The sequence below is a fragment of the Curvibacter lanceolatus ATCC 14669 genome, assembly GCF_000381265.1.
Lineage (GTDB): Bacteria > Pseudomonadota > Gammaproteobacteria > Burkholderiales > Burkholderiaceae_C > Curvibacter > Curvibacter lanceolatus.
Genome location: NZ_KB906273.1, coordinates 1 through 56,744, shown reverse-complemented (window position 1 = coordinate 56,744; position 56,744 = coordinate 1). Strand labels below are relative to the sequence as shown.

Below are 56,744 nucleotides of genomic sequence, written 5' to 3'. Positions count from 1 at the left end.
ATCGAATCCAGCCACTTTTCCCAGTCGGGACGGCGGTTCGGTGTGCGGAACAACTCGGCGGTCATGAAGTCCAGGCGCTCCTTGTCACTGAGCGGCGTGTTTCGCAGCCCGTCGCGCCACATGTTCTTGACGAATCCCTTGGATTCGAAAAAGTACCCGATGTCCGCGGCCTCCCACTGGATGTGCATCGGCCCCCACATGTCGCCCGGAACGAGCATCTTTGAAGACAGGTTGCGCGGCTGCTGGAACTCGAACTCGCGGGGGAAGTCGAGTTGCTCGTAGAAGTCTGAATAGAAGTTGTATTCCTTCGCGCGATTGACAGGGAACACCATGCCCGTCGAGCCCTGCGGCGCCCACAGGTGGGTGCCATCGACCTCGAACTCGTTTTGCTTGGCTTCGCCCCCGAAGACCGGGTGCTGGTCCAGCAGCAAGACAGGGCTTGTCGGGCGATTCTGGTGGTAGGTGTAGGCCGAGGTCAGCCCCGAGATGCCGGAGCCAACCACCAGGAGGTCAAAGACCTCGCCGGTATCGGTGGCCGAATCCAGATAGGTGTCGAGGTCCTGATTTCGGATGTGGCCGTGTGCCGCATTGAGAACCTCGTGCGTGTTGCCGTTCGCCTTCCCATAGTCCCCGATGCCCCCGGGCCCGGTCCAACTGGCGTCCAGTCCGGTCATGGGTGCGTTGACCGTCTGAGCGCGGGCGGACTGGATGGCGCCGGGTGCGGCAGCCGCCAGCAGCGCTGCGCCCGCACCAAGCAGTGTCGAGCCTGTGAAGTCTCGCCGAGTGATGGGCGTGTTCATGCCGAGGCGATCCGCCTCACGGGGGGACAGGCGCGGTACCCCCTCAGGCGAAGGCACTTCCGGCGGGTGGTCTTGGTTCATGGTGATTCGTGCTCCGGCTCAAGCGAGCGCGGATGGCAGGCGTGGTTGTGACGGCCTGATTCTGGAAGCGCCCTTCGCTTGGGCGTTAGCCGTTCTTGGCAGTCGCCCTGGATATCGACCCAGGCATCGGCCATCAACGCGCGAGGGCCGTTGTTGATGGCAGCGTTGCAGGGGTGGCGCCGGTTGGCGCTTGATAGGATGACCGCGATCGCTTGGGGGCCCACATCAGCCCCCATTTGAAATGGCCATCCAACATCCAACCCACTTCCCTCCAATGCCCCGCCGAGCCCCTCTGATCAAGCGCACCCTGATTCTGTTTGGGGTGGTCGTGCCCGCGCTGGCTTGGGCTCTGGTGAAGCCGGTGCGTGTTGCCGTGCCCACGCTGAATGGGGTGAGCTGCGTGGAGCAGGTGTGCGTCGATCAGCTTGACCGGTTGGGCGAGGCGCAGGCGCTTTACCGCGAGGGCAACGAATTCATCGCCGAGCGCTTCGGTGTGGATCTGATGCAGCCCAGAGTGGTGTTCTGTTCCTTGCCGGCCTGCGCAGAGGGCTTTGGCCTGGGGGTCAGATCGGCCGTGACCGTGGGCACGGTGGGCACCGTCATCGGCCCCAAGGCCTGGAAGCCGTACTACATGCGCCATGAGTTGATCCATCAGCTTCAAGCCGACAAGCTGGGCTCGGTGCTGTTGCTGCTCAAGCCCTCCTGGTTGCTCGAAGGCATGGCCTATGCCCTGAGCGATGACCCCAGGCCGGTGCTGGCCGACCCCTGGCAAGGCTACCGAGCCCAGTTTCTGGCCTGGTACGGCCAGTCAGGTCGCGACGCCTTGTGGGAGCGTGCCGATGGGGTCTGGTTGAATGAGCGTTAGGGTGGGCTAGCGTCCACTTTGCAGCGATCAGCGCTGCCATGGTTGGCATGCGTGGCTCACGCACGTTTTGAGACATCGGCTCTCGCACGTCGAGGGACCTTGAAAAAGGGGGCCTGCATGCCGTCATGGGCCAACCTTTTTTGCGGCAGACTCTGCAGCATGGCCGCTCTTCAAGCCCTCCCCGATGTGAAGCCGTTCAAGTCCGCCCGGGCCTTTGAGGCCTGGTTGCGCAAGCATCACGCCAGCTCCGAGGGTTTGTGGCTCCAGATCGCAAAAAAGGGGTCTGGTGTTCCCAGCGTCACCTACCCCGAAGCCGTGGAGATCGCCCTGTGCTGGGGCTGGATCGATGGTCAGAAAAAAGGCTTCGATGAGCAGTACTTTCTGCAGCGCTTCACCCCGCGCCGCCCGCGCAGTGTCTGGTCGAAGGCGAATGTGGCCAAGGTGGCCGCGCTCATCGACACTGGGCGAATGCAAGCCGCGGGCCAAGCCCAGGTCGATGCCGCCAAGGCCGATGGCCGCTGGGAGCGCGCCTACGACGGCGCTCGCACCGCCACCGTGCCCGAGGACTTGCAGGCTGCGCTGGCTGCTTGCCCGCCGGCACAGGCCTTTTTCTCGACCCTCAACGCCAGCAACCGCTATGCCGTGATCTGGCGCGTGCAGACGGCCGTCATGGCGGCCACCCGGGCCAGGCGAATCGCACAACTGGTCGAGATGCTGGCGCGGGGCGAGGTGGTGCACATCTTCAAGCCAAAGCCCTCGGGGACAACCACCCCCTAAACCCGACCGCCCACCGGCCCCGGCAGCCCGGCGCGCAGCCCCTCCACCCAGCCCTCCAACCCGCTCACCGGCACAGGCCGGCTGAACAGATAGCCCTGAAACTGCTGGCAGCCGTTGTCCAGCAGAAAGGCGTGTTGTTCCTGGGTTTCGACGCCTTCGGCGATCACCTGCAGGTTCATGGTGCTGCCCAGGGCCAGCACCATGCGCACGATGGCGGCGCTGTTGGGTTCGGTGAGCACATCGGCCACAAAGGATTGGTCGATCTTGAGCTTGTTCAGGGGCAGGCGCTTCAGGGTGCTCAGCGATGAGTAGCCGGTGCCGAAGTCGTCCAGCGAGAAGGTGACGCCGCAGGCGGCCAGGGTGAGCATCTTGAGCTTGATGTCGTCCATGTCTTCGACCAGCATGGTTTCGGTCAGCTCCAGTTCCAGCCGGCTGGGGCTGAAGCTGTGGCGTTGCAGCAGTTCCAGCAGCTGGGGCACAAAGTCGGGCTGGCGGAACTGGCGTTGGCTGATGTTCACCGCCAGGCACCAGGTGGCGCGCACGGGGTGTTGCGACCAGGCCTGCAGCTGGGCGCAGGCGGTCTCCAGCACCCATTGGCCCATGGGCACGATCAGGCCGCTCTGTTCGGCCAGGTCAATGAACTGGCCGGGCATGACCAGGCCGCGCGTGGGGTGCTGCCAGCGCAGCAGGGCTTCGGCGCCCAGCACCTGGCCCCGGGCGTCCACCTGGGGCTGGTAGTGCAGCTCGAACTGGTGCAGCACCAGGGCCTGCACCAGTTCGGCTTCGAGTTCGGAGCGCTCGGTGGCGTCGGTCAGCAGCACGTGCACCAGCAGGATCAGCATCACGGTGGCGGCCAGGGTCTGCAGCCAGGTGCCGGGCACGCGGATGGCGTCGGGCAGGGCGTAGCCGGGCACAAAGTTGGCGGTGGTGGCGGCCAGCACCACAAAGGCGCTCAGGCAGCTCAGGGCCACGCCGTAACGCAGGCGCGGGTCGTCGTCGCGAAACGCCACCAGCGCGGCCACGCCCAGGGCCAGCAGGTACAGGTGGGTGGAGCGGGGCACGGTGGCGGTCGGTGGGTCCAGCAGCACGGCGTTGCCGATGACGATCACCAGCAGGCTGCCAAAGATCACGAGATTGGCCGCCTGGCGCTGGTTCAGGCAGGTCAGTGCCAGGCTGATCAGGCCGAAGCTGAACAGGGTGGCGTCCATGGCCACCACCAACCACAGGCCCTTGGAGGCAAAGAACAGGCCCCACACCACGCCCATGAAGATCATCATGGCGCTGGTCAGCAGGCGCACGCGCCGCTCACGCCGGTGGTACAGCAGCCCCAGTTCGGGGGCTACCCACAGACGGCGCCATTGGCGGATGAGTCGAGCGGCAGCGTTCGGCATCGGTTGCATCAACCTCCCGGGGCCATTTTGGCAGCAGCATGGGGGTGTTGTCTTGTTCTGCGGCCTGGGTTGTTGGGTGAAAGGGCTTGTGTTGCCGCTTGCCTGTTAACATTTTTGCCCCCGCTTTGCCTGGGCTTCACGCGCTGGGGGCGCCGCGGGCGTCTACAGTCGGGGCCTTCGCTCGCCGGCCGTCGGTGCTTTGTCTGGGTTGTTGATGCAGAGTGTTCTTTCTCTTTTGGCCTTGTTGCTGCTGGTGGCCTGTTCGGGCGTGATGGCACGCTTCTGGCCGCGGGTGCCGCAGCCTTTGCTGCAGCTGTTGATGGGGGCGCTGGTCGCCTGGCCGGCCTCGGGCCTGCGGGTCGAGCTGGACCCGGCCACTTTCATGTTGCTGCTGGTGCCACCGATGTTGTTTGCCGATGGCTGGCAGATGCCCAAGCGCGAGTTCGGCGCCAACATGTGGCCGATTCTGCTGCTGGCGGTGGGCCTGGTGCTGGTCACGGTGCTGGGTGTGGGGCATGTGATCCACTGGCTGCTGCCGGCCATGCCGCTGTCGGTGGCCTTTGTGCTGGCGGCCGTGTTGTCGCCCACCGATGCGCTGGCGGTGTCGGCGGTGGCGCACCGGCTGCCCATGCCGCCCCGGCTCCAGACCATTCTTGAGGGTGAGTCGCTGATGAACGACGCCTCGGCCCTGGTGGCGGTCAAGTTCGCGGTGGCGGCCACGCTCACCCAGCAGTTCTCGCTGGGCCGGGCCTTGCTCGACATGGTGTGGATGTCGGGCGGCGGGGTGCTGGTGGGCCTGGTGTTTGCGCGGGTGTTTGCGGCGCTGCACGACCGCTTTCTGTTCTGGCGCGAGGGGGCCGAGTCGGCCCCGCCGGTGCTGGTGATCTTGCTGATGCCTTTCGGGCCTTATTTGCTGGCCGAGCACTTCGGCCTGTCGGGCGTGCTGGCCGCGGTGGCGGCGGGCATGGCGGCCAGCCAGTTCGATGTGCGCAGCACGCGCTTCAATGCCTTCCATGTGCAGGCCCAGGGCACCTGGGAGGTGATCCGCTTTGCCTTCACGGGCCTGGTGTTCGTGCTGCTGGGCCAGCAACTGCCCGAGCTGCTGCAGAACCTGCAAGAGCCGCTGCAAGACTTGAAAGAGGCCGGCGCCCCGGTGCACCACGGGCATGCGCTGGGCCCCTTGCTGGGGAGCACGGCGGGCATTGCCCTGGCTTTGCTGGCGGTGCGCTTTGTGAGCCTGGCGGTGGGGGCGGCCCTGCCGGCCTGGTTGCCCCGGCGCTGGCGCCGCGGCACGGTGCGGCCGGTGCCCTTGAGCTGGGTGGGGGTGGCCTCGCTGGGCGGCATCCGTGGCGGCATCACCTTGGCGGCGGTGCTGGGGTTGCCGACGCTGCTCAACGATGGCACGCCGTTTCCGGCGCGGGAGCTGCTGATTTTTCAGGCGACGACGATCATCGTGGTGTCGCTGCTGGGGGGCAGCATCGGCCTGCCGTGGTTGCTCAAGCGCCTGGGCACGGCCAGTGGGCCGGGCAGCCTGCGGCGCCACCGCGAGCTGCGCTGGGCGCGCAAGCGGGCCTCACGGGCCGCTTTGCTGGCCCTGCGTTCACCCGAGGTCGATGCCGAGGTGGATGCCGTGGCCGAGGCGGCCCAAGGCCCGGCCCGCGAGGCTGCCGACGAGGTGCGCCAGCGCGTGCAGCACCTGTACCACCACCGACTCAATGAAGCGGTGGGCGATGAGGAGTCGCGCCTGGTGTCGCAAGGGGTGCTGGCCCTCGAACAGCGCCTGCGCCTGATGGCGCTGCAGGTCGAGCGCGAAGAACTGGCCGGCCTGCGCGAGCGGCACCAGATCAACGACGAGACCTACCGCGTGCTGATGCGCGAGATCGACATGGTCGAGCTGGTGCTGCGCGGCGCCATCCACTGAGGCGGGGGCCGGTCAGGTCCCGCGCAGGGCGGGCTCCTGGGCCAGCAAGGCGTCGAGCGTGCTCAGGGCCTGGTCCAGGGCGTAATCGGCCAGTTGCCGATCCATTTGCCCGGCGGCCTCGGGGTAGCGCGTGCGCAGTGGGTCCGCCAGCGCCGCATAGGCCGTGGTGGCGCGCACATCGTCGGTGCGCAACAGTTCGCGCAAGGCCTGCAAGGGGGCGACCAGGCTGGCCGGTTCCACCGCCGGGCTGGAGGCGATCGGCGTGCCGGCCGGGGCGGCCAGGGCCCGCAGCCAGGGCGTCAGGGTGTTGAGCTGGCCCACAAGCTGGTGAAGTTCAGCCGGTTCGGTAGGGCAGTCTGCCTGTTTGATCCTTTGCTCCAGGGCCGCGGCGGTGTGCTGCAGGGTGCTCAGGCCCAGGGTGCCGGCCAGGCCCTTCAGGGTGTGGGCCATGCGGTGGGCGCCCTCGGTGTCGCCGGCCTGCAGCAGGGTCTGCACCGATTGGGCATCGGCACCGTGCTCCAGGCCAAAGCGGTGCAGCAGCGCCATCAGCCGCTGGGGGCGGCCCAACACATTGCGCAGGGCCTGGTCCAGTGCCAGGCCGGGTACGGCGAGCAGGGCCGGGGGCAGCCCGGCGGGTGGTTCGGCCGGCAGGGCGTCGGCAGGGGGTTGCGGCGGCTGCGGCAACTGAGGGCTGGCCGCGGGCAGGGGCGGCAGCCATTGCAGCAGGGTGCGGTACAGGCCTTCGGGGTCGACCGGTTTGGCGATGTGGTCGTTCATGCCCGCGGCGTGGCAGGCCTGCCGGTCTTCCTCGAACGCGTTGGCGGTCATGGCCAGGATGGGCGTGCTGGCATAGCCGGGCAACTGGCGGATGGCGCGGGTGGCCTGCAGGCCATCCAGGCGCGGCATCTGCAGGTCCATCAGGATCAGGTCGTAGGCGGTGTCGCGAGCGCGCTCCAGGGCTTCCAGGCCGTCCTGGGCCAGGTCCACCTGCAGGCCGGCATGGGTCAGTAGGTCCAGCGCCACTTCCTGGTTCAGGGCATTGTCTTCGGCCAGCAACAGGCGGGCTTGGCTGTACCGGGCCAGCGCCTGCTCCACCTCGCTGCGGCCGGGCCCCTGGGCCGACGCCGGTGCCAAGGTGGGGGCGGGCGTGCTGGTCAGGGCGGTGGCGGCGCGCCCCGGGGCTTCGCGCTGGCCGCTGTGTTGTGCCTGGCCAAAAGGTGCCTCGATCCAGAAGGTGCTGCCCTGTCCCAGGGCGCTTTCCACGCCCACCTCGCCGCCCATCATGTCGGCCAGGCGGCGTGTGATCACCAGGCCCAGGCCGGTGCCGCCAAAGCGGCGGGTGGTGGAGACATCCGCCTGAGCAAAAGGCTGGAACAGGCGCTGCTGCTGTTCGGGGCTGAGGCCGATGCCGGTGTCGCGCACCTCGAAGCGCACCCACTGCCGCGGGCCGTCCTGGCGCAGCACGCGGCCCTGCAGCAGCACGCGGCCCTGCTGGGTGAACTTGATCGCGTTGCTGGTGAAGTTCAGCAACACCTGGCCCAGGCGCAGGCCGTCGCCGTGCAACTGGGTGGGCAGGGTGGCGATGTCGGTTTCCAATGCCAGGCCTTTGTCGGCGGCGCTGTCGCCCAGCAGGTTGCACACGTTTTTGAGCACATCGGCCACTTCGAAGTCGGTCGGGTCCAGCGACATGCGGCCGGCCTCGATCTTCGAGAAGTCGAGGATGTCGTTGATGATGCCCAGCAGGTGGTGGGCGGCGTCGTTCACCTTGTCGAGCCGGCTGCGCTGCTGCGGGCTCACGTTGTCGCGCTGGATCAGATGGGTGATGCCGATGATGGCGTTCATCGGGGTGCGGATCTCGTGGCTCATGTTGGCCAGGAAGGCGCTCTTGGTCTGGTTGGCGGCTTCGGCGGCCTCCTTGGCGGCGGCCAGTTCGGCGGTGCGCTCGGCCACCATGTCCTGCAACTGGTTCTGGAAGCGCAGCAGTGCGCGCTGGTCTTCCTTCTGGCGGGTGATGTCGGTCCAGATGGCCGAGATGTAGCGGCTGCCCTGGATGTCGATGATGCGCGCGCTGATGGCCAGGTCGAGCAGGCTGCCGTCCTTGCGGCAGCGCTGGACTTCGTCGTGTGCGCCTCCCTCTGCCTGCACGGTGCGGATGCGCTGCTGCAGCTGCTCGCGCCCTTGCGGCGGCGTCACGTCGTAGATCGACAGGCGCCCCAACTCTTCGCGGGTGTAGCCCAGCAGGGTGCAGGCCGCCTCGTTGAACTCCACAAAGGCCAGGGTCTCCAGCTCGATCAGCACGATGCCGTTGTCCGACTGGCTCATCACCGCAGCGTACATCTGCTCGCGTTGGCGCAGGGCTTCGCCGGCCTGGCGCACCACGGTCATGTCCTGGGCCATGCCGTCGGCCCAGATCACACGACCGGACTCGTCGCGGTTCATCTCGGCGCGTTCGCGGATCCAGCGCGTGACGCCCTGCATCACCACCCGGTGCTCGATGTCGTAGCGCTTGCCCTTGAGGGCGGCACGCCAGGCCTGGCGCACGGATTCGCGGTCGTCCGGGTGCACCATCTCCATGAAGCCGGCCAGGGTGACGGGCGTGCCTTTTTCCACCCAGAACAGCTCGTAGGTTTCGTCAGACCAGCGGAGGCTGCCGTCACGCATGTGCAGCGTCCAGCTGCCGATGCGCGCCAGCTGCTGGGTGCGGCGCAGGGTGGCTTCGCTGTCGCGCAAGGCGTGCTCGGCCGAGCGTGCGGCGGTGATGTCGCGTGCTACGCCCAACACGCCCAGCAGGGCGCCTTCCTGGTCGTACAGCGGGGTCTTGACGGTTTGAACCAGCTCGCGGTGCTGGTCGCTGGCAAAGGTCAACCATTCCTCGTTGCTCACGGGGTGGCCTGCCAGCACGGCCTGCAGGTCGTTCTGGCGGAACAGGTCGGCCAGATCACGCGTCACGAAGTCGTAGTCGGTCCTGCCCACCAGTTCCGCCTCGGGGTGACCCATCAGGTCTTCGAAGCGGCGGTTGCATTGCAGAAATACGCCCTCGGCGTTTTTCAGCCACACCAGGTCGGGCATGCCGCGCACCAGGCTCTTCAGGCGGTGGCGTTCGGCGTCCAGCGCCAGCTGGGTCTGCTGGCGCGCCTCCAGGGTGCGCACAAAGTTGACCACGGCCTGGGCCAGGTCGCGCACCATGCTGTTGCGGGTGCGGGTCAGGCCCTCGACCTGCGACAGGGTGCCCAGGTCCAGCGGCATGGCCGCCTCGCCTGCGGGCGAGGGGGCCGAGCGGGCCGCCTGGCTAAGCTGGCCCAGGGCACCGGCCAGCAGGTCGAGCGGGCGCGTCAGCCACCACGAGATCAGCAGCCACAGCAGGCACATCAGCAGCAGGCTGACGGCGGCGAGGCTGGCGGCGGTGTAGACGAAGTCGTGGCGCTGGCCGGCCATGGCGGCCAGGCGGCTTTCGGTTTCTTCGGTCAGCTGACCGTTCAGCTGTATGGCGTGCCCCACGTAGTGCAGGTAGTGCTCCAGGGCTTCCGCGGCGCGGACCTGGCCCAGGCGCGGCGAGGCCGACAGCAGTTCGGTGGCCATCATCATGTAGGCGCGGTACTGCTCGTAGGCCTCCAGGGTTTCTGCCGTGAGCGGGCTCAGGCCATTGCCCAGGATGGCCAGGGCCTGGGTCATCTGGTCGCGCTGCCGGTCTTGCCCGGCCAGTTCGTCGATCAGCCGTGTGTTGGCCTGCCGGGCCTGCTCCGCCGTCAGCTGGCCGCTTTGCGCCTGCTCCAGCAATTGGCTCAGGCGCTGGTGCAGGCCCAGCATCTGGTGGCCCAGCAGGGTGCTGTGGGTCATGGCCGTGGTCACGGCCAGCACCTCGGCCTGACGCCGGTCCTGCTGTTCAACGAGGCGTTGCAGGGCCAGCAGGTTGACGGCCACGACCACGCAGGCGGCCAGCACCATGGGCACAAAGAACAGCAGCAGCAGGCTGGCCCGCTTCTTCAGCAGCAGCAAGGCGGGTGTGGGGGCCATGGTGAAGTGCCTGTCTTTGCAGTGGGGCCACGAAGGCGCGTCAGCCCAGGGCGTGTCGTGGGGGGATGTCGGCGTAGCGCATGGCCACCTCGACAAAGCGGGGCTGCAGGGCCAGGAAGGCGTCCACCACATCGGGGTCGAAATGCCGGCCCCGGCCTTCGGTGATGATGCGCACCACCGTGTCGATGGGGAAGGGCTCCTTGTAGTGGCGCTTGCAGCTCAGCGCATCAAACACATCGGCCAGGGCCATCAGGCGCGCGGCCACCGGGATGTCGTCGCCCGCCAGGCCGCTGGGGTAGCCGCTGCCGTCCCATTTCTCGTGGTGGCTCAAGGCGATCTGCTGGGCGATCTGCAAAAACTCCAGCGCCGGGCCGGGGCCCGGTGCCAGGCCTTGGACGTGGCCCGCCTGCACGCGCAGGATGGCCTCGTGCAGCGCGTCGGCGCCGATCTGGCTGTGCGTCTTCATCACCTCGAACTCTTCTGCCGTCAGCCGCCCGGGCTTGAGCAGGATCTGGTCCGCGATGCCCACCTTGCCGATGTCGTGCAGCGGTGCGGCCTTGGCGATCAGGCTGTCGTAGGGCGGGCGCAGGGCCTGGGCAAAGCGTGGGTGCTCGCGCAGGTGCTCGATCAGCAACTCCACATAGGCCTGGGTGCGGTGCAGGTGGTTGCCGGTTTCGTTGTCGCGCTTCTCGGCCAGCAGGGCCAGGGCGTTCAGGCTCACGTCCTTGATCAGCTCGTTTTCCTCGGTGCGCTGCTGCACCAGGTGTTCCAGGTTCTCGTTTTGCTGGCGCAGGCTGTCGCGGGCCTGCTTGAGTTCAAGGTGGGTGCGCACGCGTGCCAGCAGGATGGCGGCGCGGATCGGCTTGGCCACGTAGTCGACGGCGCCCTGGCTCAAGCCGCGTTCTTCGTCGTCATCGCCCGACATGGCGGTGACGAAGATCACCGGGATGTCGCGCGTGGCCGGGTCGGCCTGCAGGCGCTCCAGCACGCTGTAGCCGTCCAGCCCCGGCATCATGATGTCCAGCAGGATCAGGTCGGGGCGGGGCGGCGTGTGCACCGCGGCCAGGGCCCGCTGACCCGAGTTGGCCACGCGCACGCGGTACAAGGGGCTCAGCAGCTCGCCCATCACGGCCAGATTGGCGCTGGTGTCATCCACCACCAGGATGGTGTTGCGCTTGTCGTCGGCGGGTGTGGGCAGGGCTGGGTCCATGGCGGTGGGTTTTGCTGGGCCGAGCTGGCGTTTGACTCAGGCCAGCGTGGCCTCATTTGTGATCATTTTTGGTCGGATTCGGTCGCGGCAATTGACGTGCATCAGGGCTTGTGTGCAAATCGTTACAAGCAGGGCGCTGGTGCGTCAGGCACAAGGCCCGTCGCGCCCCGATCGGATTGAACTGATGGGTCTGAATGTAACCGCTTGTTAATTTAACAGACAGTTGGGTTGGGTTGACATCAAGCCACCAGCGGGTCGGCGTCCAGGGCCTCGAGCTGGTCGTGCAACAGGTGGGTCTGGCCATGCCAGTAGTCGCTGCTGCCGAACCACGGGAAGTTGATCGGAAAGGTGGGGTCGTCCCAGCGGCTGGCCAGCCAGGCGCTGTAGTGGATCAGGCGCAGCGTGCGCAGGGGCTCGATCAGGCTGAGCTGGCGGCGGTCGAATTCGCACACCTGTTCGTAGCCGTCGATCAGGCTGCCGAGCTGGCGGTTCTGCTGCGCCCGGTCGCCCGACAGCAGCATCCACAGGTCTTGCACGGCCGGGCCGGTGCGGGCGTCGTCCAGGTCCACAAAGTGGGGGCCACCGCCTTCCACCTCGGTGGGGGTCCAGAGGATGTTGCCCGGGTGGCAGTCGCCGTGCAGGCGGATCAGTTCGATCTGCTGGCCGTCAAAGCGCCCGTCCGGCAGCACCAGGGGGTGGGCGGCGATGCGCGCCAGCACCTGCTCGCAGGCCTGGCGCCAGGGGCCTTCGGCATCGGCCGGCAGCACCCGGCCCTGCAGCAGGCCGTCCACCGCAGCGCGGCCGAAGGTGTGCAGGTTCAGCGCTGGCCGAACCTGGAAGGGGCGCTGGGCGCCCACCTGGTGCAGCCGGGCCAGAAAGCGGCCGGTCCACTCCAGCACCTCGCCGTCGTCCAGCTCGGGCTGGCGGCCGCCGCGCCGGGGCGAGACCGAAAACGCAAAGCCCTCGTGCTGGTGCAGGGTGCGGCCTTGCAGCGTCAGCGGGCCCACGGCGGGCACCTCGGCGGCCTGCAGGTCGGCCGAGAAGGCGTGTTCTTCGAGGATCTGGGCCTCGCTCCAGCGGCCCGGGCGGTAGAACTTCACCACCACCACGCGGTGGCCCTGCACCGGGTCTTCGAGCTGCACCTGGTAGACGCGGTTCTCGTACGAGGACAGGGCCATCAGGCGGCCGTCGCCATACAGGCCGATGCCGGCCAGGGCATCCAGCACGGTGTCGGGCATCAGGCGGGCGTAGGGGTGCAGGGCGTTGTCGGCGGCGGGGCTGCGGGGCATGGAGTCTTCAGGCATGGCGCCATTGTCCTCCGCCCTGCGGCCCGTGCGGCCCGATGGCGAATTGAGCCCGTCGGCTTGACGAGGGTCAAGGCGAATGCCTCGCCTCGGCGCACACAATGCCGGCATGGTCACACGCAGGCGCCGTCACATTCGTTTCATCAGTCGCAGGGGCTTGCTGTACTCGCTGCTGCTGGCCTTTTTGATGATGACCCTGGGCGGGCTGGGCTTCTGGATCGTCGAGCCCGGGGTGCATACCTTCTGGGACGGCCTGTGGCTGGCCTTCACCACCGCGGCCACGGTGGGCTATGGCGACATCGTGCCGACCACGCATTGGTCCAAGGCCTTTGCCGTGGCCGTGGTGTTGTTGGGCTTGGCGGTGTTGTCGCTGGTCACGGCCTCGGTGGCGGCCATGCTGGTCGAGGTGGACGAGCGCGAGATGGACGACGCCGTGCTCAAGGAGATCCGCCACCTGCGCGCCGACCTGCATGCGATGCAGGCCGAGCTGAAGGCCCTGCGTCAGGACGCCCGGCCTGCGGTGCGCACCGCTGACCCGGGCTGATCAACTCACTCGGGCCCCATCACTCGGGCTCGATGCCCGCCGCCTTGATGATGCGGCCCCACTTCTGCGATTCGACCGCCTGGAACTTGCGCTGCTCCTCGGGCGTGTTCAGGTAGGTCTCGGTGCCGGTGGGCTGGTAGAAGGCGGCCTGGGCGCTGCTGTGGGCGGCCTTGTGCAGCAGTTCATTGAGCTTGGCCACCACCGGGGCGGGGGTGCCGGCCGGGGCGTAGGCGGCAAACCAGTAGGTGGCTTCGTAGCCTTTCACACCGGCTTCTTCGATGGTGGGCACCTCGGGGGCCAGGGCGCTGCGCTGGCGCGGCGTCACGCCCAGGGCGCGCAGCTTGCCGGCCTTCACCTGGGGCAGGCCGGTGGCCATGTCGGTGAACATCACGTCGATCTGGCCGCCCAGCAGGTCGGTCACGGCCGGCGGGTTGCTGCGGTACGGGATGGCCAGGATGTAGGTGCCGGTGAGCTGCTTGAACATCTCGCCCGCGATGCGGCTCGACGAGCTGCCCGCGCCAAACGACAGCTTGCCGGGCTGGGCCTTGGCCAGCTTGATGAACTCGCCCACGCTGCGCGCCGGGTAGTCGGGGCGCACCACCATCAACTGGCCGCCACGGCCCAGGGCGGTGATGGGTTCGAAGTCTTTCACCGGGTCGTAGGGCAGCTTCTTGTACAGGTGCTCGTTGGCCGCGTGGGTGGTGTTGGTGGCGATCAGCACGGTGTAGCCGTCGGGCTTGGCCTTGGCCACCAGCTGCGCGCCGATGAAGGCGTTGGCGCCGGGGCGGTTGTCCACCACCACCGGGGTCTTGGTGTCAGCCGTGATGGCATTGGCCAGGGCACGGGCCAGCTGGTCGGTGGCGCTGCCGGCGGTGAAGGGCACCACGAAGGTGATGGCCTTGTCGGGGAAGCTCTGGGCCAGCACGGGGCCGGCCAGGACGGCGACAGCGGCGGCCAGTGTGGTGTGCAGCAGGGTGCGGCGAGGTGTGTTCATGCAAAGTCTCCTTGTCTTTGTTGGGGGGCGGTGGCTCAGGCCCTGGGGGCCTGCACTGCTAGGGTCAGCAGCAGGCCCGACAGGCTTTTGCCGTGGGCGTCCAGGTTCAGTGCGTCGTTCACGCCGCCCTCGAGGATGTCATGCAACACGAAGTTCATGGCCTGCAATCGGGGCAGCAGGTACCTCGTCACCCGCGTGGGCCGGCGGCTGGCGAACAGCGCGGCCACGCGGGCCTCGGTCACCTGTTCGACCAGCAGGGGCCAGTGCTGCGCCTCGTAGGCGATCACGCTGATGCTGGAGGTGTTGCCCTTGTCGCCGGTGCGCCCGTGGGCCAGTCGGGCCAGGGGCACGGTGGCGGTGTCGGGTGTCATGGCGTGGGGGGCTGGGGTGGTCGCGATGGGGGCGGATTGTGTCACAGCAGGCTCCAGTGTTCCTTGATCCAGGCCCGGGGCACGAACCACGACTCGCTGGCCAGGCGTGGCGTGATGGCGCTGCGCACGCCGCCGCCGCCGGCCGGGCCGCAGGTGTACAGGGCCAGCACCTCGCGGGTCAGCAGTTCGGCCTCGCTGCGCTGGGTGGCGCGCGCGGCCACGCGCAGTCGTACGTCCTGCACGTCCTGCATCAGGCCGGCGGGTTCCAGGCCGTCCTGGCCTGCGGCCCAGGTGCCGGCGTCGTCGGCAAACAGGCTGGCCACGCCGATCAGGTCGCAGCGCACCGGCTGCAGGCCCGGGGCCAGTTCGGCCAGGCGGCTGCGCACCACCTGGGCGGCCAGCCGGGCGCGGGCCACGGCATTGGGGCCGGCGTAAGAGATCTCGCCCTCGGCCAGCCAGCCGCCTTCAAAGCAGGCGGTGGTCTTGAGGGTGTCGGGCCGGGCGTGGCCGCGCACACCGCTCACCTGCACCTGGTCCGGGCCCAGGGGCTGCAGCGTGACCTCGCTGAGGTCGGCCACCACGTCGGGCGTGAGGTAGGCGGCGGGGTCGTGGATTTCGTACAGCAGCTGCTCCTTGACGGTGCGCTCGTCCACGCAGCCGCCGGTGGCCTCGGCCTTGCCCACCACAAAACGGCCATCGGCCTGCACCTCCAGCACCGGAAAGCCCACATGGGCCAGGTCGGGCACGTCTTTCAGGCCCGGGTCGGCAAAGTAGCCCCCGCACACCTGGGCGCCGCACTCCAGCAGGTGGCCGGCAATGGTGCCGGCGGCCAGCCGGTCCCAGTCATCGTTGGCCCAGCCAAAGTGGGCCAACAGCGGGCCCAGGGCCAGGGCCGGGTCGGCCACGCGGCCGGTCACCACCACCTGGGCGCCGGCGCGCAGGCAGGCCGCGATGCCCTGGGCCCCCAGGTAGGCGTTGGCGCTGACGGGGGCGTCGGTGCGCGGGCCGCGCACCTGGGCCAGTTGATCGGGGCTCAGCTGGGCCAGCACGTCGTCGCCTTCGACCACGCCCACGCGCAGCGCGCCCAGGCCCAGCTCGGCCGCCAGGGCCTGCAGGCAGGCCGCCGCCCCGCGTGGGTTGGCCGCGCCGAAGTTGCCCACGATGGGAATGCCGTGGCGCACGCAGTCGGCCAGCACCGGGCGGATGAAGCGCTCCAGCGTGGGCTCGAAGCCGGCGGCCGGGTTCTGGCGCCGCTGCAGCTGGGCCAAAGCCAGCGTGCGTTCGGCCAGGGTTTCGAACATCAGCACGGCGGGGCCGCCGCGCGCGATCAGGGTGCGCACCACGGGCACGGCGGCGTCCCAGCGGTCGCCCGAAAAGCCGGCGCCGCAGCCGATCAGCAAAGGGGGTAGGGGTGAAGACATGGGCCGCAGTGTGGTGGGCTGGAGTGCATTTGTAAAATGGATTGATTGAATGGATTGATCCATGAAACCACTGAATCCGATCCGCTGGTCGTCGGCCGACCTGGAGGCTTTTGGGGCCCTGGTGCAGACCCGCCACTTCACCCGCGCGGCGGAGCGCTGTCACTTATCGCAAAGCGCCTTCAGCCAGAAGATCCGCCGCCTGGAGGCCGCGGTGGGCGCTCGCCTGTTCGAGCGCTCCACCCGCCAGGTCAGCCTGACGCCCGAGGGCGAGCTGCTGGCACAAGAGGTGCTGCGCCTGGAGCAGGAGCTGCAGCAGGCCCTGGGCCGGCTGCAGGCGCTGGCCGGCCTGCAGGCCGGGCGGGTGGCGGTGGCGGCCCTGCCCTCGATGGCGGCGGTGTGGCTGCCCGGGCTGGTGGCCGAGTGGCGCCAGCGCCACCCCCAGGTGCAGCTCACCCTGCATGACACCCTGGCCCAGGGCGCCACCGCGCTGCTGCGCGAGGGGCGGGTGGACTTTGCCCTGACGGCGGGCGGCGACCTGCGCGAGTTCGACACCGAGCTGTTGTGCACCGAGCCCTACTGGCTGGTCTGCCCGACCGGTCACCGCCTGGCCGAGCGCGCTGCCGCTGGGGCGGGCTGGGACGATCTGGCCGGTGAAGAACTGATCCACCTGGCGCGCAGCAGCAGCGTGCGCCAGCAGATCGAGCGCCTGAACCCGGTGCCCACCTGGCGCACCAGCGTGCTGGAGGTGGAGCACCTGGCCACGCTGGCGGCCCTGGTGCGCGCCGGCCTGGGCCTGAGCCTGGTGCCTGCGCTGACGCTGTTTCACTTTCGCGATGCGAGCCTGGTGGCGCTGCCTTTCAACGAGCCGGCCCTGGCTCGGCCGCTGGTGCTGGCGCGGCGCAAGGGGCAAGCACTATCGGTGGCGGCGCAGGCGCTGCGCGGCATGTTGCTGGAGCGGCTGGCGGTGGGCGACCCGGGTGCGACCTGATTCGGCCGTGCGGGGCCTCTGCTATCGTCGGGCGCCATGAAGCATCTGGCCTTTCGCTGGCTCACCGTGCGGGCGGGGCTGCAGCGTTTTTTTCGCATTGCCGAATGGCAGTGGATGTTGGGCTGGGCCGTGGTGGCCGGCGTGCTGGGGGCCCTGGCCACCGAGGCGTTTCGCTGGGCCCTGCTGCGCCTGGATCACCACCTGCTGGGCCAGAGCGGCAGCCTGGTGGCGCTGGCACGCAGCTTGCCGGCCTGGGAGCGGGTGCTGGTGCCCACGCTGGGCGGGCTGCTGGCCGGGGCGCTGCTGGTGCTGGCACGCCGCGCCGCCAACCCGCAGGCCCACAGCGACTACATGGAGGCCACGGTGCTGGGCGACGGGCGCATTCCGTTGAAGTCCAGTCTGCTGCGCAGCGCTTCCTCGTTGCTGAGCATTGCCAGCGGCGGCTCGATCGGGCGCGAGGGCTCGATGGTGCAGCTGGCGGCGCTGAGTGCCTCGATGCTGGGGCAGGGCTTGCGCTTTCCGGTGGCGCGCCTGCGGCTGCTGGTGGCCTGCGGCGCGGCGGCCGGCATCACAGCCGCCTACAGTGCCCCGATTGCGGGCACGTTCTTCGTGGCCGAGATCGTGCTGGGCTCGATGGCCATGGAGAGCCTGGGGCCGATCATGGTGGCGGCCGTGGTGGCCAACATCGTGATGCGCCAGATGCCCGGTTACCAACCGCCCTATGCCATGCCGCCCTTCCCGGCCGTGGCCGGGGGCGAGGTGCTGCTGTTTGCCTTGATGGGCCTGCTGCTGGGGGCGGGCGCGGCGCTTTTCCTGCGCCTGCTGGGGCAGTCGCGTGCGCTGTTCGGGCGCCTGCCGCTGCCTTTGCCGCTGCGGCTGGCGCTGGGTGGCTTGGTGGTGGGGGTGATCTCGGTGCCCCTGCCCGAGGTGTGGGGCAATGGCTACAGCGTGGTCAATTCGGTGCTGCATTCCGACTGGCCCTGGGCCTTGTTGCTGGTGCTGCTGGTGGCCAAGGTGGTGGCCACCTTGTGCACGGTGGGTTCGGGGGCGGTGGGGGGCGTGTTCACGCCCGCCATCTTTTTTGGCTGCATCGTCGGCGCCCTGTTCGGGCAGGGCGCGCAGGCTTTGTGGCCGCAGGCCGCCTCGGCGCCGCTGGCCTACGCCATGGTGGGCATGGGCGCGTTTCTGGCAGGGGCCACGCAGGCGCCCCTGATGGCCATCCTGATGATCTTCGAGATGACGCTGAGCTACCAGGTGATGCTGCCCCTGATGGTGGCGAGTGTGATCGCCTATTTTGTGGCCCGCTCGGCCCATGCCGGCGCCATGTACGACATCACCAGCCGCCGCCAGGGGTGGCAGGCCGAGCAGCAGCGCCTGCGCGCCCTGGGTGTGCGTGAGCTGATCGAGCCGGCGCAGACCGTGGTGGGGCTGCAGGATGGTCTGGATGAAATGAGCCGGCTCTTCATGCACCACCCGGTGAAGTACCTGTATGTGGTGGATGACCAGCAGCACTTTCAAGGCGTGGTGCCTCTGAAGCGCCTCAGCCCCGCCGAGCGCCTGCCCGACCTGGAGCGCCTGCGCGCTGGCGATCTGATCAGCTCGGAACTGCAGCCCCTGACCGCCGGCATGGGCCTGTCCGAGGCCCTGCAGCGCTTCATGGAGCACCGTGGGGAGCGCTTGCCGGTGATCGAGTCATCTGCAGACCCCCGGCTGCTCGGTGTTGTCAACAAGAGCGCGTTGCTCGCAACCTACGCACGACTGAGCGGCTGATACCGGATGCGGAGGCATTCGACAGGCGGCGATTTATCATGCCCCACCGTGATTTGTTTATTTCTGTAAGGATTGTCGTCATGCCAAAGTTTCCTCACAAAGCCCTTCTGGCCGCCCTGGCTGTTGTCTTCTGCGATGCCGCGCAAGCCGGTGGGGTGGATGAGGTGGTGAAGGCCGGTGTGCTCAAGGCCTGTACCCCGGGTGACTACAAACCTTTCAGCTTTGCCCTGCCCGATGGCAGCTTTGAGGGTCTGGATGTGGATCTGGCCACCTCTCTGGCCACCTCGCTGGGCGTCAAGGTGCAGTTCGTGAAGACGACCTGGGCCAAGATGATGGACGACTTCACCGGGGGCGCCTGCGACATCGCGGTGGGCGGCATCTCGGTCACGCTGGAGCGCCAGAAGCGGGCCTGGTTCAGCGCGCCCTACATGGTCAACGGCAAGACGCCGCTGGTGCGTTGCGCCGATGTGGCGCGCTTCCAGACCGTGGCGGCCATCGATCAGCCGGGCGTCAAGGTGGTGGCCAACCCGGGCGGCAGCAACGAACGCTTTGCCCGCGCCAACTTCAAGACCGCCCAGCTCACCATCCACCCCGAGAACCTGACCATCTTCAACGAGGTGCTCAGCGGCCGCGCCGATGTGTTCGTGACCGAGTCGGCCGAGACCCTGGTGCAGCAGAAGCTGCACCCCGGCTTGTGCGCCGTGAACCCCGACAAGCCCCTGCAGTACGGCGAGATGGCCTACCTGCTGCCGCGCGGCGACACCCTGACCAAGGCCTATGTGGACCAGTGGCTGCACCTGATCCAGGCCCAGGGTGACTACCAGCGCATGGCCGCCAAGTGGCTGAACTGAAGTTGCTTCCCTGTCTGAGCCGCCGTGCCTGGCTGCTGGCCTTGGCACTGGCGGGCGCCCCTGTGGCCCACGCGGCCGATGAACTGGTGCTGGGGGTGCTCGACAACTCGCCCCCGATGTCGTTCCGCGATGCCCGGGGTGAGTACAGCGGCTACAGCATCGACATGGCGCGTGCCCTGTGCAAGGAACTGGGTCGGCACTGCCGCTTTGTTTCGGCCACCATTGCCAGCTCGATCGACGATCTGAAGCAGGGCCGCATCGATGTGGCGGCCATGAGCCTGCTGCCCACGCCTGAGCGGCGGGCCCAGATCCTGCTGGCTCGGCCGTACTACACCTCGATCTCGGCCTGGGTGGCCCGCCCGGGCCTGCTGCCCGAGCAGACCGGTGTGCGGGTGGCCGTGGTTCAGGGCTCGGCGCAAGCGCGCTTTGCCGCCCAGCGCCAATGGCAGCGGGTGGAGGTGCTGTCCAACGCCGATCTGGCCGTGCAACTGCGCCAGGGCAAGGCCGATGGCATGCTGGCCCCGATGATGAGCGTGATCGGTCTGATGAAAGACCCGAGCCTGCAGGCCTTGGATCTGAGTGTGCAGCCGCGCCGTGAGCCCGAACTGACCGGGGCGGCCTCCTTCGGGATCACGCCACTCAAACCCGAGCTGAGAACCCAGGTGGACGCGGCCCTGGAGCGCCTGGAGCGCGACGGGGTCTACGACCGCATCAACTCGCAGTACCTGTCCATCCGGGTGAACTGAAGGCCCCGCCATGCCTGCCGCTCATCGGGACTTCCGATCAATCTGGTTTTTCTCGCTGCTGGCGGGTTTGTTCATGGTGGTGTTGTTGGGCGCGGCGTGGCTGATCGACCAGCAGCAGCAACAGGTGCAGCAAGCCACCCAGAACTTGCAGCAGCGCATGGGGCCCGAGGTCCTGCGTTTGCAGCGGCTGGGGCGCAACCTGTTGCAGATCCACCACGAGGGCGATCGCTTGCTGTTGACCGACTCCAGGGTGGAGCGGCGTGAAGCCTTGCTGCTGGTCACCCTGGTCAGCCAACACCCCAGCCTGCAACAAGATCCCAGGGTGGCCCAGCAGGCCGAGCGCGCCACCCAGTTGTTGGGGGAGGCCGCGGCCGATCTGGCCCGGTCGACGCAGGGGCGCGCGGCCTGGCGTGCCCGTTGGGAGCCCTTGGCTGCGGAGTTGATGCACACGGCGGACGACCTCATGAGCCAGGCCGCCTACCTGCCAGGAACCGATTTGGCCGCCCTGACGCAGGTGGCGCGCCAGGCTCGTTACCAATTGCTGGCCACGATGGTGCTGGCCGGGTTGTTCAGCCTGGTCTTTTTGTGGCTGTTGCACCGGCGTGTGCTGCAGCCCCTGCTGGGGGTGCACCAGGCCCTGCTGAAGTTGCAGGCCGGCCAGGCGCTGCCCATGCTGCCGCGTTCTGCGGTGCGCGAGGTGGTGGTGCTGGGCGAGGCGCTGAACACCCTGGCGGCCACCATGACCGAAAACGAGCTGGTGCGCCATCAACTGGAGTTTCAGGCCCACCATGACAGCCTGACCGGCTTGCCCAACCGGCGCCACTTCATGGCGCAGGCCTATGAGCTGCTGCATCGCCTGCGGCGTGAGCACCGACCGGCCCTGGTGGGCATGGCCGATCTGGACTTCTTCAAACGGGTCAACGACGAGCACAGCCACGCGGCCGGGGACGAGGTGTTGCGCCAGTGCGGCCGGCTGCTGCGCGAGGCGCTGCGCACCCAGGATCTGATCTGTCGTTTTGGTGGCGAAGAGTTCGCCTTTGTGCTGGTGGGGTGTGATGTGCGAGCCGGTCTGGCCCTGGCCGAACGCCTGCGCCACACCCTGGAGCGGCACCAGTTCATATTGCCCGACGGCAAGGTGCTGCCTGGCATGACGGTGAGCATCGGCCTGGCGCCGATGGGCGTGGACGGCCTGGAGAAGGCCTTGGGTGAGGCCGACAAGGCGCTCTACCGCGCCAAAGGCGAAGGCCGCAACCGCGTGGTGCTCGAAGAGCGCACGGTGGCGGCCTGAACGGCGTCACAGCCGGCCAGAACGGCTGCGACGAACCGCTGGGCGATCAGACCACGGTCAGGGTCACGTCGATGTTGCCGCGGGTGGCGTTCGAGTAGGGGCACACACCGTGGGCCTTGGCCACCAGGTCTTCGGCCACGGCGCGTTCGATGCCGGGCAGGGTGATGGTCAGGTGGGCTTCGATGCCGAAACCAGCCGGGATCGGGCCGATGCCGACCTTGGCCTGGATGGTGGCGCTGGCCGGGATGGCGATCTTGGCGGCGCCGGCCACGTGCTTGAGCGCGCCCATGAAGCAGGCCGAGTAGCCCGCGGCAAACAGCTGCTCAGGGTTGGTGGCGCCGCCGGCACCGCCCAGTTCCTTCGGGGGGCTGAGCTTCACGTCCAGCAGGCCGTCCGAGCTGACGGCGCGGCCTTCGCGGCCACCGGTGGAGGTGACGTCGGCGGTGTACAGAACTTTGTCGAGGTGGGTGGTCATGGTGCTGCTCCTGTGAAATGTCTGACTGGCAGACGGGTGGGTGGTTGAAAAAACAGACAGAAAAGTGAGTCGGGTCTCAGCCGCCGGCCAGGTGGCCGCGCAGGGTCTTGAGCTGCTCGGTCAGGGCCAGCAGTTCGGGCAGGCTGCACTGGCTTTGCTGCAGCACACAAGCCGGAATGCGTTCGGCGGTGTCGCGCAGGGCGCGGCCGGCGGGTGTCAGGGTGATGCGCACGCGGCGCTCGTCCTGCACATCGCGCAGCCGGCCCAGCAGCCCGGCGCCTTCCAGGCGCTTGAGCAGGGGGGTCAGGGTGCCCGAGTCGAGGAACAGGCGCTCGCCCAGGGCCGACACGGTCAGTCCGTCCTGCTCCCACAGCACCAGCATCACCAGGTATTGCGGGTAGGTCAGGCCGATCTCGTCGAGCAGGGGCTTGTACAGCTTGGTCATGGCCAGCGAGGCCGAATACAGCGCAAAGCAGACCTGGTTGTCCAGCCGCAGTGCTGCGGGGCTGGGGGTGTCGGGTGGTGCGTTGGGGTCCATGGGCTGAATTATTGCCGGCAATTAAATTGTGTGCAATTTAATTGAGTAAAACCACGTTCCAGGCGTGGGATTGGGTGTTCAACGCCCGGTAAAGCGGGCCGGGCGCTTGTCGATGAAGGACTGCACGCCTTCGCGGGCGTCTTCGCTGCGCGACAGGCGCTGCTGGGTGTCGATGAAGTCGTGCATGGCGACCAGGGGCCCGTGTTCGATGGCCTTGAGCACGTTCTGCCGGGTGGCCACCACGGCCAGCGGGGCCTGCTCGGCAATCACCTCGGCCAGGGCCAGGGCGGTGGGCAGGGCCTGCCCGGCGGGCACCACCTTCTGCACAAAGTTCAGGCGCAAGGCCTCGGCGGCACCGAACTCGTCGCCAGTCAGCAGGTGCAGCAGGGCATTGCCCAGGCCGGCGCGCTCGGCCATGCGCAGGGTGGCACCGCCGGTGGCCATGATGCCGCGCTTGACCTCGAGTTGCGAGAAGCGGCAGTTGTCGGCCGCCACCACGATGTCGGCCGCCAGCATCAGCTCGATGCCCAGGGTGTAGGTGATGCCCTGCACGGCCACCAGCATCGGCTTGGTGCGGCGCCGGTAGCCCGGCATGCCCAGGTCCACCGGGTCGACCAGGCCCAGGGGCACGGCCTTTTCGCCGCGCTGCATCAGCGGCGCGATGGTGGGCAGATCCAGCCCGGCCGTGAAGTGCTCGCCAAAGGCGTGCAGCACGCCCACGCGCAGGGCGGGGTCGTCGTCGAGTTGGGTGTAGGCCAGCCCCAGCTCGCGGTACATCTTGGGCGTGAAGCCGTTGCGCTTGTTGGGCCGGTTGATGCCGATCAGCAGCACGCTGCCGCGCACTTCGGTGTCGATGCTGCCTTCGGGGTGCAGCGGCGTGGGGGTGGGGGGCTGGAATGGGGTGTTCATGGCCCCATGCTAGGGGGCCGGGCGTGGCGCCGGCGTTCACCGGCGCGACACCCAGGCCCTGGGGCGAACCCTGATACCGGCCCCGTCGGGGGCCCGGCCTCAGTAGGTGTAGACGCCGCGGCCGGTCTTGCGGCCCAGTTGGCCGGCGGCGACCATTTCCTTGAGCAGCGGGCAAGCGCGGTACTTGCTGTCGCCAAACTCTTCGAGGTAGACCTGCATCACGGCCAGGCACACATCGAGGCCGATCATGTCGGCCAGGGCCAGCGGGCCGATGGGCTGGTTGCAGCCCAGTTTCATGCCGGCGTCGATGTCTTCCGGGGTGGCAATGCCTTCGGCCAGCACGAAGAAGGCCTCGTTGATCATGGGCACCAGGATGCGGTTGACCACGAAGCCGGGCGAATTCTTGACCGTGATCGGGCTCTTGCCCAGGGCTTCGGCCAGGGCCTTGACCGCGTCATGGGTGGCGTCGCTGGTCTGCAGGCCACGGATGATCTCGACCAGGGCCATCATCGGCACCGGGTTGAAGAAGTGCATGCCGATGAAGCGGTCAGGGCGGCTGGTGGCGGCGGCCAGCTGGGTGATGGAGATGGACGAGGTGTTGGAGGCCAGGATCACCTCGGGCGCCACCAGGGCGTCGATCTGCTGGAGGATCTTGACCTTGAGCGCGTGGTTCTCGGTGGCGGCCTCGATCACGATCTGGGTCTTTTTGAGGTCTTCGTACGAGGTGCTGCCCTGGATGCGGGCCAGGGCGGCTTCCTTGTCGGCCGCGGTGATCTTTTCTTTCTTGATCAGGCGGTCCAGCGAGCCGGCCACGGTGGCAATGCCTTTTTGCACGGCGGCTTCGGAGATGTCCACCATCACCACTTGCAGGCCCGACACGGCGCAAGCCTGCGCGATGCCGTTGCCCATGGTGCCTGCGCCAATGATGCCGACGGTTTGAATGCTCATGGTGATTGTTCCTTGAAGTAAAAACGGTTGCCAAGATGGTATCCAGATTCGATCACCACCCTTGGTAAGCCGCGTGACAGTTGTGCGGCAGCCCTGTGCAGGGCTTGATCTGGCGCAGAACTCCGAAGCGCCGGCGTCCGGGATCCTCTCTGCACTGGGTGTCAGGGATGTCGGCGCGCTGGCGGGTTGTTACACGGGTTCACAGGTACGGGGCTTGATGCGATGATGGGTACGACTGGCAGAACCGACGGTTTTGAGGGGGCACGTCGCCGGGGAATTCGATCCGTGGTGTACTCCGCACGGTGCGAATCGGCCCGTCTGAGGTTCTGCCGACGCCGTTGACAAACCAAGATGCTCAAGTACCTGAAATCCCTGTTCCACGGCACCCTAGCCATCGCCCGGGCCGAACTGGCCCTGCTGCGCCGTTACCCGCGCGTCTGGCTGGCCATTCTGGCGGTGGGTGTGGTGCCGGCTCTGTATTCACTGATTTACCTTACCAGCGTGTGGGACCCGAGCGGCCACACGGCCGAGCTGCCCGTGGGCATCGTCAACCACGACCTGGGCCTGCATTACCGCGGGCACGATGCCAACGTGGGCACGCACCTGACCGACACCTTGCTGGACCGCAAGGCTTTCGGCTTTCGCATGTACGAATCGCTGGAGGACGCCCGCGAGGCGGTGCGCCGCGGCGACCTGGCCTTTGCGCTGCTGATTCCGCCCAACTTCAGCGCCAATGCGGTGCCCGGCACGGCCCGTGGCGCTGGCCAGATGGTGATCTACACCTCGGAGGGCAACAACTACAGCTCGGCCAACCTGGCGCGGCGCTTTGCCTCGGAGCTGGACCACCAGGTCAACGAGATGCTCAATGAGCAGCGCTGGTCCATGGTGCTGGACACGGCCTCGGCCTCCGAAGACCGCCTGACCCAGCTGCGCCGCGCCTTGAGCCAGGTGCGCGAAGGCGCCGACACCCTGGCCAAGGGCAGCCACCAGTACCGCGACGCGGCACACCAGGTGGGCGAGGGCTTCAAGGAGGTGAACGGTGGCATCCGCACCATCGAGTCGCACTGGCCGGCCAGCACCGACCTGCGTGCCCTCAAGTCCGGGGCCCAGCAACTGAGCGCCGGCCAGCGCGAGCTGGGCAGTGGCCTGGCCCAGATCGGCAACGGGCTGGAACAGCTGGAGGGCGGCGCCGGCCAGTTGCTGGGCGGTGCGCGCAAGCTGCAGTCTGAAACCGAGGGCCTGTGGCTGGTGGGCGACCGCATCGCGGCCGGTGCCGGCCAACTGGCCGATGGCGCCGACAAGCTGCAGCAAGGTTTGAAGCAGGCACGTGCCGCCAACAAGCAGGCCGGGGCCGGCAATCGGCAATTGATCACGGGCCAGGCCCAACTGGAAACCGGCGTGGGCCAGCTCACCGACGGGGTGCAGGCCCTGGGCGAGGGCGTGCACAAGCTGGCCAGCAAACTGCCCCCGGATCGCCAACTGGACGAGTTCACCGCGGGCGGCGTGAAGCTGGCTGACGGCGCTGACAAGCTGCTCACGGGCATCAAGACCATCGAGGCGGCCATCCCCAGCTCGCTGGCCAAGCTGGAAGGCAATGCCTCGGGCCTGGCCGAGTCGGTGGCGCTGCGCGTGGAGGTGGCCGCGCCGGTGCCCAACAACGGCACGGCTTTCATCCCCAACATGGTGTCGGTGGCCTTGTGGATCGGCGCCGTGATGGCGGGCTACCTGTTCAACATGAGCCTGGTGCTGCGCGTGCACGGCCACGTGCCGCGCCTGGCCAAGACGCTGGGCAAGATGACCGTGCCGGTGCTGGTGGTGCTGGTGCAGGTGCTGCTGGTCGAGATCACGCTGCTGTTTGTGTTGTCGGTGCAGACGCCGCGGGTGGCGGCGCTGGGGCTGACCATGGTGCTGGCTTCGGTGGTGTTCCTGGCCGTGCTGTCGGCCATGGTGCATGTGTTCGGCGAGTTCGGCCGCATCCTGACCGTGCTGCTGCTCACCCTGCAGCTGTCGGCCGGCGGCGGGGTGCTGCCGGTGGAGTTGTCGGCGGGCTTCTTCCGGGCCGTGCACGCCTGGCTGCCCTTCAGCTGGGTGGTGCAGGCCTTCCGCACCGTGCTGTTCGGGGCCTTTGACAACCGCTGGGGCCATGCCTGCGGCATGGTGGCCCTGGCTGGTGTGGTGGCCACCGCGCTGATCGCGCTGTTTGGCCGCTGGGTGCATGTGGAGCCCGATCTTTATCAGCCGGCGGTCAAGGTCTGAGGACGGGTGGGGCCCATCGGGGCCGGGCCCTGTGGGCCAATGAGGCGTCGGCCCCGCGGGCGCCCGCCTGAAAGGGGCCGACAGGTGGCAGGCCGGTTCCGGTCTGCCTTTTCCTCCCCCCGAGAAAGGCACCTTATGAACATCACCGCCAACGGCATCAACATCGAAGTGGAAGACCAGGGCCCGCACGACGCCCCCGCCGTCTTGCTGATCATGGGCCTGGGCATGCAACTGATCGCCTGGCCCCCGTACTTTGTGCAACCCATGCTCGATGCCGGTTACCGCGTGATCCGCTTTGACAACCGCGACGTGGGCCTGTCACAGTATTTCGACGAGCTGGGCCCGCCCAACCTGCCCTGGGCCCTGGCGCGCCTGCCGCTGGGCCTGCCGGTCAAGCCCCCCTACACCGTGCACGACATGGCGCTCGATGCCCTGGGCGTGCTCGACGCGCTGGGCGTGCGCAAGGCCCATGTGGTGGGCGTCAGCATGGGGGGCATGATCGCGCAGCGCGTGGCCTTGGCCGCCCCGCAGCGCGTGCTCAGCCTCACCAGCATCATGAGCAGCAGCGGTGCGGCCGGCCTGCCCCAGGCGGCGCCTGAGGTGCTGGGTGCCCTGGTGACCCCAGCCCCGGCCGACCCGGCCCAGGCGCTGGCGCATTTCATCAAGCTGTACCGGCTGATCGGCAGCCCGGCCTTTCCGGCCGACCTGGAGCAGATGCGCGAGCGCATTCTGCTGGGCCTGCAGCGCGCCTTCCACCCGGTGGGCACCTCGCGCCAATTGTTGGCCGTGCTGTGCGACAGCGGCCGGGCCGAAGAGCTGCGCACCCTCCGCACGCCCACCCTGGTGCTGCACGGCAAGCAAGACCCGCTGGTGCCCTATGCCTGTGGTGAGGACACGCGGCGCCGCATCCGGGGCGCCCAGTTGGTCGGCATCGAGGGGATGGGGCACGACCTGCCCCCAGGGGCCGCGGCCCTGCTGCTGGAAGCCTTGCTGCCGCACCTGAAAAGCCATTGAGCAGGCGCTGAGCCTGCACCGCATTTCTTCCTGACATCCAAGGATGCCCGCGGACCGTCCCAGTGAGGCGGCCCGCGGGCGTTGTTGCAGGGCCGGTGCGCCGCAGCAGGGAGCCCGCCCGGTGCAGATTGCACGGCATGGACATTTCATTGGGCGTCGTTTTGGGGCCGGTCGTCTGCGTTGTGCAGACGAATGGCCCGATGACGCCAGAGCCAGGCGGGGATGACGGGTAGTCGTGGGTGTCTGAGGGGGATTGCCCCTGTCAGGGGCAGGCCTTTGGACACGCCATGTCGGCTTGTGAGAGGCACATGTCTCCCGGTCATAAGGCCGCATCAATCCTTGAGATCGCGGGGCCCATCGAGACGATTGAGCGTCATTCAACGGCATCTTCAAGTACCTCCCATCAACTGGCCGCTCGTCGTGAGCATGCTCGGGGAAACCCAGGCCAGGCTGGCTTGTTCGCTTTTTAAAGTGCGTGTCTTCAGGGAAGCGAACCGAATGAACACCACGACCCATTTCGTTCCGGAGCGGAGCGGCGACAAACCCTCTGTCACGGCCCCATCAGAGGCAGCCTGCGGCGCCGATCTGTATGCGCGGCATCTGCCCCGCTTTGAGGCGGCGCAAGCGGCTTGCCGTGATCGAGGTCATTGGAGCGCCTTTGTAGACCACCCCGAGCTCTACCCCTCGGCGGTCGAGGCCCGGCGCGCGGGAGGGGCGGCTTACCAGGCCCAGTTGGGCCGGCCCTTCGAGCTGTCACAACCCGGCACCTCTGCCTGGCTGGGCGAGGAGACCTCCCCCTACACCGGCCAGCCCCTCGGCATTGCCTACCCGCAAGCCGACGCCGATGCCCTGTTCACCGCCGCCAGATCGGCCATGCCGGATTGGGCCCGTGCCGAGGTCAACACCCGCCTCGGCGTGTTGATGGAGGTGGTCGATGTGCTGTACCGCCAGCACCTTTTCGAGTTGGCCTTTGCGGTGATGCACACCGCCGGGCAGAGCTTCAACATGGCGTTCACCGGCTCCGGCGTGAATGCGCTGGACCGGGCCATCGAGGCCCTGGTCCATGCCCACCAGGCCTTGCAGAACGTGCCCTCCCAGGCCCGGTGGGCACGCCCGTTCGGTACGGCTGAAATCTGCCTTGAAAAAACCTACCGCAAGGTACCTCGTGGCGTGGCCGTGTGCTTTGCCTGCGCCACCTTCCCCACCTGGAACGCCTGGCCTTCGATGATGGCCAGCCTGGCCACCGGCAACGCGGTGATCGTCAAGCCCCATCCGGCCTGTGTGCTGCCGATGGCGATTTCGGTGCGCGTGTTCCGGCGGGTGCTGCAGGCGGCCGGTTTCGACCCCAACCTGGTCACGCTGTGCCTCGACAGCGTGGCCGAGCCTCAGGGCAAGCGCCTGGTACAGCACCCGGCCACCGCCATCGTCGACTTCACCGGCAGTGCCCGCTTCGGGCAGTGGGTGGAGCGCAACGCCGGGCAAGCCCTGGTGTTCACCGAAACCTCGGGCTGCAACACCGTGGTGCTGGCCGAAGCCGACGACCTGGACGCCGCATTGCGCAGCCTGGCCACCAGCCTGTGCCTGTTCAGTGCGCAGATGTGCACCAGCCCGCAGAACATCTACCTGCCGCATGACGGCGTGCTCACCTCCCAAGGGCGGGTGTCGGTGCAGCAGGTGGGCGAGCGCCTGGTGCACTTCATCGATCAGATCGCCGGCGACCCGCGCCGCGCCGCCATGATGCTGGCCACCCTGCAGTCGGCGCAGACGCAGGCCCTGCTGGAAGAGCTCACCGGTGAGGGGGCGCGCCGCGGTCAGGTGTTGCGGCACGCCACGCCTTACGTTCACCCCGAGTTCCCGCAGGCCCGCACCGCGTCACCCCTGCTCATCAAGGTGAACCGGTCCGAACGAGCGCTGTACGGCGAGGAGCGTTTCGGGCCCGTGGCCTTTCTCATCGTGTGCGAAGACGCGCAGGCGGCCCTGCAGCAGGCCTGCGCTGATGTCACCGAGTTTGGCGGCCTTACGGCCTTTGTCTATGCGAAAGACCCGGGCTTCATCGCCCAGGCTGAAGAGGCGTATGCGGTTGCCGGCGCCCAGCTCACGCTCAACCTCACCGGCCCGATGCCTCTCAATTTCGCTGCGGCCTACAGCGACTACCACGTGAGCGGGCTCAACCCGGCCGGCAACGCCTGCCTGACCGATCTGGCCTTTGTGAGCGCGCGCTTTCGCATTGCCCAGGTGAGGCGCCCGGCTCGCCCCTTGTCTTGCTCGAAGGAGGGCTGATCATGTCCAGATTTTTGATCCTCGTAGCCAGTGTTGCTTGCGCCCTGAGCGCGGACCTGAGGGCTCAAGACGGGGTGTTTCTCGGCGGCCAGATCAAGGTCGGTGTGGACAGCTTGCGATACAGCGGTGGCAAGGTCGATGACCGGCCGGTGGCCAATCCCCGCAACAACCTGGCGGTGAGCGACAACGCCTCCTGGATTTATGTGCGCGGAGAAGAATCGCTCGGGGCACAGACAGCGGTTTTCTTTCACCTGGAGTACGGCCTGCTCGTCACCACGGGCGAGATGGGGACACCGCTGTCGGCGCCTCGTTTCCAGGCGGTGGGCGTGAAGAATCCGGCCTGGGGCCGGCTCCTGGTCGGGCGCTGGCCGACCTATTACTCGGCCGATGCGCCCCTGAGCCACAACGCCATATATGACGCCGGCCCTTATGCCAGCGGCACCCTCAACGTGTTGGGCTCGATCGGGCGCAATCTGCGCTACTTTGCGGGTGGCATGCTGTCCAACACGGTGCGGTATGACTCACCACGTTGGCTGAACACCGGCTTCAATGCGAGCTACAGCTTTGACGCGCAAAGCCCCGATCGGCCTGGTAACCACACGCTCAATTTCAACCCCAGCTACAACGACGGCCAACTGATCCTGTATTGGAACACCCTGTACCGGGCGCGGCAGCCAGGCGGCCCAGAGCAGGCTGGGCTGAGCTATGACCAGCATGCCCATCGGCTGGGGGCGGCCTACCAGTTCGACAGCGGTTTGAAACTGGCGGTGCTCTGGGATCGCAACCAGGTGGAAGGTTCGGCCGTGACCGAGCAATCGCTTCGCCGGGATGCCTGGGCCATTCCCGTGATCTATCGGCAAGGCCCCCACCTTTGGCATGTCACTTATGGCGAGGCGCGCCCCTTCCAGGCCCGGGGTCAGACGGTGGCTGACACCGGCGCCCGCATGTTCTCGGTGGGTTACGAATACGCACTGTCCAAGCGCAGCTCTGTGGCCATGAGCTATTCCACCGTCAGCAACCAGGCCCATGCGGCCTACGACTTCTGGTACCCCACCAACACCTTGCCATTGCCCTCGGGCATGGCGGGCTTTCGCTCGCAGTTCATCTACGCGGGCATCAAGCACACCTTCTGAGCGAGCCCATCACTCCTCATCACCCCTTTTCAATGAGCCAAGGAGCCCCCATGAACATGAACGACATCCCCGTCCTCCAGGGCGGCTTTGCCCCCATCGACCAGGAGCACTCGGTGGAGCTGACCGACATCGAAGGCGAGATCCCCAAGGATCTGTCGGGCATGCACGTGCGCAACGGGCCCAACCGCCGCTTTGAGGCCGCGGGCCGCTACCACTGGTTCGATGGCGACGGCATGCTGCACGCGGTGCGTTTCGAAGGCGGCAAGGCCCACTACATGAACCGTTGGGTGCAGACCGATGGCCTGCAGGAGGAACTGGCGGCCGGCCAGGCCCTGTGGCAGGGCATCAAAGACCCGCCGCGCAAGAACCGGCCGGACATGCCGATGAAGAACACCTCGAACACCGATGTGAAGTTCTACGCAGGCAAGCTGATCTCGATGTGGTACCTGGGCGGTGCGGTGTACCAGGTCAACCCCAACGACCTGTCCACCGAGGGGCGACTGGAATTCGATCCGCGACTGAAGGGCGTGCCGATTTCGGCGCACTCCAAAGTGGACGAGACCACGGGCGAGTTCCTGTTCTTTGCCTATGGCAAAGAGGCCCCCTACATGCACTACGGGGTGATGGACAGGCATCACCAACTGACCACCTTCATCCCTGTCGAGTTGCCTGGCCCCCGTCTGCCGCACGACATGGCCATCACCCCGAACTACACCATCCTGCACGACTTCCCGCTGTTCTACGACATGGACGCCTTTGCCGCGGGCCGGCACAAGCTGAAGTTCTATCACGACATGCCCTCGCGCTTTGCCGTGGTGCCACGGCACGGCACACCCGATCAGATCCGGTGGTTCGAGGCCAGCCCGACCTACATGTACCACGTCTCCAACGCCTGGGAGGAGGACGACGGCCACGGCGGCACCGAGATCGTCATGACGGGCACCCCCTTCCGCCTGCCCCGCGATGCCCGGGGCGAGATCGATGTGGCGGGCTTTCCCAAGATGCTGGCGCACCTGGAGAACGACTTCATGTTCTATGAGTGGCGCTTCAACCTGCGCACCGGGCAGACCCGCGAACGCATCATCGACGACATCATCAACCAGGAGTTTGCGGTCATCAATTCGGCGATGCAGGGCTTGAAGACGCGTTACTCCTGGAACGTGCTCATGGCCCGCCAGCGGCGCCCCGAGGAGCCCCGCTTTGCCGGTCTGGTGCGCTACGACCTGGAACGCAATGTCTGCACCACCTACCACGAAGGCACGGGCCGCTGGTTCAGCGAGGCGCCTTTCGCACCCGCAGACAACCCACAAGCCGAGGACGACGGCTACCTGGTCGGCTTCATGTGGGACGACGACCGCCAGGCTTCCTTCGTGGTGGTTTTTGATGCGCGTGACATCAGCCGCGGCCCGGTGGCCCGCATCCGCTTGCCCCACCGCGTGCCCCATGGCTTCCATGGCACCTGGGTCAGTGCGGCGCGCCTGCGCCGCGGTTATTGAGCACCTCTTAACTCAACAGGAGTAGACATGATCCTGGTTACACCCGACAAAGCAGAGAAGTACAAGGCGCAGGGCTGGTGGGGACAGCAGACCCTCTGGGACCTGTTTGAAATCCAGCGCCGTGAGCGCCCCGACGCCGAGGCAGCTGTCGATGCCTTCAACCGCACCGATTTCACGGACGGCGCACCGAGGCGCCTCACCTGGGTGCAACTGGGCCTGGAGGTGGACACCTTCTGCCGCTTGCTCATCGACGAGGGCCTGCAGCGCGACGACGTGGTGCTGGTGCAGTTGCCCAACTGCGTCGAGCAGCACGTGGTCTATCTGGCCTGCGCCCGGCTGGGGATCGTCATCACCCCGGTGCCGGTGCAGTACCGCGAACATGAGCTGTCGCAGATCCTGCGCACCAGCGGGGCCCGCACCGTGGTCACCTGTTCGCGCATCGGTCGGGGAGGCGGGGCCCATCGGGCCGCTGCGTTCTTTGACGGGTGGCTGCGGGAGGCGCATCCAGGCACCCGCCTCCTGGCCTGGGGGGCAGACCTGCCGGCGGGCGTCCGAGACATCGGGCAGGCCCTGGCGGTGCCGCTGTCCAGCGCTGATCTGGCGCGGGTCGAGCGCCGCGCCGCTGAGGCCGGTGTGACCGCCGATGATGTGTTCAGCCTCTGCTGGACATCGGGCACGGAGGCGGCACCCAAGGCCGTGCCGCGCAGTCACAACGAGTGGCTGGCCCTGCTGCCGGGGGTGATCGAGGTGGCCGAGTTGCGGCCTCACATCCGCATCCTCAACCCCTTCCCCATGATCAACATGGCGGGCATCGCCACGGCGTTCTGCACCGCGCTGCGGCTCGGGGCCACCCTGGTGCAGCACCATCCCTTCAACCTGGAGGTGTTCCTGCAGCAGGTCCGCGACGAGGCCATCGATTACACCGTGGCTCCGCCGGCCGTGCTCAACATGTTGTTGCAGAACGAGCAGTTGCTGAGCGGGATCGATTTCACACGGCTGCGGCGCATCGGGTCCGGATCAGCCCCTTTGTCCGAGTGGATGGTCAGCACCTTTGCCGAGCGCTACGGCGTGCAGATCGTCAACTACTTCGGCTCCAACGAGGGAGCCTCGCTGGGCGGGGGGGCGCTCGACATGCCCGACCCGCGCCAGCGGGCGCAGTTTTTCCCACGCGCCGGTGCCGCTCGCCGCGGGGTGCAGACCCGCCTGGTCGACCTGGACACCGAGCGCGACATCACCGAGCCCGGCCAAGCCGGTGAATTGCGTTACGACGGCCCCACGGTGTTCAGCGGCTACTTCAACGCGCCCGAATTGACGGCCAAGGCCTTTGACGCTCAGGGCTATTACAAATCGGGGGACCTGTTCGAAATCGCCGGCGACCAGGGGCAGTTCTACCGCTATGTCGGGCGCTGCAAAGACCTGGTGATCCGCGGTGGAATCAACATCTCTTCCGAAGAGATTGAAGGGCTGCTGCAGGCCTGCCCGGGTGTCAAGGAGGTGGCCGTCATCGGCGTTCCGTGCGAGACCCTGGGCGAGCGGGTCTGTGCCTGCGTCGCCCCGGTGCCCGGGCATGTGCTGACCCTGGAGGTGATCACCGATTACCTGCGCACCCAGCGCATTGCCGTCTACAAGCTGCCCGAGCATCTGATGGTGCTGCCCGAGTTGCCCCGCAACCCGGTGGGCAAGCTGCTCAAGCGGGAACTGCGTCAGCGCTTTGCGGCCTGAGTGCCATCACCCGGCCCCATGACAACCCTGTTTTGAAAGCTGCTGTGAAACCTGTCTTGTTGCTCATTCCGGGCATGCTGAACACGCCCGACATCTGGACCGATGTCCTGCCCTGGCTGCCCCCCGATCTGGACGTCCGTCTTGCCGAAGTGGCCAGCCAATCGGGGCTGGCCCAGATGGCGCAGGATGCCTGGTCGCTGCTGCATGACCTGCACCCCGATCAGCCCCTGGTGGTCTGCGGTTACTCGATGGGGGCCTGGGTCGCCTACGAGATGCTGCAGCAGCACCCGGGGCGGGTGTACGGTCTGGTTCTGCTCGGGGCCTCTGCCCAGGCGGACACGCCCGAGCTGCTGCAGGCCCGCGAGAAGGCGGTGGCCGCCATCGCGCGTGACTTCGACAAGGTGGTGGCCGGGCTCAGCCGCTATGCCAGCCACCCGCGCTTCCATGAGCAGGATGCCTGGATGGCGCGCGCACGCGAGCAGCTGCGTGCCATCGGCCCCGAGGCTGCGGCGCGACAGCACCGTCTGCTGATGCGACGCCCTGATGCCCGAGGCTTTCTGCGTGGGCTGCAGATGCCGGTGCAGGTGGTGTGCGGCGACGCCGACCTGGTGACGCCCCCCGACCTGTCGCGTGAGCTGGCGGCCTTGATTCCGGGTGCCGAGTTGTGTTGGCTGCCTGGGGCAGGGCACCTGAGTCCGTACGAGGCACCTGAGGGTGTGGCATCTGCAGTGCAGGCTTTGCTGCTGCGGGTTCGGCAGGTCCATCCCGCCACGGCCCCGCAGGCGGCCGGCATGGAGGCCCGTTGATGACACCATGGCCTTCCGAGTCGCGTCTGCCCGTGGTGGTGGCCCCGATGTTCCTGGTGTCCGGCCCTGAGATGGTGCTGGCGGCCTGCCGCAGCGGCGTGGTGGGGGCCTTCCCCACCCCCAATGCCCGTCCCATCGCCCAACTGGGCCAGTGGATGCAACAGATCACCGAGGGCCTGGCGCGGGCGCGCGACGAGCCCCACCCACACCCCCTGGGCCCGTGGTGCGCCAACCTGGTGACCCATTCATCGAACACCCGGCTGGCGCAAGACCTGGAACTGGTGGCCCGCTTCAAGCCACCGCTGGTGGTCACCGCCCTGGGCAGCCCGGCGCCGGCCCTGGCCGTGGTCCAGCGCTACGGCGGCCGGGTGCTGGCCGATGTGGTCAACCTCACACTGGCCCGCAAAGCGGTGGCGGCGGGGGCCGATGGGCTGGCCTGCATCTGTGGCGGGGCCGGCGGGCACACCGGTTCTTTGAACCCATTTGCCTTTGTCAGTGCGGTGCGCGAGTTCTTCGATGGCCTGCTGGTGGTGGGCGGCGCCATCAGCGACGGCTGGGGCGTGGCCGGTGCCTTGGCGGCTGGCGCCGACGCGGTGTACATGGGCACGCGTTTCATCGCAGTCCAGGAAAGCCTGGCGGCGCCGGCCTACAAGCAGATGCTGGTCGATGCCCAGGTGGACGACCTCATCGTCAGCGACGCGATCACCGGCACGCCGGCCAGTTGGCTCAAGCCCTCCTTGCGCGCCCATGGCCTGGACCCGGACCGGCTGCCGTCGGCGCCCGAGCGCCGCTACGACAGCCATGACAGCGGTACCCGCCAGTGGCGCGATGTCTGGGCCGCAGGCCAGGGCGTGGGCAGCATCCGGGCCATTCAGCCCTTGTCTGAGGTGGTGGACCAGATCGAGCACGAGTACCGACAAGCCTGCGGGCGCTTTCTTCAACGACAGCCAAGGAATCCGTCATGAGCGAAGCCATCTACATCCTGGGCGGCTACCAGACCGACTTTGCGCGCGCCTGGTCGCGCCAGGGGCAGGACATCTCCGACATGGTGCGTGAAGCCACGCTGGGCGCCCTGGCCGGTAGCGGCGTGGGGGCGGAGCACATCGGCAGCATCCATGTGGGCAACGCCTTTGCCGAACTGCAGCGGCAGCAGGGGCACCTGGGCGCCATGGTGGCCCAGGTGGTGCCCGAGCTGTGGGGCGTGCCCGCGATGCGCCATGAGGGCGCCTGTGCGTCCTCTTCGTTGGCCGTGCTGGCCGCCATGGCCGAGATCGAGGCCGGCCGCTACGACTGCGTGCTGGTGCTGGGCGTGGAAGAGCTCAAGAATCTGCCGGGTGACCAGGCCTCGCGCAACCAGAACGCGGCCTCCTGGCAAGGGCGGGAAGACATCGAGTGCCGCTTCATGTGGCCGGCTGCATTTGGTCTGGTGGCCCAGACCTATGCCGAGCGCTATGGGCTGGACCGCCAGTACCTCAACCGCATTGCCGAGTTGAACTACGGGAACGCCCGCCTCAACCCGCTGGCCCAGACCCGGCATTGGCAGTTCGACCCGCTGAGTTTCACCGACGACGACCAGGCCAACCCGGTGATCGAGCCTGGCAGCCGGCGCCAGGACTGTGCCCAGATCACCGATGGCGCCTGCGCGCTGGTGCTGGCCTCGGGGCGCTTTTTGCAGGCGCAGGGCCGCTCTTGCCAGGGCCTGGCGCGCATCAGCGGCTGGGGGCACCGCAATGCGGGGCTGCGCCTGCGCGACAAGCTTGAGCGCAGCCGGGGCCAGCCCTATGTGTTTGGCCACGTGCGGCAGACCATCGAGGACACCTGGCGCCGCGCGGGCATTGAAGGCATTGATGCGGTGCACGGGGTGGAGACGCACGACTGCTTCACCAGCACCGAGTACATGGCCATCGATCACCTGGGGCTCACGCCGCCCGGCCAGAGCTGGCAGGCGATTGCCGACGGCAGCATCGAGCGCGGTGGCCGCTGCCCGATCAACCTCAGCGGAGGCCTGATCGGCGCCGGCCACCCGGTGGGGGCCACCGGCGCTCGCATGCTGCTGGATGCGGCGCGTCAGGTCACCGGCCAGGCCGGGGCCTGTCAGATCGAAGGCGCCTGGCGCGTGCAGACCCTGAACATCGGGGGCTCGCTGGGCACGGTGGTGAGTTTGATGGTGGAGGTGGACTGATATGGCTGCTGTTGAACCTTTTGAAAACGCCCCGGGGTCTGGAACAGGCACGGGCACGGGCGCCATCAGCGCAGAGCATTGGAAGGTGCTGAGCCTGTCCACGCTCGGGGGCGCGTTGGAGTTCTATGAGTTCGTGGTCTTTCTGCACATGAGCCCGGTGATCAGCAAGCTGTTCTCGGCCTCGGATGTCGCGCCCTGGCTGGCCCAGTTGCAGGTGCTGGGCATCTACGCGGTGGGCTACCTGGTGCGGCCGCTGGGCGGCACGGTGCTGGCGGCCCTGGGGGACCGCATCGGGCGCAAGCGCCTGTTTGGCATCACCTTGCTGCTGATGGCCCTGGGCACGCTGGGCATCGGCCTGCTGCCCACCTATGCCCAGATCGGTGCCGCCGCGCCCATTCTCTTGCTGCTCTGCCGCACAGGTCAGGGCCTGGCCATGGGGGGCGAGTTTCCGGCTGCGGCCTCTTATGTGATGGAGACGGTGCCCGAGAACCGCATCAGTTTCGCCATCGGCTTGTTGACGGTGGGCTTCGGCCTGGGGTCATTGCTGGCGGCGGGTGTGATCCTGCTGCTGTCCAGCCAGTTGCCGCAAGCCGACTACCTGGGCTGGGGTTGGCGCGTGCCGTTTCTGGCGGGCGGCTTGTTCGGCCTGTTCTCGGTCTACCTGCGGCGCAGCGTCAAGGAGTCGCCCGTGTTCTTGCAGATGGCCCAGGCTGCCCATTCGGCGCAACGGCTGCCGTTCTCGGCCTTGTTCACGCGCTACCGGCGCGAGTTGCTGGTGGCCATCGGCCTGGCGTTGGTGTCGGGGGGGCTGATCCAGACGGTGCAGCTCTACCCGGTGGCGTACTTCCAGGTCGAGATGCAGTGGCCCCGGGCCTTGATGAGTTCCGCCCAGATGGGGCTGACGGCCAGTGCGATGGTCTTCACGCTGCTGACCACGGCGGCCGCGGACCGCTTTGGCAGCGCACGGGTGATCATCGCCTTTGCCGTGCTCAACATCATCGGCCTTGTGTGGTTCTATGCCCAGGTCACGCCCGAGACGGTGTTTTGGGCCTGGTCTGCCATCGGGGCACTCAACGCTGGCCTGGTGCCGGTGGTTCTGGCGCCCATGGCCCGGTTGTTTCCGGCCCCCTTGCGCATCACCGGCATCGCCGCCAGCTACAACCTGGCCCAGGCCATCGCGGGTGGCGCATTGCCTGTGTTGATGGGCAGCCTGTCGCACCACTGGCCCAGCGCCCTGTGGGGCGTGCCTGCGGTGCTGTGCCTGGCTGCCATGGTGTGTGCGCCGTTGGCGCAAGGCCTGCAAAAGCCGGTGGCGTCTGTGTGAGCCCCTGAAGCCGGTTGCTTCGGCCGCCGCGCGTCTGCTTGTCTGTGTTCTGTGCTCCTGTGATGGCCCGTCAGCGGGCAGGGGCGGGTAGGGGCGGGGAGGGTGCAAGGTGTTGTGCTTGCTTGGCTCGCTGATGGCCTTGGGCGCCCCCGGTCCGCATTCGCCAGCGGTTGATTGGTTGGGATGGTCGGTGATTTCAAACGCAAGGGCTGTCGACAAATGTCGGCATTTGCGCCCTTGGCCCTGGCGCTGGCCAAGCCGGGCTTAAATTGCCGCAGGCTCTGGCGGTCTGGTCTGAGTCTTCACCCACCGCCCCCCTCCGACATCCCCCACACACCTCCTGAAAGCCCCTGATGAACACCTGCGCCAAGGGCCACCACAGGCAAGCACAAGCCCCTGGGCTCGCTGTCTTGCGGATCTTGGGCTGCGGCCAGCCCTGCGGCGGCTGCTCAGGCCGCCTCGCCACCCCATGAAGCCCCTGCTGCACCTGTTGCTGCGAGGCCATGCCACGCGCAAGCACCGCCTGATGACCCTGCTGGGCTTGCTGGTGGCGCTGGAGTTTTTTGAGAACGTGATGTTTGTGTTCTCGTCCGCCCACGTCATGGGGGGGCTTGCCGCCGCGCCGGCCGAGTTTGTCGGAGCTCAGGCTGCCTATGCCGTTGGCAGCCTGCTGGCCATCGTGCTGCAGCAGCGCCTGGTGCAGCGCTGGGGCTATCGGCGCGTGCTGAGCGTCTCCTTGGGCCTGTTTGCGCTGGGTCTGCTGGGCTGCTCGGCCAGTGGCAGCTTGCCGCAACTGGCGCTGGCCCGGGGGGTGCAGGGCCTGGGTGGTGGCGCGTTTTTCACCGCCGCCCGGGTCTTGGTGCTGCTCTTGTTTGCCCCTGTTGACCGACCCCAGGCCATGCGCCGTTTCATGGTGCTGATGATGTCGGCCACGGCCTTGGCCCCTTGGTGCGCCGCCAGCCTGATCGAGCGCTGGGGGTGGGCCTCGGTGTTCGTGGGCGTGTTGCCGGCGGTGCTGGTGGTGGCCCTGGGCCTGTGGCGCTGGTTGCCCGATTCGGTGGGCCGTCAGCCTGGCGGGCCGGCCGCGGACCTGGCCTCGTGGCGCAGCATGGTGGGGCCCCTGCTGTGTTTTGCGCTGGCGGCCCTGTGTCTGCAGTGGGGCTTCTCCGAAGCCCGCCTGGATGTGTTGGCCCACCCGCTGAGGCTGGCTTTGTTGGGCTTGGCTGGCGCGGGCTTGCTGGTGGGGTTCCTGTGGCATCAATGGCGTCACCCCACGCCCTTGCTGCACCTGCGCCAGCTCAACAGCCCGGTGTACCTGGTGGGGCTGGGCCTGTACTTTGTGCACTACTTTCTGTCGAACTTCGCGGCCTACCTCTTTCCCATCTATGCCGAGCGCGGCCTGGGCCTGCCCTTGACCACCACGGGTGCGCTCAACAGCCTGGCCGGTGTGACCAGTCTGGTGGTGGCCTGGGCCTACATCCGTTGGGCTGGCCGGCTGCCGCACAAGCGGCCGCTGATGCTGGCCGGCCTGCTGTCGCTGGCCTTGTGCGCATGGGGCTTGGCCAGCCAGCCGGCCGGGGTGTCGGTGGGCGCCTTGCTGCCGGCCCTGCTGCTGAAGGGCGTTTTCGGGGTGCTGCTGGTGCTGCCTGTGGCCGGCCTGACCTTTCGAGAGCTTGGCGACCACGGTTTTGCCCACGGCTACCAGGGCAAAAACCTGATGCGCCAGATGGCCAGTTCAGGGGCCAGTGCCGTGGCCGCCGTGATGTTGCAGAACCGCCAGTTTGCGCTGCACGATGAACTGCTGGTCGGGCTGAGCCCGGATCGCCCGGGTGTGAGCCACTGGATGGCGAGCATGGCCGGGGCCCTGCAGGCCCGAGGCTTCAGCCCTGAGCAGGCCCACTTGGGCGCGCTGGCCCAACTGTCGGCCTTGCTCGACAACCAGGCCCTGCTGCTGGCCTGCGAAGACCTGTACCGCCTGTTGGCGGCCATGGCCTTGCTGGCGGCCCTGCTGGTGGCCTGGCAGCGGCGCTTGCCGTGACCGATTGGCCTGAGCGCTGCGCTCAGCCCCTGAAGCGCTTGCGCGTCAGCGCCAGGGCCAGCCAGAAGGCGGCCACGGTGTAGCCGCACAGCACGGCACCGTGGCGCAGCGCGTGTTCGGGCCAGCGGTCCATGAACAGGGGGCGCACCAGTTCGACGGCATTGGTCAGCGGCAGCCACTCGGAGGCCAGGCGCACCAGCTCGGGCAACTGCTCGCGCGGAAAGAAGATGCCCGACAGGAACATCATCGGCGTCAGCACCAGGGTGAAGTAGTAGGTGAAGAAGTCGTAGCCCTTGGCCAGGGCATTGAAGATCAGCGCGATGCTCGAGAACATGGCCCCCACGCCCAGCAGCACGCCCCAGGCCAGCAGCAGCTTGGGGCTGTGGCTGATGCCCAGCGCCAGCATCACGCCCATGATGGCCGTGACCGTGAACAAGGCCTTGAAGGCGGCCCACAGCATCTCGGCCAGCACCACGTCGTCCAGGCCCACGGGGGCGTTCATGATGCCGTCCCAGGTCTTTTGCACGTGCATGCGCGAAAACGCCGAGTACAGGGCCTCGAACGAGGCCGCGTTCATCGCGCTCATGCAGATCGAGCCGCTGGCCAGGAACAGGATGTAGGGCACCTGGGTGTCGCCGTCGGGGCCATGCACCGTGATCTGCCCCACCAGGGCCCCCATGCCGTAGCCGAAGGCCACCAGCCACATCAGCGGCTCGGCAATGTTGCCCACCAGGCTGGGGATGGCCAGCTTGCGCCACACCAGCAGGTTGCGCAGGAACACGGGCCACCAGCGGGTGGACAGGCTGGGCGCCCGCCACACCGAGGGCGGGGGCGGGTAGCTGAGGGGGGTGGGATCGGTGATGGGGCTGGACATGATCGGTGGCAGAAAAATCGGGGGCGGGGGGCAGGGTAGGGCAGGGCCGGGGGGCTGACGGCGTTCATTGACGGCGTTCAGCCGCCCTCGCGGATCTGCCGGCCGGTGAGCTTGAGGAACAGGTCTTCCAGGTTGGCCGGGCGGTGCAGGGTGCGCAGGGCAGGCTCCTGGGCCAGGGCGGCCAGCAGGGGCTGGGCCTGGTGGGTGTAGAAGAACACCGTCTCGCCGCTGACCTCGGTGCGGCTGGCCAGGGCGGCCAGGGGGCCTTGGGCCACGGCGGTGGCGCCGGCGCCATACACCTCGACCACCTCGGGCTCCAGGTGCTCGGCAATCAGCTGGCGAGGGGCGCCTTCGGCGATCTTGCGGCCATGGTCCAGCACCAGCAGGCGGTGGCACAGGCGCTCGGCCTCGTCCATGAAGTGGGTGGTCAGCAGGATCGACTTGCCCTGCTGCATCAGGCGCTGCAGGCGCTCCCACATCAGGTGGCGGGCCTGCGGGTCGAGCCCGGTGGTGGGCTCGTCCAGCATCAGCAGGCGCGGGTTGTTGACCAGGGCGCGGGCCAGGCTCAGGCGCCGCTTCATGCCGCCCGACAGCTCGCCGGGCTTGGCGTCGGCCTTGTGCGACAAGGCGGCAAACTCCAGCAGTTGCGGCCCGCGCTCGAGCATGGTGCGCCGCGGGATGCCGAAGTAGCGCCCGTACACGATCAGGTTCTCCAGGCAGCTGAAATCGGGGTCCAGGGTGTCGAACTGGGTCACCACGCCGAGCTGGGCCTTGATGGCCAGCGCCTGCGCCGGCATGGTCAGCCCGAAGGCGCGGATGCCTCCGGCGTCGGGCGTCACCTGGCCCAGGCACATGCGGATGGTGGTGGTCTTGCCGGCGCCATTGGGCCCGATCACGCCCAGGCATTCGCCGGGTGCGATGGCAAAGGACAGCTGGTCGACCACGGTGGTGTCGCCATAGCGTTTTTGAAGGCCTTGGGCCTCGAACAGGGGCTCTTGCATGGGGGCATTGTGGCCCAGTCGGGGCTCCGGCGCGTGTCTGCGCCGTGACCCGGCCCCGGGGCTGAATAAAATGGCAGGTTACGTTCCATCAACTTCCAGGGGCCAACTTGTCCGACCGTCTAGTGGTGCTGCCGCAGTACCTGATTCCCAAGCTGGCCCTGACCCGATTTGCCGGCTTTGTCGCCAGCGCCCGGGCCGGCGCCCTGACGCACTGGATCATCCGCCGCTTTGTGGCCCGCTACGGCGTGGACCTGTCTGAAGCCCAGCTCAGCCAGCCCAGCGATTACGCCAGCTTCAACGAGTTCTTCACCCGCCCGCTGCGCGAGGGGGCCCGCCCCCAGGCCGATGCGGCTTATGTGTGCCCGGTTGATGGCGCCATCAGCCAGTTCGGGCGCATCGAACGCGACCAGATCTTCCAGGCCAAGGGCCATTCGTACAGCACCCAGACCCTGGTGGGCGGCAATGCCGCGCTGGCGCGCCAGTTCGACGACGGCGAGTTCGCCACCCTGTACCTCAGCCCGCGTGACTACCACCGCATCCACATGCCCTGCACCGGGCGGCTGCTGCGCATGATCCACGTGCCTGGCGACCTGTTCTCGGTCAACCCGGCCACGGCGCGCGGCATTCCGGGCCTGTTCGCCCGCAACGAGCGCGTGGTCTGCGTGTTCGAGGACGAGGCCCGCCGCCCCTTTGTGCTCACCCTGGTGGGCGCCACCATCGTGGGCAGCATGGCCACCGTGTGGCACGGCGTGGTCAACCCGCCGCGCCCGGGCACGGTGCGCGAATGGCGTTACGACACGCAAGAGGTGGTGATCGCCAAGGGCGCCGAGATGGGCCGCTTCCTGCTGGGCTCCACGGTGGTGATGCTGTTCCCCAAAGACACGCTTGCGTTCAACCCCGACTGGGCCCCGGCCCGCGCCATCCGCATGGGCGAGGCCATGGGCCACAGCGCCGCCAGCCCGGCTTGATCGCGCCCCTTCAGTTTCTGTTTTCAAACCCCTACCTGCGCACAGCGCCCCAGAACCATGACCACTCTCGGCACCCCCTTGTCGGCCTCGGCCACCAAAGTCATGCTGCTCGGCTCCGGCGAGCTCGGCAAAGAAGTCCTGATCGCATTGCAGCGCCTGGGCGTCGAGACCATCGCGGTCGACCGCTATGAGAACGCCCCGGGCCAGCAGGTGGCCCACCACGCCCGCACCATCACCATGAGCGATCCGGCCCAGCTCAAGGCCTTGATCGAAGCCGAGCGCCCGCACCTGGTGGTGCCCGAGATCGAGGCCATCGCCACCCCCATGCTCGAAGAGCTGGAGGCCGCCGGCGTGGTGCGCGTGATCCCCACCGCCCGTGCCGCCCGCCTGACCATGGACCGCGAGGGCATTCGCCGCCTGGCCGGTGAAACCCTGGGCCTGCCCACCAGCCCCTACCAGTTCTGCGATTCGCTGGCCGAGCTGCAGGCGGCCATTGATGCAGGCATCGGCTACCCCTGCATCGTCAAGCCGGTGATGAGCAGCTCGGGCAAGGGCCAGAGCAAGATCGACGGCCCGGCCGATGTGCAAAAGGCCTGGGACTACGCCATGGCTGGCGGCCGCGTGAGCCACGGCCGCGTGATCGTCGAAGGCTTCATCGACTTCGACTACGAAATCACCCAGCTCACCGTGCGCTCGGTGGGGGCCGACGGCCAGATCGTCACCAGCTTCTGCGACCCCATCGGCCACGTGCAGGTCAGCGGCGACTACGTGGAAAGCTGGCAACCCCATCCCATGCACCCGGCCGCACTCGAAAAATCGCGCCAGATCGCCCAGGCCGTCACCGACAACCTGGGCGGTCAGGGCCTGTTCGGCGTGGAGCTGTTCGTCAAGGGCGATCAGGTCTGGTTCAGCGAGGTCAGCCCGCGCCCGCACGACACCGGCCTGGTCACCCTGTGCACCCAGCACCAGAGCGAGTTCGAGTTGCACGCCCGCGCCATCCTCGGCCTGCCGGTGGACACCAGCCTGCGCAACCCCGGCGCCAGCGCCGTGATCTACGGCGGCGTCGAGGCCCAGGGCATCGTGTTCGACGGCGTGGACGAGGCCCTGGCCATCCCCGGCACCGACCTGCGCCTGTTCGGCAAGCCCGAGAGCTTCGTCAAGCGCCGCATGGGCGTGGCCCTGGCGCGCGGCACCGACACCGATCAGGCCCGCGCCACCGCCAAGCTGGCCGCCTCCAAGGTCAAGCCGCGGGTGGCTTGAGCGGGCTGGGCAGGTCCGATCAAGATCAGGCACACCCGCGATGAACGAGACAGAGATCCGTCAGCGTCTGATCGAACGCCTGCGGCGCCAGGCGCAGGGGTCTTCGGCAGCCTTCATCTCTGAGTTGTGCATCGACCGCTTCGAGCGCCGTGTTGACCTGGTACAGGTCGGGGCCCGTCTGGCGGCCTTCGAAATCAAGAGCGACCGAGACCGCCTGACCCGGCTGCCGGGGCAACTCGACAGCTATTGCCGTTTTTTTGAACGTGTCACGGTGGTGTGCACCTTGCGGCACCTGGCCGCTGTGCAGTCACAAGCCCCGGCTGAGGTGGGGCTTTGGACAGTGGATGCCGAGCAGGGCTTCAAGGTGGTGCGCTCACCGCGCCTGTTGCGGGGCCAGCGGCTCGAAGATTGGTTGAGTTTTCTGCCCGTGCCTGAGCTGCGTCGCCTGTTGCGATCCCAAGATCGGCCTGTGCACGGAACCCGAGAGGCCTTGCTTGTCCAGGCCAGCACCCTGCCCAAGACCTTGGTGCGGGCCCAGGTGCTGAACAGCCTGCGTGCCCGTGAAGATCGATTGGCGCCAAGACGGGCTCAGCAACTCGCCGTGGCCGAGGCCCGCCAAGGCAGACTCGTGGCACCCACCCCCGAGGCCCGTCTGCAGGCCTTTCTCAGTCGCTTCGCCGTGCCGGCGCAGGCCTTGGTCAGACAGGTTTCAGGGGCTCATTCATCGTCGTCCGTTTGATCGATGGCTTGCAGCAGGCGCTGAGACAGGCTCAACTGCCGCGCAAGGTGGAGATTGACACGCACGGCGATCCACGACACAGGAGCGACCCCGTGCGGATGGCCCTGAGCTGCCTGCAGAATCATGTCCTCACCCCACAGACCCCGCGTGCCCAGGCTGGGGTCAGAGGCCGCGATGGCTTGTGCTGCAATGATGTAGCCCTGGCGAGAATGATCTTTCGGGCTGCGTGCGAACTCCCAGCTCAACTCCCCAGGGTAGTCGACACGGGCTGCCCAGCGCATGGCGCTCGATTCATCGTAGACCACCGAGTGGATTGACCCATGATCACCGTAGCCCACCACGGCATGGCCGCCGATGCGTGCGTGCAATTCACGCTCCAGGATGTCGATGGTTCCCGCGCTTTGAGTGGGGTCGGCAAATGGCAGGACCGAGGCCGGAAAACTGGTCGAACTGACCACGATCAACAGGTTCGGAAAGGCTGATCGAAGGTGGTTGATCGTGAGCAGTGTGGCTTGAACGTACGTTGGCAACGCTGCGCGGATGAACTGGGCATCGATGAAGACAATTGCGCGTGCTGGATCGTCCATGGCGCTGAGGGCCTGGATGACCAACGGGGGATGATGCTCAAAGTCCGTGATTCGGAAGGCCACCTGGCCGGCCTGCTGTTCCAGCCCACGTGCCTGTTGCAGCCAGTCACGCAATGAGGCCTCTGGGTGGGTTTGAAGTACCGGTAGGGCTTGGGGCCAATCCTTGACGAAGTCTCGCCAAGCTTTGAAACCGTGCTGCGGGCTGCGCAAGCGCTGTTGGACATCGGGAAGATGGGTGAGGTCCTGGGTCAGATCCAGGCAGTAGGGTGCGCCGGCCATGACCTGGGCCGCTTTCTCGGCGCCTTTGGAGAAGTCTGTGGCTTTGGGCCACCTGCCCAGGGTCAGCATGGGCAGCATGGCCTGTTTTTGTTCCGGACGGAGGTGTTCCAGGCCTTTGAGTTCAGCCTGCCGCGTCCGGAGCATCGGGAAGTAGGGATATCGGTCCAACGCAATCATCGAATGCCTCCATGAATTCGATGATTGTTGGGTGTTGCCTTGGACTCTGCCCTGCCGTTCGATGGCCGGCTGGAGCGTTCCGATGACAGCTGTTTCCTGGTGTTATTTCAATCCGCCTCACCCCAGCTTGCGGTACAGCGTTTGCCGGCTGATGCCCAGTTGCCGGGCGGCGGCCGAGAGGTTGCCGCGGGCGTTCTGGATCGCCTGCTGCACGGCGGCGCGGGAGATGTCGGCCAGCTTCTGATCGGGGCCCATCGAGGGCGCCATCGCCGTGGGGGGCGTGGCGAGTGCTGGGCTTGATGCGGGCGCTGCCTGGGGGCCGGCGGCGGGGCGCAGCAAGGCCAGCATGTCGTCGGGCAGATGGGGCCAGTCGACGGTGGTCTCGCCGGCGTCCAGCAGGGCGATGGCGGTGCGCAGCACGCTGGCGTATTGGCGCAGGTTGCCGGGCCAGGGGTAGGCGGCCAGGGCCTGCAGCAGATCGGGGGTGATGTCCAGCGGGGGCTCGCCGCCGAGTTCGCGCAGCAGTTTGCGGGTCAGGGCCTCGAAGTCGCTGCGCTGGCGCAGGGGTGGCAGGATCAGGGTCAGGCCGTTGAGGCGGTAGTACAGATCGGCCCGGAAGCGGCCGGCCTCGGCCGCCTCGCGCAGGGGCTGGTGGGTGGCGCAGATCAGCGCAAAGTCGACCGCCACCGCAGCGCCGCCGCCCAGGGGGCTGACCTGGCGCTCTTGCAGCACGCGCAGCAGCCGGGTCTGCAGGGCCAGGGGCATGTCGCCGATCTCATCCAGGAACAGGGTGCCGCCGTCGGCCTCGCGCAGGCGGCCCAGGCTGCCCTCCTTGCGCGCGCCGGTGAAGGCCCCGGGGCTGTAGCCGAACAGCTCGGACTCGATCAGGTGCTCGGGCAGGGCGGCGCAGTTGATGGCCACAAAGGGGCGGTGGCGCCGCGGCGAGCTGTCGTGCACGGCGCGGGCGAACAACTCTTTGCCCACGCCCGATTCACCATGCAGCAACAGGGGGATGGGCTTGCCGCAGACGCGCCGGGCCTTGTCGGCAATGGCTCGCCAGGCGGCGTCGCCGGTGTCCAGTTGGGCCAGGGCGTCTTGCTCGGGGGGCGTGGCCGGGCCGGTGCTGCGCCGCGGTGCCGTTGTGGAGCGCATCGCCACGCGCTGTCCGGGCTGGGCGCGCACCAGGGCGTGCAGCACCGAGCCGTCCTTGCGGTGCAGCACCAGGGGGCTGTCGTGCTGGCTGGCGGCGCGGGCCAGCAGGGTGTCGATGCGGGTGTCCAGCACGCGCGCGATCGGGGTGGCGCCGATGTCCTGGTGGCGCAGGCCCAGCCAGGCCAGGGCCTGCCGGTTGGCGCCCATGATCCAGCCATCCTCGGACAGCGCGACCACGCCTTCGGCCAGGGTGCCGATGCCGTGCGCCTGGGGGTGCAGGTGCAGGCAGGTGCTGTGGCGGCAGGTCGTGGCGAACAGGCGGTTTTCGATCATGCGTGCCGCGGTGTTGACCAGGCCCAGGGTGTGCGGGTGGTGGCTGCGCTGATCGCCCGAGATGTCGAGGATGCCCAGCAGCTCGCCGGTGGCCGAGACGATGGGCGAGGCAGCACAGGTCAGGAAGTCGTTGCGCTCCAGATAGTGTTCGGGGCCGTGGATCTCGATGCCGCAGGCCTCGGCCAGGGCAGTGCCGATGGCGTTGGTGCCGCGCTGGCTTTCGTGCCAGCAGGCCCCGGCCTGCAGGGCCACGCGCTCGGCCTTGCCCAGAAAATCGGCGTCCCCCAGGGTGTGCATCAGCGTGCCATGGCGGTCGGCCAGCACCACCATGCTGTGGCTGTGGCGCACCTGCTCGAACAGGTACTCCATCACCGGTTGCGAGTGGTTGATGAGGTCGATGTTGCAGGCCAGCGACTGGCGCAGCTCGCTGCCGCTCAGGTGGTCCACATGGTGCATGCCGCTGGCAGGCGTGAGGCCCGCCGCCAGGCTGCGCTGCCACGAGCGGGCCACGCGCTCATCCACCGCTTCCAGCGGCAGGGTGCCACCTTGCTGCAGGCGCAGCCGGGCCTCGCGCAGCACAGGGCCGGGTACGGGATGCGTGGTCGCCATGGTCATCTGTCTCCTGGGCGCTTGCAGCGCTTCTGGACTGGGAGTTTAGGCGGTGTGACAGCGGGTGTGACAACGCCAGGGTTTGCGCGGGCCAAGTGTTCCACTTTTGGACAGGTGTCTTGGGATGCAACGTCCGCAAGTTGTCCGCGGGCATTGCTTCTTGACGCATGGCAAGGCCGTCCTGGCCGTTTCATGAGGCTTCGGGTTTGTCCTTAAGCGTTGGAAAAAATCATTGTCAATCAAGGGCTTGCGGTTCGGGTGGGCAGGCATTTGCGGGGTCTTGGCACGCTCTCGGCACCCGGTGGCACAGCTCTTGAGAAGCAGTGCTGTCCGCCAGGCATGGGCCGGCGACTTTTTTCTGACAACAGCTGGAGACACGCATGATTTACGCTGCACCCGGCGCCGCTGGCGCCAAGATCGTCTACAAACCCCGCTATGACAACTTCATCGGTGGCCAATGGGTGCCGCCGGTCAAGGGCCAGTACTTTGACGTGATCACCCCGATCTCGGGTGCCGTCTACACCCAGGCTGCCCGTTCGAGCGCCGAAGACATCGAACTGGCCCTGGATGCGGCCCATGCCGCTGCCGACAAGTGGGGCAAGACGCCCGCCGCCGACCGCGCCAACATCCTGCTGAAGATCGCCGACCGCCTGGAAGCCAACCTCGAGCTGCTGGCCTACGCCGAGACCGTGGACAACGGCAAGCCGATCCGCGAAACCCTGAACGCCGACATCCCGCTGACCGTCGACCACTTCCGCTACTTTGCCGGCTGCGTGCGGGCCCAGGAAGGCGCCCTGAGCGAGATCGATGAAAACACCGTGGCCTATCACCTGCACGAGCCCCTGGGCGTCGTGGGCCAGATCATCCCCTGGAACTTCCCCATCCTGATGGCGGCCTGGAAGCTGGCCCCGGCCCTGGGCGCTGGCAACTGCGTGGTGCTCAAGCCCGCTGAATCCACCCCCATCAGCCTGCTGGTGCTGGTCGAACTGATTGCCGACCTGCTGCCCCCGGGCGTGCTCAACATCGTCAACGGCTTTGGCCGCGAAGCCGGCATGCCGCTGGCCAGCAGCCGCCGCATCGCCAAGATCGCCTTCACCGGCAGCACCAGCACCGGCCGCGTGATCGCCCAGGCTGCGGCCAACAACCTGATCCCGGCCACCCTGGAGCTGGGCGGCAAGTCGCCCAACATCTTCTTTGCCGACGTGATGGACAAGGACGACTCCTTCCTGGACAAGGCCATCGAAGGTCTGGTGCTGTTCGCCTTCAACCAGGGCGAAGTCTGCACCTGCCCCTCGCGCGCCCTGATCCACGAATCGATCTACGACAAGTTCATGGAGCGCGTGCTCCAGCGCGTGGCCGCCATCGTGCAAGGCAACCCGCTGGACACCGACACCATGATCGGTGCCCAGGCCAGCAAGGAACAGCTCACCAAGATCCTGTCGTACCTGGATCTGGGCAAGCAAGAAGGCGCCGAAGTGCTGTCCGGTGGCGGACAAGCCCACCAGGCCGGTGACCTGGCCGGTGGCTACTACGTGCAGCCCACGCTGTTCAAGGGCCACAACAAGATGCGCATCTTCCAGGAAGAAATCTTTGGCCCGGTGCTGGCCATCACCACCTTCAAGGACGAAGCCGAAGCCCTGGCCATTGCCAACGACACCCTGTACGGCCTGGGTGCCGGCGTGTGGAGCCGCAACGGCAACGTGGCCTACCGCATGGGCCGCGCCATCAAGGCGGGCCGTGTGTGGACCAACTGCTACCACGCCTACCCGGCGCACGCGGCCTTCGGCGGCTACAAGGAATCGGGTATCGGCCGTGAAACCCACAAGATGATGCTGGACCACTACCAGCAGACCAAGAACCTGCTGGTCAGCTACAGCGAGAACAAGCTGGGCTTCTTCTGATCCGGCTGACGCTGGATTGAAACTTCTCTCTCCTTGACGCGCCCCGTCACCCGGCCCTGGCCGGGTGCCCGGGCGCTTTTTGTTTCGTGACACGGAGGTGTTCCATGGTCGACAAAGTGATCGCCACGCCCGCGGCGCTGGCGCTGATCGAGCAACTGCGCGCCGAGCACGGCAGCTTCTTTTTTCATCAGTCGGGCGGTTGTTGCGACAACAGCGCGGCCAATGCCTACCTGCCCGGCGAGCTGACCCTCGGCGCGGGCGATGTGTACCTGGGCGAGATCGGCGGCATCCCGTTCTACATCGGCGCCAACCAGTACGAGTACTGGAAGCACACCCAGCTCATCATCGACGTGATCGAGGGCCACGGCGGCACCTTCTCGCTCGAGGGGCCCACGGGAAAGGCGTTTCTCACGCGCTCGCGCGTGTTCACCGACGCCGAGGCCGCCGAACTGGGGCTGTGAGCGTTGATGCGGGGGCTGTGCGGGGGGGCTTGGGTGCCCCCGGGGCTCAAGCCGTCTTGCGCACCCAGCCCTGCAGCAGCACGCCTGCCAGCAGGGCGCACAGGGCGGCGCCTTGGGCCAGTGCGTCAAAGCCGTGCTGGGTCAGCACCCAGCCCCCGCCGAACGAACCCAGGCTGACCGCCAGGTAGGTGGTGCAGCTCAGGCAGGCCATGGCCAGGCCGCGTGCGCGCTCGGACACCTGGGTGACCAGCGTGGCGGTGCCGGTCTGGGCCAGCCCCTGCAGCGCCCCCCAGCACAGCATGGCGGCTGCCAGGGTGGTGGGGTGCCTGGTGGCCGGGGCCAGCACCAGGAGCAGGCAGGCCAGCAGCAGCAAGGCCCCGCGCAGCACCTGGGTCTTGCCAAAGCGGTCGAGCACGCTGGCGTTGAGGGTGCTGGCCATCAGGCCCAGCCCATAGCAGGCCACGAACAAGGCGAAGCCACCGCTGCCCAGTTGCAGCCGGGCCTGCACCGTCACCCCGAGAAAGGTGTAGACCCCGTAGAAGCTCAGCATGTCGAAGAAGTTCAGGGCCAGCAGCGGCAGCGCGGCGCGGTCCAGCCGTGGGCGGCTGGCAGAGCCCGAACCCGAGGCCCGGGTCGTGTCCGCTGGGCTGGCTGGCGCTGCTGGGCGCGGCAAAGGGGCGGCCGGCATGCGGTTCACCCGCCAGGCCGCCACCGCCGCCAGCAGCGCCACGGCCACAAAGGCCAGGCGCCAGCCCCACCACTGGGCGATCAGCCCCCCGACCGGGATGCCCAGGGTGAGGGCCAGTGACCAGCCGGCCATCACCCGGCCCATGGCCCGGGCCCGGTCGGCAAAGGCGGTGCAGTCGCCCACATAGGCGTAGCAGGCCGGCAAAAAGGCGCCTGCCGCCGCGCCGCACAATGCCCGCGCGGCCACCAGCGCGCCCAGGCTGTTGGCCAGGGCGCACAGCAGCCCCGCCAGCACGAACAGACCCAGCGCAGCCCGCAACAGGGTCAGCCGCGGCACCCGGTCGCCCCACAGGCCCACGATGGGGGCGGCCCCCGCCAGCGCCAGCCCGTAGGCCGAGACGGCCCAGCCAGCCTGGGCCGGGCTGGCTTCAAAGGTGCTGGCCAGGTCGCCCAGCACGGGTGAGATCACCAGGCCCTCGACGCCGATGGCCGTGACCCCCAGCGTCAAGCCCAGCAGGGCCCAGGGCTGCAAGGGGGCGGGTGCGCCCTGGCCGTCACCGTCACCGTGGACTGGGCCGTGGCCGGTGTTGCCCATGCCGCCGCTCACGGTCGGGCCTCCGCTGGGCCAGGCGCCGAGCGCGTGTCCAAGGGTGCTTGGTGCACAAAGCAGATCCAGGGCATGGCCAGTTTGGGTCGCAGCTCGCGCACCACGTTCAGGCCGAAGTGGGCGGCGCACAAGGCATTGGTGATGCAGGCCGAGGGCTCGGGTGCGGCCAGCAACAGCCGACAGGCCTCGGCGTTCGAGCCGGCCTGCCGGGCCTGTGCCCAGCTCAGGCCCAGTTCGGGCAGCAAGGGGGCCACCGCGGCGTGGTGAATCAGCTGCTGCAGTCGCGGTGCTGCGGGCCCTGCGCCAGTGGCCAGCACCAGGGCCGGGATGGGCATGATGAACACCTGGCTGGCGCTCAGCGCCGCGTCCATGATGAAGGTGTTGAGCCGGGGGTAGGCGGCCGGCACCAGCAGCGCGTCGGCCTGGCCGGTGCGCAGCAGTTCGCGGGCGGCCTCGAACGAGGCGCAGCCGACGGTCTCGCGGGCACCGCCCCAGCGCCGGGCGATGTGCATGCTGCAGGTCAGCTCGGCACCCTCGTCACCCAGGGTGGCCAGGCGGCGGTGCAGCGGCCCGGTGATGGGCAGCCCGGCAACGGGCGCTGTGGCGGACCGGAAGGCGGCGTTGGCTGCCGGTGGGGGGCGGTGCTGGGGGGCAAGGGCCCGGGCAGCGGGGGCTGGGGTGTGCATGGGGTGTCTCCCTGGGCTGGTGCCCTGGCCCACCGTGGGCCGGGCGGCTGGGGAGCAGTGTTGTCAGGGGCGCCGACCCCGGTCTTGAATATTCTTGCGGGAGCGGTTAACCGGGCGGGTTCGAGGGGGTCAGCGGCCAGGCCATGCCATGGCCTGGTAGTGCCGCGGGTAGTGGCGGGGCGTCACTCCCCTGTACTTCTTCATTTCACGTGTGAGATGGGCCTGGTCCGCATAGCCGCAGTGTGCGGCCACCTGGCCGGCCGGGATCGCCTGCAGCAACAGGTCTTCTGCTTGCTGCAGGCGCATCTGGTTGCGGAAAAACACCGCCCGCATGCCAAATCTGTGCTGAAAGGCCCGGCTGAAGGCCGTCGGGCTCAGTTGCAGGCCCCGGGCACCCTGGGCCAAGGTGGGCTGGCATTGCGTGGCTTCCAGCCAGGCGCGCAGTTCGGGGCGCTGCAGTGGGTGGGGTGCCAGTCTGTGCCCATCGGCCCTGCCCAGGCCTGCGCCCAGCACGCTGTGGGCCATGCGCAGGGCGGTGCCCAGGTCCTGCTGTGCCAGGGCCCGGGCCAAGGGCATGGCCAGCGGGTGCTTGGGCAGCACCGGCTCACCCCGCCAGACTGGCCCGGTCGAGGCCTCAGTGAGGGACGTGTGAGCGGGCGCGGATGGGGATTCCGACCGACACAGGTCCGACTCGTTCAGGTACAGGGCCTGGTAGCGGGTGCCTTCGCTGCTCAGGGCCTGATGGATCTGGAACGGGGCGATCACCACCAGATCGCCAGGGTGCGCGGTGCAGGTCTGCCCCGCGCATTGGAAGTGGCAGGCCCCATGGGTGATGGCCGCCACGAAGAACTGCTCATGGAAATGAGGCTCAAAGCGGTGCGCGCCGATGTCCCAGTGCAAGGCCAGGGCATGGCTCGCGGGTGGTCCGGCTCTGGCGGGTACGGTGGGGACGTTGGGCAGTGGGGGCGGGTGGGCGTGCGGGCTGACGGGCATGGCAAGGTCCTGTGGCGTCATCGCAGCCTAGCAAAGGACCGGCCGGCCGTGCTGGCGCCTGGTCGGCGCCAGCGGGCCTCAAGGCAGCAGGGCGGGCAGCTGCTGGTCGAACTGGCTGCGTTGTTCGGGGCGCAGCAACTCATCGAGCTGGCGGGCCGAGTTCAGCAAGGCGTCCAGCAGGGTCTGGCGGCGGTGTGCGTCGTTGGCGCGGCGCTCCAGGGCTTGCAGGGCGGTTTCCTCGGTGTTCGCGTAGCGGCTGCGGAACACCTCGGCGGCCCAGTCGCCGGCCTTGCGCTGGAAGGTGTTCCAGGCCGCGTTCTGGGCGCCCTCCAGTTGCAGGCGCAGGCGCAGCGTGACCAGTTGGTCGGCAAACTGGTTCAGGCGGGCGGTGGGGCTCACAAAGCCTTCGGCTCGGGGGCTGGCAGCGGGTTCGCTGCCCGGGCCGGCGTCGCGGCCACCACCGCCCCCCATGCCACCGCCCATTCCTCCCCCCATGCCGCCCATCTGGGCGTGCGCGGTGGCGCCTGCCAGCCACAGGGCCAAGCCAAAAGAGATCAGGGAGGGGGAGCGAAAAAGTATCTTCATAGGCGTGTTCACGCCCGCCAGGGAGCATCAGACAAGGGCCTGGCGGCGGTGCGCACGAGCCTAGCTGCGGCGTGTGTCTGCCACGTCAAGCGCGGGTTGGGCCCGCGCAAACAGACCCGTGTCGGGTCGGCCGCGCTCAGCCGGCCTTGGGTCGCGGCGCCGGCTTGGGTGCGGGTTCGGGCAGGGCCAGTGCGGTGGTGCGCACCAGATCCACCAGCCACTCGCGCTCGTCCCAGTGGTCAGGGTCGATGTGGAAGTAGGGCTTGCCGCCGGGGTAGGGGGGCTTTTCGTCGGCGCTCTTGAGCAGCGGGCGCGCGGCCTCGGTGGGTTTGAGGAACAACTGGTCATCGCAGACCAGGCCCACCGGCTTGCCGGCCAGGTACAGGCAGTACTCGCCGAACATCTTGCGCACCGACACCGGCCCCGCCGCAGCGAGCTGGTCCAACAGGTGGTCGATGGTGCTTTGTCTTGTCCCCATGGCGTTCTCCGTGAATGGCCGGATGGGCGCATTGTGACCGCTTTGGCGCGCCCGCAAAACCCCTGATCCGGCCGGCCTTGCGCCAGCGCAAGACAGTGGTCTCAGGGGCGCGGGGCCCCCGCGGGCGGTTTCACTGGAACGCCACCTCGGCAAAGCTGCGCAGCTTGCGGCTGTGCAGGCGGGCCATGCCTTCGGCGCGCAGCATCTCCAGCGCGCGGATGCCGATGCGCAGGTGCTGGTCCACCCGCTCGCGGTAGAAGTGGTTGGCCATGCCGGGCAGCTTGATCTCGCCGTGCAGCGGCTTGTCGCTCACGCACAGCAAGGTGCCGTAGGGCACGCGAAAACGGAAGCCGTTGGCGGCAATGGTGGCGCTTTCCATGTCCAGCGCCACGGCGCGGCTCTGGCTGAAGCGGCGCTGCGGCTGGTTGTCGGGCAGCAGCTCCCAGTTGCGGTTGTCGGTGCTGGCCACGGTGCCGGTGCGCATGAAGCGCTTCAGGTCGGGGCCCGCCACCTGGGTCACGTCGCTGACGGCGGCCTCCAGGGCCAGCTGGATCTCGGCCAGCGCCGGGATCGGCACCCACAGCGGCAGCTCTTCGTCCAGCACATGGTCTTCGCGCACATAGCCGTGGGCCAGCACGTAGTCGCCCAGCTGCTGGCTGTTGCGCAGGCCGGCGCAGTGGCCCAGCATGATCCAGGCATGCGGGCGCAGCACGGCGATGTGGTCGGTGATGTTCTTGGCATTGGCCGGGCCCACGCCGATGTTGACCATGGTGATGCCGCTGTGGTCGGCGCGCACCAGGTGGTAGGCCGGCATCTGCGGCAGGCGCGGCGGCGGGGCGCCCAGCTCGTCGCCGGCTTCGGCACCCAGGCCGACGCGGCGCGTCACCACGTTGCCGGGCTCGATGAAGGCGACGTACTCGCTGTCGGGCTTCTTCATCTCTTCATGGCCCAGACGCACGAATTCGTCGATGTAGAACTGGTAGTTGGTGAACAGCACGAAGTTCTGAAACGCCCGCGGCGAGGTGCCGGTGTAGTGGCGCAGCCGGTGCAGCGAGTAATCCACCCGCGGCGCCGTGAACAGCGACAGGGGCAGGGCCTCGCCGGGCTTGGGTGTCCAGGTGCCGTTGGCGATGCCGTCGTCCATGGCGGCCAGGTCGGGCAGGTCGAACACGTCGCGCATCAGCTGGCGGCGATCGGCGCTCATCTGGCCTTCCACGTGGTCGTGCTCGCTGAACGAGAAGTGCACCGGGATGGGCTGGTTGCTGGTGCCCACCTCCAGCTCGACGCCGTGGTTCTGCAGCAGCAGGGTGAATTGCTCCAGGTAGTACTCGTGGTACAGGTCGGGCCGGGTCAGGGTGGTCTCAAAGTGGCCGGGGCCTGCCACGAAGCCATAGGCCAGGTGGGCGATCTCGGGGTTTTGCATGCTGCGCGACACGGTTTCGGTGTGGATGCGCACAAAGGGGTAGCAGGCCCGCACATGGCCCGGCAGGGTTTCGCCCTGCACGAAGCGCTGCATGCTGTCGCGCAGGTGGGCGATCTGCTGGTCGTAGATGGTGTGCACCTGTTGCAACGCCGATTCGGCGCTGAGATGGCGGGTCGGGGCGATGAAGGGAGGTAAGTACGGCATGAGTGCATTGTGCCGTTGGGTTGTGACGGGTTTGGGCTTGGTGGGGGATTTTCATCTGGCGATGAGGTGCGGGGCCTCTGGTGTGGGTGTGCCTTGTCCACTGGCTTGTGGCTTTTTAGTACCGCTGCGCTCTGGTGGTTCTGCTCTTTGGTTGAGGGCGGAGGCCGGGGGTTCGTCCCGGCGGCCGAGCCACTTTCTTTTGCTTCGCCAAAAGAAAGTAGCCAAAGAAAAGGCGACCCGAAGTCAGGGCCACTTCGTGGTTCCCTGCGCTGCTCGCGCCAGG

Annotated in this window: 47 protein-coding genes (1 of these 47 running past the window's edge); 25 read left to right on the top strand and 22 right to left on the bottom strand. The window is 67.8% G+C overall.

The features are described 5' to 3' along the window. Positions 1–800, bottom strand: partial view of an NAD(P)-binding protein gene (locus F624_RS0125510; RefSeq protein WP_043426728.1) — the 5' end (the start) only. It extends 1,120 nt beyond the left edge of the window; 800 of the gene's 1,920 nt are visible here — the first part of the coding sequence; the start codon lies at positions 798–800; its stop codon lies beyond the left edge, outside the window. A gap of 355 nt (positions 801–1,155) precedes the next feature. On the opposite strand from F624_RS0125510, the gene F624_RS0125505 reads away from it, so the two are divergent. Next, entirely contained in the window at positions 1,156–1,746 is a 591-nt protein-coding gene (locus F624_RS0125505) for a hypothetical protein (RefSeq protein ID WP_019577218.1), read from the top strand. 159 nt (positions 1,747–1,905) lie between these two features. Further along, a complete protein-coding gene (locus tag F624_RS0125500; RefSeq protein ID WP_019577217.1) occupies positions 1,906–2,523 on the top strand; it encodes a YdeI/OmpD-associated family protein in 618 nt (205 codons plus the stop codon). On the opposite strand, the gene F624_RS0125495 is transcribed toward F624_RS0125500, so the two are convergent. Further along, a complete protein-coding gene (locus F624_RS0125495; RefSeq protein ID WP_019577216.1) occupies positions 2,520–3,914 on the bottom strand; it encodes a putative bifunctional diguanylate cyclase/phosphodiesterase in 1,395 nt (464 codons plus the stop codon). The two genes, F624_RS0125500 and F624_RS0125495, sit on opposite strands and share 4 nt — an antisense overlap. Positions 3,915–4,128: 214 nt before the next feature. Between F624_RS0125495 and F624_RS0125490 the strand changes: the two genes are divergently transcribed. Beyond that, positions 4,129–5,835, top strand: coding sequence for a Na+/H+ antiporter (locus F624_RS0125490; protein WP_031256268.1), 1,707 nt, complete (start codon positions 4,129–4,131; stop codon positions 5,833–5,835). 12 nt (positions 5,836–5,847) lie between these two features. Here the strand turns inward: F624_RS0125490 and F624_RS36300 are convergent, their stop codons facing one another. The 3 genes from F624_RS36300 to F624_RS0125475 form a co-directional block, all read right to left on the bottom strand. Further along, positions 5,848–9,849 (bottom strand): PAS domain S-box protein, encoded by a 4,002-nt coding sequence (locus F624_RS36300; RefSeq protein WP_019577214.1) that lies wholly within the window; start codon positions 9,847–9,849, stop codon positions 5,848–5,850. A gap of 40 nt (positions 9,850–9,889) precedes the next feature. Beyond that, positions 9,890–11,059: a response regulator gene (locus F624_RS0125480; protein WP_019577213.1), complete on the bottom strand. Its 1,170-nt coding sequence runs from the start codon at positions 11,057–11,059 to the stop codon at positions 9,890–9,892. 239 nt (positions 11,060–11,298) lie between these two features. After that, positions 11,299–12,363, bottom strand: coding sequence for a serine/threonine protein kinase (locus F624_RS0125475; RefSeq protein ID WP_019577212.1), 1,065 nt, complete (start codon positions 12,361–12,363; stop codon positions 11,299–11,301). Between the two features lie 157 nt (positions 12,364–12,520). Here F624_RS0125475 and F624_RS0125470 point away from each other — a divergent pair, with 157 nt between their 5' ends. Beyond that, positions 12,521–12,907 carry a potassium channel family protein gene (locus tag F624_RS0125470; RefSeq protein WP_019577211.1) on the top strand — a complete coding sequence of 129 codons (387 nt, stop codon included), beginning with the start codon at positions 12,521–12,523 and terminating at the stop codon, positions 12,905–12,907. 19 nt (positions 12,908–12,926) lie between these two features. On the opposite strand, the gene F624_RS0125465 is transcribed toward F624_RS0125470, so the two are convergent. Genes F624_RS0125465 through F624_RS0125455 form a run of 3 tightly spaced genes read right to left on the bottom strand, consistent with a single transcriptional unit; the run spans position 12,927 to position 15,693 of the window. After that, positions 12,927–13,901: a Bug family tripartite tricarboxylate transporter substrate binding protein gene (locus F624_RS0125465; protein WP_019577210.1), complete on the bottom strand. Its 975-nt coding sequence runs from the start codon at positions 13,899–13,901 to the stop codon at positions 12,927–12,929. A 35-nt stretch (positions 13,902–13,936) separates the two neighbouring features. Beyond that, positions 13,937–14,272: an AtuA-related protein gene (locus F624_RS0125460; RefSeq protein WP_019577209.1), complete on the bottom strand. Its 336-nt coding sequence runs from the start codon at positions 14,270–14,272 to the stop codon at positions 13,937–13,939. A 41-nt stretch (positions 14,273–14,313) separates the two neighbouring features. Continuing rightward, positions 14,314–15,693, bottom strand: coding sequence for an acyclic terpene utilization AtuA family protein (locus F624_RS0125455; RefSeq protein ID WP_031256262.1), 1,380 nt, complete (start codon positions 15,691–15,693; stop codon positions 14,314–14,316). Between the two features lie 61 nt (positions 15,694–15,754). Here F624_RS0125455 and F624_RS0125450 point away from each other — a divergent pair, with 61 nt between their 5' ends. The 5 genes from F624_RS0125450 to F624_RS33675 all read left to right on the top strand — a co-directional run bounded on the left by F624_RS0125450 (position 15,755) and on the right by F624_RS33675 (position 21,336). Further along, a complete protein-coding gene (locus tag F624_RS0125450; protein ID WP_019577207.1) occupies positions 15,755–16,681 on the top strand; it encodes a LysR family transcriptional regulator in 927 nt (308 codons plus the stop codon). Positions 16,682–16,717: 36 nt separating this feature from the next. Further along, complete coding sequence (locus F624_RS0125445) at positions 16,718–18,451, top strand: ClcB-like voltage-gated chloride channel protein (protein ID WP_019577206.1); 1,734 nt, start codon at positions 16,718–16,720, stop codon at positions 18,449–18,451. Between the two features lie 80 nt (positions 18,452–18,531). Further along, positions 18,532–19,302 (top strand): transporter substrate-binding domain-containing protein, encoded by a 771-nt coding sequence (locus F624_RS0125440; RefSeq protein WP_019577205.1) that lies wholly within the window; start codon positions 18,532–18,534, stop codon positions 19,300–19,302. Between the two features lie 2 nt (positions 19,303–19,304). Then, a complete protein-coding gene (locus tag F624_RS0125435) occupies positions 19,305–20,048 on the top strand; it encodes a substrate-binding periplasmic protein (protein ID WP_043426714.1) in 744 nt (247 codons plus the stop codon). 10 nt (positions 20,049–20,058) lie between these two features. Then, a complete protein-coding gene (locus F624_RS33675) occupies positions 20,059–21,336 on the top strand; it encodes a GGDEF domain-containing protein (protein WP_051107516.1) in 1,278 nt (425 codons plus the stop codon). Positions 21,337–21,382: 46 nt separating this feature from the next. Here F624_RS33675 and F624_RS0125425 read toward each other — a convergent pair whose 3' ends face one another. The 4 genes from F624_RS0125425 to F624_RS0125410 form a co-directional block, all read right to left on the bottom strand. Next, entirely contained in the window at positions 21,383–21,811 is a 429-nt protein-coding gene (locus F624_RS0125425) for an organic hydroperoxide resistance protein (RefSeq protein WP_019577202.1), read from the bottom strand. Positions 21,812–21,887: 76 nt separating this feature from the next. Then, the gene (locus F624_RS0125420; RefSeq protein WP_019577201.1) at positions 21,888–22,349 is read right to left on the bottom strand and encodes a MarR family winged helix-turn-helix transcriptional regulator; all 462 of its coding nucleotides are present in this window, start codon (positions 22,347–22,349) and stop codon (positions 21,888–21,890) included. A gap of 78 nt (positions 22,350–22,427) precedes the next feature. Continuing rightward, positions 22,428–23,258 carry a crotonase/enoyl-CoA hydratase family protein gene (locus tag F624_RS0125415; protein WP_019577200.1) on the bottom strand — a complete coding sequence of 277 codons (831 nt, stop codon included), beginning with the start codon at positions 23,256–23,258 and terminating at the stop codon, positions 22,428–22,430. A 99-nt stretch (positions 23,259–23,357) separates the two neighbouring features. Continuing rightward, positions 23,358–24,206 carry a 3-hydroxybutyryl-CoA dehydrogenase gene (locus tag F624_RS0125410; RefSeq protein ID WP_019577199.1) on the bottom strand — a complete coding sequence of 283 codons (849 nt, stop codon included), beginning with the start codon at positions 24,204–24,206 and terminating at the stop codon, positions 23,358–23,360. A gap of 351 nt (positions 24,207–24,557) precedes the next feature. Between F624_RS0125410 and F624_RS0125405 the strand changes: the two genes are divergently transcribed. From F624_RS0125405 to F624_RS0125355, 11 genes are all read left to right on the top strand, one after another. Continuing rightward, positions 24,558–26,462, top strand: a complete 1,905-nt coding sequence (locus F624_RS0125405) for a YhgE/Pip domain-containing protein (RefSeq protein ID WP_019577198.1) — start codon at positions 24,558–24,560, stop codon at positions 26,460–26,462. Positions 26,463–26,597: 135 nt separating this feature from the next. After that, positions 26,598–27,476 (top strand): alpha/beta fold hydrolase, encoded by an 879-nt coding sequence (locus F624_RS0125400; RefSeq protein ID WP_019577197.1) that lies wholly within the window; start codon positions 26,598–26,600, stop codon positions 27,474–27,476. 498 nt (positions 27,477–27,974) lie between these two features. Next, positions 27,975–29,756 carry a phenylacetic acid degradation protein PaaN gene (gene paaN, locus F624_RS0125395; protein WP_019577196.1) on the top strand — a complete coding sequence of 594 codons (1,782 nt, stop codon included), beginning with the start codon at positions 27,975–27,977 and terminating at the stop codon, positions 29,754–29,756. 2 nt (positions 29,757–29,758) lie between these two features. Further along, positions 29,759–30,889 (top strand): porin, encoded by a 1,131-nt coding sequence (locus F624_RS0125390; RefSeq protein WP_084679665.1) that lies wholly within the window; start codon positions 29,759–29,761, stop codon positions 30,887–30,889. Positions 30,890–30,939: 50 nt separating this feature from the next. Next, positions 30,940–32,385, top strand: coding sequence for a carotenoid oxygenase family protein (locus F624_RS0125385; protein WP_019577194.1), 1,446 nt, complete (start codon positions 30,940–30,942; stop codon positions 32,383–32,385). A 27-nt stretch (positions 32,386–32,412) separates the two neighbouring features. Then, the gene (locus F624_RS0125380; protein WP_019577193.1) at positions 32,413–34,107 is read left to right on the top strand and encodes a class I adenylate-forming enzyme family protein; all 1,695 of its coding nucleotides are present in this window, start codon (positions 32,413–32,415) and stop codon (positions 34,105–34,107) included. Positions 34,108–34,151: 44 nt separating this feature from the next. Beyond that, complete coding sequence (locus tag F624_RS0125375) at positions 34,152–34,913, top strand: alpha/beta fold hydrolase (protein ID WP_157443637.1); 762 nt, start codon at positions 34,152–34,154, stop codon at positions 34,911–34,913. Further along, positions 34,913–35,878, top strand: a complete 966-nt coding sequence (locus F624_RS0125370; protein ID WP_031256254.1) for an NAD(P)H-dependent flavin oxidoreductase — start codon at positions 34,913–34,915, stop codon at positions 35,876–35,878. Before F624_RS0125375 ends, F624_RS0125370 begins: the two co-directional genes overlap by 1 nt. Next, positions 35,875–37,095 (top strand): acetyl-CoA acetyltransferase, encoded by a 1,221-nt coding sequence (locus F624_RS0125365; RefSeq protein WP_019577190.1) that lies wholly within the window; start codon positions 35,875–35,877, stop codon positions 37,093–37,095. Before F624_RS0125370 ends, F624_RS0125365 begins: the two co-directional genes overlap by 4 nt. A 1-nt stretch (position 37,096) precedes the next feature. Beyond that, complete coding sequence (locus F624_RS0125360; RefSeq protein WP_019577189.1) at positions 37,097–38,419, top strand: MFS transporter; 1,323 nt, start codon at positions 37,097–37,099, stop codon at positions 38,417–38,419. 469 nt (positions 38,420–38,888) lie between these two features. Next, the gene (locus tag F624_RS0125355; protein WP_019577188.1) at positions 38,889–40,457 is read left to right on the top strand and encodes an MFS transporter; all 1,569 of its coding nucleotides are present in this window, start codon (positions 38,889–38,891) and stop codon (positions 40,455–40,457) included. Positions 40,458–40,479: 22 nt separating this feature from the next. Here the strand turns inward: F624_RS0125355 and F624_RS0125350 are convergent, their stop codons facing one another. Continuing rightward, positions 40,480–41,331: an ABC transporter permease gene (locus tag F624_RS0125350; RefSeq protein ID WP_019577187.1), complete on the bottom strand. Its 852-nt coding sequence runs from the start codon at positions 41,329–41,331 to the stop codon at positions 40,480–40,482. Between the two features lie 77 nt (positions 41,332–41,408). Continuing rightward, the gene (locus F624_RS0125345; RefSeq protein WP_019577186.1) at positions 41,409–42,332 is read right to left on the bottom strand and encodes an ATP-binding cassette domain-containing protein; all 924 of its coding nucleotides are present in this window, start codon (positions 42,330–42,332) and stop codon (positions 41,409–41,411) included. 107 nt (positions 42,333–42,439) lie between these two features. On the opposite strand from F624_RS0125345, the gene asd reads away from it, so the two are divergent. From asd to F624_RS33670, 3 genes are read left to right on the top strand one after another with little or no spacing between them, the layout of a single operon-like run. Then, the gene (asd, locus tag F624_RS0125340) at positions 42,440–43,300 is read left to right on the top strand and encodes an archaetidylserine decarboxylase (protein WP_031256250.1); all 861 of its coding nucleotides are present in this window, start codon (positions 42,440–42,442) and stop codon (positions 43,298–43,300) included. A gap of 57 nt (positions 43,301–43,357) precedes the next feature. Continuing rightward, complete coding sequence (gene purT / locus F624_RS0125335) at positions 43,358–44,560, top strand: formate-dependent phosphoribosylglycinamide formyltransferase (protein WP_019577184.1); 1,203 nt, start codon at positions 43,358–43,360, stop codon at positions 44,558–44,560. A gap of 40 nt (positions 44,561–44,600) precedes the next feature. Further along, on the top strand, positions 44,601–45,299 hold the full coding sequence (locus F624_RS33670) for a sce7726 family protein (RefSeq protein ID WP_019577183.1): 699 nt from the start codon (positions 44,601–44,603) through the stop codon (positions 45,297–45,299). Here F624_RS33670 and F624_RS0125325 read toward each other — a convergent pair. Both F624_RS0125325 and F624_RS0125320 read right to left on the bottom strand, forming a co-directional pair. After that, entirely contained in the window at positions 45,278–46,342 is a 1,065-nt protein-coding gene (locus F624_RS0125325; protein WP_019577182.1) for a beta family protein, read from the bottom strand. The two genes, F624_RS33670 and F624_RS0125325, sit on opposite strands and share 22 nt — an antisense overlap. A gap of 117 nt (positions 46,343–46,459) precedes the next feature. Further along, a complete protein-coding gene (locus F624_RS0125320) occupies positions 46,460–48,436 on the bottom strand; it encodes a sigma-54-dependent Fis family transcriptional regulator (protein ID WP_031256247.1) in 1,977 nt (658 codons plus the stop codon). A 380-nt stretch (positions 48,437–48,816) separates the two neighbouring features. Here F624_RS0125320 and adh point away from each other — a divergent pair, with 380 nt between their 5' ends. Together adh and F624_RS0125310 are read left to right on the top strand one after the other, a co-directional pair. Continuing rightward, entirely contained in the window at positions 48,817–50,337 is a 1,521-nt protein-coding gene (gene adh, locus F624_RS0125315; protein ID WP_019577180.1) for an aldehyde dehydrogenase, read from the top strand. A gap of 104 nt (positions 50,338–50,441) precedes the next feature. Further along, positions 50,442–50,798, top strand: a complete 357-nt coding sequence (locus F624_RS0125310; protein ID WP_019577179.1) for a DUF779 domain-containing protein — start codon at positions 50,442–50,444, stop codon at positions 50,796–50,798. Positions 50,799–50,844: 46 nt separating this feature from the next. Here F624_RS0125310 and F624_RS0125305 read toward each other — a convergent pair whose 3' ends face one another. From F624_RS0125305 to F624_RS0125280, 6 genes are all read right to left on the bottom strand, one after another. After that, on the bottom strand, positions 50,845–52,092 hold the full coding sequence (locus tag F624_RS0125305; protein WP_019577178.1) for an MFS transporter: 1,248 nt from the start codon (positions 52,090–52,092) through the stop codon (positions 50,845–50,847). Further along, the gene (locus F624_RS0125300; RefSeq protein WP_019577177.1) at positions 52,089–52,778 is read right to left on the bottom strand and encodes a type 2 periplasmic-binding domain-containing protein; all 690 of its coding nucleotides are present in this window, start codon (positions 52,776–52,778) and stop codon (positions 52,089–52,091) included. The genes F624_RS0125305 and F624_RS0125300 overlap by 4 nt, the downstream gene beginning before the upstream one ends. Positions 52,779–52,907: 129 nt before the next feature. After that, complete coding sequence (locus F624_RS0125295; RefSeq protein WP_019577176.1) at positions 52,908–53,771, bottom strand: helix-turn-helix domain-containing protein; 864 nt, start codon at positions 53,769–53,771, stop codon at positions 52,908–52,910. A gap of 78 nt (positions 53,772–53,849) precedes the next feature. Further along, entirely contained in the window at positions 53,850–54,356 is a 507-nt protein-coding gene (locus F624_RS35415; protein ID WP_019577175.1) for a Spy/CpxP family protein refolding chaperone, read from the bottom strand. 136 nt (positions 54,357–54,492) lie between these two features. Then, entirely contained in the window at positions 54,493–54,834 is a 342-nt protein-coding gene (locus tag F624_RS0125285; protein WP_019577174.1) for a TfoX/Sxy family protein, read from the bottom strand. Positions 54,835–54,964: 130 nt separating this feature from the next. Next, complete coding sequence (locus F624_RS0125280; protein WP_031256244.1) at positions 54,965–56,461, bottom strand: AMP nucleosidase; 1,497 nt, start codon at positions 56,459–56,461, stop codon at positions 54,965–54,967. Between the last annotated feature and the right edge of the window lie 283 nt (positions 56,462–56,744).

Bases quoted from the DNA above. Each gene is read 5' to 3' on its own strand.
- F624_RS36300 (WP_019577214.1), bottom strand. From the start codon at position 9,849: ATGGCCCCCACACCCGCCTTGCTGCTGCTGAAGAAGCGGGCCAGCCTG.
- F624_RS0125325 (WP_019577182.1), bottom strand. From the start codon at position 46,342: ATGATTGCGTTGGACCGATATCCCTACTTCCCGATGCTCCGGACGCGG.
- F624_RS0125450 (WP_019577207.1), top strand. From the start codon at position 15,755: ATGAAACCACTGAATCCGATCCGCTGGTCGTCGGCCGACCTGGAGGCT.
- F624_RS0125490 (WP_031256268.1), top strand. From the start codon at position 4,129: ATGCAGAGTGTTCTTTCTCTTTTGGCCTTGTTGCTGCTGGTGGCCTGT.
- F624_RS0125500 (WP_019577217.1), top strand. From the start codon at position 1,906: ATGGCCGCTCTTCAAGCCCTCCCCGATGTGAAGCCGTTCAAGTCCGCC.
- F624_RS0125440 (WP_019577205.1), top strand. From the start codon at position 18,532: ATGCCAAAGTTTCCTCACAAAGCCCTTCTGGCCGCCCTGGCTGTTGTC.
- F624_RS0125445 (WP_019577206.1), top strand. From the start codon at position 16,718: ATGAAGCATCTGGCCTTTCGCTGGCTCACCGTGCGGGCGGGGCTGCAG.
- F624_RS0125420 (WP_019577201.1), bottom strand. From the start codon at position 22,349: ATGGACCCCAACGCACCACCCGACACCCCCAGCCCCGCAGCACTGCGG.
- purT (WP_019577184.1), top strand. From the start codon at position 43,358: ATGACCACTCTCGGCACCCCCTTGTCGGCCTCGGCCACCAAAGTCATG.
- F624_RS0125400 (WP_019577197.1), top strand. From the start codon at position 26,598: ATGAACATCACCGCCAACGGCATCAACATCGAAGTGGAAGACCAGGGC.
- F624_RS0125425 (WP_019577202.1), bottom strand. From the start codon at position 21,811: ATGACCACCCACCTCGACAAAGTTCTGTACACCGCCGACGTCACCTCC.
- F624_RS0125285 (WP_019577174.1), bottom strand. From the start codon at position 54,834: ATGGGGACAAGACAAAGCACCATCGACCACCTGTTGGACCAGCTCGCT.
- F624_RS0125460 (WP_019577209.1), bottom strand. From the start codon at position 14,272: ATGACACCCGACACCGCCACCGTGCCCCTGGCCCGACTGGCCCACGGG.
- F624_RS0125320 (WP_031256247.1), bottom strand. From the start codon at position 48,436: ATGGCGACCACGCATCCCGTACCCGGCCCTGTGCTGCGCGAGGCCCGG.
- F624_RS0125370 (WP_031256254.1), top strand. From the start codon at position 34,913: ATGACACCATGGCCTTCCGAGTCGCGTCTGCCCGTGGTGGTGGCCCCG.
- F624_RS0125355 (WP_019577188.1), top strand. From the start codon at position 38,889: ATGAAGCCCCTGCTGCACCTGTTGCTGCGAGGCCATGCCACGCGCAAG.
- F624_RS0125350 (WP_019577187.1), bottom strand. From the start codon at position 41,331: ATGTCCAGCCCCATCACCGATCCCACCCCCCTCAGCTACCCGCCCCCG.
- F624_RS33670 (WP_019577183.1), top strand. From the start codon at position 44,601: ATGAACGAGACAGAGATCCGTCAGCGTCTGATCGAACGCCTGCGGCGC.
- F624_RS0125475 (WP_019577212.1), bottom strand. From the start codon at position 12,363: ATGCCTGAAGACTCCATGCCCCGCAGCCCCGCCGCCGACAACGCCCTG.
- F624_RS0125295 (WP_019577176.1), bottom strand. From the start codon at position 53,771: ATGCCCGTCAGCCCGCACGCCCACCCGCCCCCACTGCCCAACGTCCCC.
- F624_RS0125480 (WP_019577213.1), bottom strand. From the start codon at position 11,059: ATGGACCCAGCCCTGCCCACACCCGCCGACGACAAGCGCAACACCATC.
- F624_RS0125365 (WP_019577190.1), top strand. From the start codon at position 35,875: ATGAGCGAAGCCATCTACATCCTGGGCGGCTACCAGACCGACTTTGCG.
- adh (WP_019577180.1), top strand. From the start codon at position 48,817: ATGATTTACGCTGCACCCGGCGCCGCTGGCGCCAAGATCGTCTACAAA.
- F624_RS0125465 (WP_019577210.1), bottom strand. From the start codon at position 13,901: ATGAACACACCTCGCCGCACCCTGCTGCACACCACACTGGCCGCCGCT.
- F624_RS0125505 (WP_019577218.1), top strand. From the start codon at position 1,156: ATGCCCCGCCGAGCCCCTCTGATCAAGCGCACCCTGATTCTGTTTGGG.
- F624_RS0125410 (WP_019577199.1), bottom strand. From the start codon at position 24,206: ATGAGCATTCAAACCGTCGGCATCATTGGCGCAGGCACCATGGGCAAC.
- F624_RS0125385 (WP_019577194.1), top strand. From the start codon at position 30,940: ATGAACATGAACGACATCCCCGTCCTCCAGGGCGGCTTTGCCCCCATC.
- F624_RS0125310 (WP_019577179.1), top strand. From the start codon at position 50,442: ATGGTCGACAAAGTGATCGCCACGCCCGCGGCGCTGGCGCTGATCGAG.
- F624_RS0125345 (WP_019577186.1), bottom strand. From the start codon at position 42,332: ATGCAAGAGCCCCTGTTCGAGGCCCAAGGCCTTCAAAAACGCTATGGC.
- F624_RS0125455 (WP_031256262.1), bottom strand. From the start codon at position 15,693: ATGTCTTCACCCCTACCCCCTTTGCTGATCGGCTGCGGCGCCGGCTTT.
- F624_RS0125300 (WP_019577177.1), bottom strand. From the start codon at position 52,778: ATGCACACCCCAGCCCCCGCTGCCCGGGCCCTTGCCCCCCAGCACCGC.
- paaN (WP_019577196.1), top strand. From the start codon at position 27,975: ATGAACACCACGACCCATTTCGTTCCGGAGCGGAGCGGCGACAAACCC.
- F624_RS0125390 (WP_084679665.1), top strand. From the start codon at position 29,759: ATGTCCAGATTTTTGATCCTCGTAGCCAGTGTTGCTTGCGCCCTGAGC.
- F624_RS0125380 (WP_019577193.1), top strand. From the start codon at position 32,413: ATGATCCTGGTTACACCCGACAAAGCAGAGAAGTACAAGGCGCAGGGC.
- F624_RS33675 (WP_051107516.1), top strand. From the start codon at position 20,059: ATGCCTGCCGCTCATCGGGACTTCCGATCAATCTGGTTTTTCTCGCTG.
- F624_RS0125280 (WP_031256244.1), bottom strand. From the start codon at position 56,461: ATGCCGTACTTACCTCCCTTCATCGCCCCGACCCGCCATCTCAGCGCC.
- F624_RS35415 (WP_019577175.1), bottom strand. From the start codon at position 54,356: ATGAAGATACTTTTTCGCTCCCCCTCCCTGATCTCTTTTGGCTTGGCC.
- F624_RS0125495 (WP_019577216.1), bottom strand. From the start codon at position 3,914: ATGCCGAACGCTGCCGCTCGACTCATCCGCCAATGGCGCCGTCTGTGG.
- F624_RS0125360 (WP_019577189.1), top strand. From the start codon at position 37,097: ATGGCTGCTGTTGAACCTTTTGAAAACGCCCCGGGGTCTGGAACAGGC.
- F624_RS0125405 (WP_019577198.1), top strand. From the start codon at position 24,558: ATGCTCAAGTACCTGAAATCCCTGTTCCACGGCACCCTAGCCATCGCC.
- F624_RS0125415 (WP_019577200.1), bottom strand. From the start codon at position 23,258: ATGAACACCCCATTCCAGCCCCCCACCCCCACGCCGCTGCACCCCGAA.